60 protein-coding genes and 1 other annotated feature (2 of these 61 only partly in view) are annotated in these 56876 nt (G+C 48.2%); of the genes, 36 read left to right on the top strand and 24 right to left on the bottom strand.

Annotated elements, in window-relative coordinates; translation table 11 throughout:
• The 7 genes from ACFO5U_RS12050 to pabB all read left to right on the top strand — a co-directional run.
• Positions 1–204 carry the final stretch of a ribonucleoside-diphosphate reductase subunit alpha gene (locus ACFO5U_RS12050; RefSeq protein WP_377279311.1) on the top strand. The gene continues 1974 nt to the left of window position 1, outside the view, so only the last 204 of its 2178 coding nucleotides appear in the window; the start codon falls outside the window, past its left edge; the stop codon is at positions 202–204.
• A 6-nt stretch (positions 205–210) separates the two neighbouring features.
• Positions 211–1257 carry a ribonucleotide-diphosphate reductase subunit beta gene (locus tag ACFO5U_RS12045; RefSeq protein WP_377279310.1) on the top strand — a complete coding sequence of 349 codons (1047 nt, stop codon included), beginning with the start codon at positions 211–213 and terminating at the stop codon, positions 1255–1257.
• Entirely contained in the window at positions 1247–1720 is a 474-nt protein-coding gene (locus ACFO5U_RS12040; RefSeq protein ID WP_377279501.1) for a flavodoxin domain-containing protein, read from the top strand. The genes ACFO5U_RS12045 and ACFO5U_RS12040 overlap by 11 nt, the downstream gene beginning before the upstream one ends.
• Positions 1721–1793: 73 nt before the next feature.
• A complete protein-coding gene (locus ACFO5U_RS12035) occupies positions 1794–1994 on the top strand; it encodes a hypothetical protein (RefSeq protein WP_377279309.1) in 201 nt (66 codons plus the stop codon).
• Positions 1995–2239: 245 nt separating this feature from the next.
• Positions 2240–2638, top strand: a complete 399-nt coding sequence (locus ACFO5U_RS12030) for a DUF1259 domain-containing protein (RefSeq protein WP_377279308.1) — start codon at positions 2240–2242, stop codon at positions 2636–2638.
• Between the two features lie 169 nt (positions 2639–2807).
• On the top strand, positions 2808–3431 hold the full coding sequence (locus ACFO5U_RS12025) for an anthranilate synthase component II (RefSeq protein ID WP_377279307.1): 624 nt from the start codon (positions 2808–2810) through the stop codon (positions 3429–3431).
• Positions 3409–5139: an aminodeoxychorismate synthase component I gene (gene pabB, locus ACFO5U_RS12020; protein WP_377279306.1), complete on the top strand. Its 1731-nt coding sequence runs from the start codon at positions 3409–3411 to the stop codon at positions 5137–5139. The genes ACFO5U_RS12025 and pabB overlap by 23 nt, the downstream gene beginning before the upstream one ends.
• A gap of 337 nt (positions 5140–5476) precedes the next feature.
• Here pabB and ACFO5U_RS12015 read toward each other — a convergent pair whose 3' ends face one another.
• The 3 genes from ACFO5U_RS12015 to ACFO5U_RS12005 all read right to left on the bottom strand — a co-directional run bounded on the left by ACFO5U_RS12015 (position 5477) and on the right by ACFO5U_RS12005 (position 9003).
• Positions 5477–6223 (bottom strand): ABC transporter ATP-binding protein, encoded by a 747-nt coding sequence (locus ACFO5U_RS12015; RefSeq protein WP_377279305.1) that lies wholly within the window; start codon positions 6221–6223, stop codon positions 5477–5479.
• Position 6224: 1 nt separating this feature from the next.
• Entirely contained in the window at positions 6225–7856 is a 1632-nt protein-coding gene (locus ACFO5U_RS12010; RefSeq protein WP_377279304.1) for an ABC transporter permease, read from the bottom strand.
• Between the two features lie 76 nt (positions 7857–7932).
• Positions 7933–9003 (bottom strand): Fe(3+) ABC transporter substrate-binding protein, encoded by a 1071-nt coding sequence (locus ACFO5U_RS12005; protein WP_377279303.1) that lies wholly within the window; start codon positions 9001–9003, stop codon positions 7933–7935.
• A gap of 279 nt (positions 9004–9282) precedes the next feature.
• On the opposite strand from ACFO5U_RS12005, the gene ACFO5U_RS12000 reads away from it, so the two are divergent.
• The gene (locus tag ACFO5U_RS12000; protein WP_377279302.1) at positions 9283–10791 is read left to right on the top strand and encodes an amidase family protein; all 1509 of its coding nucleotides are present in this window, start codon (positions 9283–9285) and stop codon (positions 10789–10791) included.
• A gap of 48 nt (positions 10792–10839) precedes the next feature.
• Here ACFO5U_RS12000 and ACFO5U_RS11995 read toward each other — a convergent pair whose 3' ends face one another.
• Positions 10840–12123, bottom strand: a complete 1284-nt coding sequence (locus tag ACFO5U_RS11995) for an L-lactate MFS transporter (protein WP_377279301.1) — start codon at positions 12121–12123, stop codon at positions 10840–10842.
• 563 nt (positions 12124–12686) lie between these two features.
• On the bottom strand, positions 12687–13355 hold the full coding sequence (locus tag ACFO5U_RS11990; protein ID WP_377279300.1) for a GntR family transcriptional regulator: 669 nt from the start codon (positions 13353–13355) through the stop codon (positions 12687–12689).
• A gap of 324 nt (positions 13356–13679) precedes the next feature.
• Here ACFO5U_RS11990 and ACFO5U_RS11985 point away from each other — a divergent pair, with 324 nt between their 5' ends.
• The 8 genes from ACFO5U_RS11985 to ACFO5U_RS11950 are packed head-to-tail and all read left to right on the top strand — an operon-like array spanning position 13680 to position 21576.
• A complete protein-coding gene (locus tag ACFO5U_RS11985) occupies positions 13680–14924 on the top strand; it encodes a CaiB/BaiF CoA transferase family protein (protein ID WP_377279299.1) in 1245 nt (414 codons plus the stop codon).
• A 9-nt stretch (positions 14925–14933) separates the two neighbouring features.
• On the top strand, positions 14934–16361 hold the full coding sequence (leuC, locus tag ACFO5U_RS11980; RefSeq protein ID WP_377279500.1) for a 3-isopropylmalate dehydratase large subunit: 1428 nt from the start codon (positions 14934–14936) through the stop codon (positions 16359–16361).
• On the top strand, positions 16358–16960 hold the full coding sequence (gene leuD, locus ACFO5U_RS11975; protein WP_377279298.1) for a 3-isopropylmalate dehydratase small subunit: 603 nt from the start codon (positions 16358–16360) through the stop codon (positions 16958–16960). The genes leuC and leuD overlap by 4 nt, the downstream gene beginning before the upstream one ends.
• A 43-nt stretch (positions 16961–17003) precedes the next feature.
• Positions 17004–17261, top strand: coding sequence for a hypothetical protein (locus tag ACFO5U_RS11970; RefSeq protein WP_377279297.1), 258 nt, complete (start codon positions 17004–17006; stop codon positions 17259–17261).
• Positions 17258–18754 (top strand): sodium:solute symporter family protein, encoded by a 1497-nt coding sequence (locus ACFO5U_RS11965; protein WP_377279296.1) that lies wholly within the window; start codon positions 17258–17260, stop codon positions 18752–18754. The genes ACFO5U_RS11970 and ACFO5U_RS11965 overlap by 4 nt, the downstream gene beginning before the upstream one ends.
• A 39-nt stretch (positions 18755–18793) precedes the next feature.
• Positions 18794–20038 (top strand): MFS transporter, encoded by a 1245-nt coding sequence (locus ACFO5U_RS11960; protein ID WP_377279295.1) that lies wholly within the window; start codon positions 18794–18796, stop codon positions 20036–20038.
• Between the two features lie 15 nt (positions 20039–20053).
• Positions 20054–20680 (top strand): flavin reductase family protein, encoded by a 627-nt coding sequence (locus tag ACFO5U_RS11955; RefSeq protein ID WP_377279294.1) that lies wholly within the window; start codon positions 20054–20056, stop codon positions 20678–20680.
• A complete protein-coding gene (locus tag ACFO5U_RS11950; protein ID WP_377279293.1) occupies positions 20677–21576 on the top strand; it encodes a hydroxymethylglutaryl-CoA lyase in 900 nt (299 codons plus the stop codon). Before ACFO5U_RS11955 ends, ACFO5U_RS11950 begins: the two co-directional genes overlap by 4 nt.
• 50 nt (positions 21577–21626) lie before the next feature.
• Here ACFO5U_RS11950 and ACFO5U_RS11945 read toward each other — a convergent pair whose 3' ends face one another.
• The gene (locus tag ACFO5U_RS11945; RefSeq protein ID WP_377279292.1) at positions 21627–22556 is read right to left on the bottom strand and encodes a LysR family transcriptional regulator; all 930 of its coding nucleotides are present in this window, start codon (positions 22554–22556) and stop codon (positions 21627–21629) included.
• Between the two features lie 162 nt (positions 22557–22718).
• On the opposite strand from ACFO5U_RS11945, the gene ACFO5U_RS11940 reads away from it, so the two are divergent.
• The 9 genes from ACFO5U_RS11940 (at position 22719) to ACFO5U_RS11900 (ending at position 30634) form a co-directional block, all read left to right on the top strand.
• A complete protein-coding gene (locus ACFO5U_RS11940; protein WP_377279291.1) occupies positions 22719–24323 on the top strand; it encodes a gamma-glutamyltransferase family protein in 1605 nt (534 codons plus the stop codon).
• Positions 24324–24355: 32 nt separating this feature from the next.
• The gene (locus ACFO5U_RS11935) at positions 24356–24886 is read left to right on the top strand and encodes a chromate transporter (RefSeq protein ID WP_377279499.1); all 531 of its coding nucleotides are present in this window, start codon (positions 24356–24358) and stop codon (positions 24884–24886) included.
• Positions 24883–25416 carry a chromate transporter gene (locus tag ACFO5U_RS11930; protein WP_377279290.1) on the top strand — a complete coding sequence of 178 codons (534 nt, stop codon included), beginning with the start codon at positions 24883–24885 and terminating at the stop codon, positions 25414–25416. Before ACFO5U_RS11935 ends, ACFO5U_RS11930 begins: the two co-directional genes overlap by 4 nt.
• Before the next feature lie 17 nt (positions 25417–25433).
• Positions 25434–26405 carry a Bug family tripartite tricarboxylate transporter substrate binding protein gene (locus ACFO5U_RS11925; RefSeq protein ID WP_377279289.1) on the top strand — a complete coding sequence of 324 codons (972 nt, stop codon included), beginning with the start codon at positions 25434–25436 and terminating at the stop codon, positions 26403–26405.
• A 98-nt stretch (positions 26406–26503) separates the two neighbouring features.
• Positions 26504–26986 (top strand): tripartite tricarboxylate transporter TctB family protein, encoded by a 483-nt coding sequence (locus ACFO5U_RS11920; protein ID WP_377279288.1) that lies wholly within the window; start codon positions 26504–26506, stop codon positions 26984–26986.
• Between the two features lie 27 nt (positions 26987–27013).
• Complete coding sequence (locus tag ACFO5U_RS11915; RefSeq protein WP_377279287.1) at positions 27014–28537, top strand: tripartite tricarboxylate transporter permease; 1524 nt, start codon at positions 27014–27016, stop codon at positions 28535–28537.
• Between the two features lie 127 nt (positions 28538–28664).
• A complete protein-coding gene (locus ACFO5U_RS11910; protein WP_377279286.1) occupies positions 28665–29342 on the top strand; it encodes a FusB/FusC family EF-G-binding protein in 678 nt (225 codons plus the stop codon).
• Entirely contained in the window at positions 29339–29641 is a 303-nt protein-coding gene (locus tag ACFO5U_RS11905) for a hypothetical protein (RefSeq protein ID WP_377279285.1), read from the top strand. Before ACFO5U_RS11910 ends, ACFO5U_RS11905 begins: the two co-directional genes overlap by 4 nt.
• Before the next feature lie 102 nt (positions 29642–29743).
• Positions 29744–30634 (top strand): fumarylacetoacetate hydrolase family protein, encoded by an 891-nt coding sequence (locus ACFO5U_RS11900; protein ID WP_377279284.1) that lies wholly within the window; start codon positions 29744–29746, stop codon positions 30632–30634.
• A gap of 41 nt (positions 30635–30675) precedes the next feature.
• Here the strand turns inward: ACFO5U_RS11900 and ACFO5U_RS11895 are convergent, their stop codons facing one another.
• Positions 30676–31425, bottom strand: a complete 750-nt coding sequence (locus tag ACFO5U_RS11895) for an SDR family NAD(P)-dependent oxidoreductase (RefSeq protein WP_377279283.1) — start codon at positions 31423–31425, stop codon at positions 30676–30678.
• 218 nt (positions 31426–31643) lie between these two features.
• Here ACFO5U_RS11895 and ACFO5U_RS11890 point away from each other — a divergent pair, with 218 nt between their 5' ends.
• Positions 31644–32855 carry a Y-family DNA polymerase gene (locus ACFO5U_RS11890; protein WP_377279498.1) on the top strand — a complete coding sequence of 404 codons (1212 nt, stop codon included), beginning with the start codon at positions 31644–31646 and terminating at the stop codon, positions 32853–32855.
• A 272-nt stretch (positions 32856–33127) separates the two neighbouring features.
• Here the strand turns inward: ACFO5U_RS11890 and ACFO5U_RS11885 are convergent, their stop codons facing one another.
• A complete protein-coding gene (locus tag ACFO5U_RS11885; protein WP_377279282.1) occupies positions 33128–34303 on the bottom strand; it encodes an FAD/NAD(P)-binding protein in 1176 nt (391 codons plus the stop codon).
• A gap of 291 nt (positions 34304–34594) precedes the next feature.
• Here ACFO5U_RS11885 and ACFO5U_RS11880 point away from each other — a divergent pair, with 291 nt between their 5' ends.
• Genes ACFO5U_RS11880 through ACFO5U_RS11865 form a run of 4 tightly spaced genes read left to right on the top strand, consistent with a single transcriptional unit; the run spans position 34595 to position 36564 of the window.
• Complete coding sequence (locus tag ACFO5U_RS11880) at positions 34595–35707, top strand: GTP-binding protein (protein ID WP_377279281.1); 1113 nt, start codon at positions 34595–34597, stop codon at positions 35705–35707.
• A 19-nt stretch (positions 35708–35726) separates the two neighbouring features.
• The gene (rpmG, locus tag ACFO5U_RS11875) at positions 35727–35876 is read left to right on the top strand and encodes a 50S ribosomal protein L33 (protein ID WP_377279280.1); all 150 of its coding nucleotides are present in this window, start codon (positions 35727–35729) and stop codon (positions 35874–35876) included.
• 39 nt (positions 35877–35915) lie between these two features.
• The gene (rpsN, locus tag ACFO5U_RS11870; RefSeq protein WP_377279279.1) at positions 35916–36185 is read left to right on the top strand and encodes a 30S ribosomal protein S14; all 270 of its coding nucleotides are present in this window, start codon (positions 35916–35918) and stop codon (positions 36183–36185) included.
• A gap of 25 nt (positions 36186–36210) precedes the next feature.
• A complete protein-coding gene (locus ACFO5U_RS11865) occupies positions 36211–36564 on the top strand; it encodes a hypothetical protein (protein WP_377279278.1) in 354 nt (117 codons plus the stop codon).
• 100 nt (positions 36565–36664) lie between these two features.
• Here ACFO5U_RS11865 and ACFO5U_RS11860 read toward each other — a convergent pair whose 3' ends face one another.
• Both ACFO5U_RS11860 and ACFO5U_RS11855 read right to left on the bottom strand, forming a co-directional pair.
• Positions 36665–37891: an MFS transporter gene (locus tag ACFO5U_RS11860; protein WP_377279277.1), complete on the bottom strand. Its 1227-nt coding sequence runs from the start codon at positions 37889–37891 to the stop codon at positions 36665–36667.
• On the bottom strand, positions 37888–38562 hold the full coding sequence (locus ACFO5U_RS11855) for an ArsR/SmtB family transcription factor (RefSeq protein ID WP_377279276.1): 675 nt from the start codon (positions 38560–38562) through the stop codon (positions 37888–37890). Before ACFO5U_RS11855 ends, ACFO5U_RS11860 begins: the two co-directional genes overlap by 4 nt.
• A gap of 196 nt (positions 38563–38758) precedes the next feature.
• Between ACFO5U_RS11855 and ACFO5U_RS11850 the strand changes: the two genes are divergently transcribed.
• From ACFO5U_RS11850 to aldA, 4 genes are all read left to right on the top strand, one after another.
• On the top strand, positions 38759–38983 hold the full coding sequence (locus ACFO5U_RS11850; RefSeq protein WP_377279275.1) for a hypothetical protein: 225 nt from the start codon (positions 38759–38761) through the stop codon (positions 38981–38983).
• A gap of 31 nt (positions 38984–39014) precedes the next feature.
• Positions 39015–39257 (top strand): hypothetical protein, encoded by a 243-nt coding sequence (locus tag ACFO5U_RS11845; protein WP_377279274.1) that lies wholly within the window; start codon positions 39015–39017, stop codon positions 39255–39257.
• 45 nt (positions 39258–39302) lie between these two features.
• Positions 39303–40001, top strand: a complete 699-nt coding sequence (locus ACFO5U_RS11840; RefSeq protein WP_377279273.1) for a Type 1 glutamine amidotransferase-like domain-containing protein — start codon at positions 39303–39305, stop codon at positions 39999–40001.
• A 99-nt stretch (positions 40002–40100) separates the two neighbouring features.
• Positions 40101–41543: an aldehyde dehydrogenase gene (aldA, locus tag ACFO5U_RS11835; protein WP_377279272.1), complete on the top strand. Its 1443-nt coding sequence runs from the start codon at positions 40101–40103 to the stop codon at positions 41541–41543.
• Positions 41544–41590: 47 nt separating this feature from the next.
• On the opposite strand, the gene tyrS is transcribed toward aldA, so the two are convergent.
• The gene (gene tyrS / locus ACFO5U_RS11830; RefSeq protein ID WP_377279271.1) at positions 41591–42805 is read right to left on the bottom strand and encodes a tyrosine--tRNA ligase; all 1215 of its coding nucleotides are present in this window, start codon (positions 42803–42805) and stop codon (positions 41591–41593) included.
• Positions 42806–42884: 79 nt separating this feature from the next.
• Positions 42885–43126: a binding site (T-box leader), on the bottom strand.
• Positions 43127–43321: 195 nt separating this feature from the next.
• On the opposite strand from tyrS, the gene ACFO5U_RS11825 reads away from it, so the two are divergent.
• Entirely contained in the window at positions 43322–44308 is a 987-nt protein-coding gene (locus tag ACFO5U_RS11825; RefSeq protein ID WP_377279270.1) for a YhdH/YhfP family quinone oxidoreductase, read from the top strand.
• 144 nt (positions 44309–44452) lie between these two features.
• On the opposite strand, the gene ACFO5U_RS11820 is transcribed toward ACFO5U_RS11825, so the two are convergent.
• Positions 44453–45109 (bottom strand): Type 1 glutamine amidotransferase-like domain-containing protein, encoded by a 657-nt coding sequence (locus ACFO5U_RS11820; protein ID WP_377279269.1) that lies wholly within the window; start codon positions 45107–45109, stop codon positions 44453–44455.
• A gap of 193 nt (positions 45110–45302) precedes the next feature.
• On the opposite strand from ACFO5U_RS11820, the gene ACFO5U_RS11815 reads away from it, so the two are divergent.
• Entirely contained in the window at positions 45303–45809 is a 507-nt protein-coding gene (locus tag ACFO5U_RS11815) for a hypothetical protein (RefSeq protein WP_377279268.1), read from the top strand.
• Positions 45810–46301: 492 nt separating this feature from the next.
• On the opposite strand, the gene ACFO5U_RS11810 is transcribed toward ACFO5U_RS11815, so the two are convergent.
• From ACFO5U_RS11810 to ACFO5U_RS11755, 12 genes are all read right to left on the bottom strand, one after another.
• Positions 46302–46922, bottom strand: a complete 621-nt coding sequence (locus ACFO5U_RS11810) for a DsbA family protein (RefSeq protein ID WP_377279267.1) — start codon at positions 46920–46922, stop codon at positions 46302–46304.
• 118 nt (positions 46923–47040) lie between these two features.
• Positions 47041–47679 carry an NAD(P)-dependent oxidoreductase gene (locus ACFO5U_RS11805; RefSeq protein WP_377279266.1) on the bottom strand — a complete coding sequence of 213 codons (639 nt, stop codon included), beginning with the start codon at positions 47677–47679 and terminating at the stop codon, positions 47041–47043.
• Between the two features lie 47 nt (positions 47680–47726).
• Positions 47727–48077 (bottom strand): DoxX family protein, encoded by a 351-nt coding sequence (locus ACFO5U_RS11800; RefSeq protein WP_377279265.1) that lies wholly within the window; start codon positions 48075–48077, stop codon positions 47727–47729.
• A 106-nt stretch (positions 48078–48183) separates the two neighbouring features.
• On the bottom strand, positions 48184–48945 hold the full coding sequence (locus ACFO5U_RS11795) for a nuclear transport factor 2 family protein (protein ID WP_377279264.1): 762 nt from the start codon (positions 48943–48945) through the stop codon (positions 48184–48186).
• Between the two features lie 225 nt (positions 48946–49170).
• Complete coding sequence (locus tag ACFO5U_RS11790; RefSeq protein WP_377279263.1) at positions 49171–49575, bottom strand: Rrf2 family transcriptional regulator; 405 nt, start codon at positions 49573–49575, stop codon at positions 49171–49173.
• 809 nt (positions 49576–50384) lie between these two features.
• Positions 50385–51854 carry a Na+/H+ antiporter NhaC gene (gene nhaC / locus ACFO5U_RS11785; protein WP_377279262.1) on the bottom strand — a complete coding sequence of 490 codons (1470 nt, stop codon included), beginning with the start codon at positions 51852–51854 and terminating at the stop codon, positions 50385–50387.
• 372 nt (positions 51855–52226) lie between these two features.
• Positions 52227–52439, bottom strand: coding sequence for a hypothetical protein (locus ACFO5U_RS11780; protein ID WP_377279261.1), 213 nt, complete (start codon positions 52437–52439; stop codon positions 52227–52229).
• 580 nt (positions 52440–53019) lie between these two features.
• Positions 53020–53247: a hypothetical protein gene (locus tag ACFO5U_RS11775; RefSeq protein ID WP_377279260.1), complete on the bottom strand. Its 228-nt coding sequence runs from the start codon at positions 53245–53247 to the stop codon at positions 53020–53022.
• A gap of 15 nt (positions 53248–53262) precedes the next feature.
• Entirely contained in the window at positions 53263–54603 is a 1341-nt protein-coding gene (locus tag ACFO5U_RS11770) for a TRAP transporter large permease subunit (protein ID WP_377279259.1), read from the bottom strand.
• A gap of 21 nt (positions 54604–54624) precedes the next feature.
• Positions 54625–55497, bottom strand: a complete 873-nt coding sequence (locus tag ACFO5U_RS11765; protein ID WP_377279258.1) for an NAD(P)-binding domain-containing protein — start codon at positions 55495–55497, stop codon at positions 54625–54627.
• A gap of 23 nt (positions 55498–55520) precedes the next feature.
• Positions 55521–56198 carry an RraA family protein gene (locus ACFO5U_RS11760; RefSeq protein WP_377279257.1) on the bottom strand — a complete coding sequence of 226 codons (678 nt, stop codon included), beginning with the start codon at positions 56196–56198 and terminating at the stop codon, positions 55521–55523.
• A 189-nt stretch (positions 56199–56387) separates the two neighbouring features.
• On the bottom strand, positions 56388–56876 hold the 3' portion of the coding sequence (locus tag ACFO5U_RS11755; protein ID WP_377279256.1) for a MurR/RpiR family transcriptional regulator. The gene runs 375 nt beyond the window's last position; the window shows 489 of its 864 coding nt (coding positions 376–864); its start codon lies off the right edge, out of view; its stop codon occupies positions 56388–56390.

The following is a 56876-nucleotide window of genomic DNA, read 5'->3' as shown; positions in this document are numbered from 1 at the left end:
AAATGGAGCATCCGCCAAAACGCGGCGAGACAGCGCCATATCGACCAGTCGATCAGCTTTAATCTATACGTGCCGCACACGATCCGCGCCAAGGAATTACTGGAACTGCACCTCGAAGCGTGGAATTGCGGATTGAAGACGAGCTATTATGTACGCAGCACGTCGCAGGAAGAAATCGAAGCGTGCGAGGCATGCGAAAGCTAAGGAAGGATGAGGAGTATGCAAACTTTAACGAAACAACCATTGATGGACCCGGATGCACCGAACCGCTCGACCGCCATTGTCGGCGGTGAGAGCTCGGGTCTGCTCAACTGGAATGATATCGCCCACCCACATATGTATGAACTGTACCAGGCGCTGCTCGCCAACTTTTGGAAAGCGCAGGAAATCAATATGCAGGATGATATCAAAAACTGGGACTCACTGTCGGATACCGAGAAAGATGTCTTTTTGCGCATCAACACGCAGCTTGCTTCTCTCGACAGCCTGCAGACGCCGACGATGACCCAAGTGATGGATTATGTCAGCGATTCGAGCTTTAAATCGATTTTTGCCGTCATCGCCCAGCAGGAAGCGGTCCATACCGAGTCGTATTCTTACGTCCTCAGCTCGCTTGTGCCGCTCGATGAACAAAACCGGCGCTTTGACGAAGCGAAGAACGACCCGCTCGTCAAAAAGCGCAACGCACGGATCTTGTCTGCGTACGAAGCGTTCCGCCATGAGCCGAACTTGGAAAACCTGTTGAAGCTGTCGGTAAACTCGATCAACTTAGAAGGCATTTATTTCTACGCTGGTTTTGCGTTTTTCTACCATCTCGCTCGCCAGCAGAAAATGCTCAAGACGAGTACGATGATCAGCTATATCCAACGCGATGAAATGCAGCACGCTTATTTCGTTTCGCAGTTTATCCGCATCTTGATTGCGGAAAACCCGGAGCTCGCGACAGATAGCATGAACAACTGGATCCGCGAGGAAGTGGCGCATGCTGTCGAACTCGAAAAAGAATGGGCACAGCATATCCTCGGAGAAATCGATGGTCTGGATCTCGATGAGTTCAACGAATACGTCGAGTATTTGGCAAACAAGCGGCTGCGCCAAATCGGCCTCGGCAACCTTTATGAAACGCGCGACAACCCGATGCCGTGGATCCGGGTGTTTGGCGACGATATGATGAACAGTACGAAATCGGATTTCTTCGAGCAGAAATCGCGTGCCTATACGAAAGTGTCGGAGTCGAATGGCTTTGATGAATTATAAGCCGGCTGCGGCGATTGTCTATGCCTCTGCCACAGGCCATACGGAGCTCCTTGCGGAAATGGTCGAACAAGCGTTGAGTGAACGGGGATTGGCTCCAGATCGGTTCCGGGCAGACCAGTTCGACCCGATACAACTCTCACGTTATGATATTGTTTTAGTGGGAACCTATACATGGGCGAATGGTGAAGTGCCGAAGCAGCTGCACAAGCTGTTTTGGGAATTCGAAAATCTGAGCCACTCGCCTATTACCGCTGTTTTCGGAACTGGCGACCGGTGTTTTGCCAACTATTGCGGAGCGGTCGACCAGTTCCGGGATATGCTTTATGCCCGAACGGCGCTTGCGGCGACCTTGAAAGTAGAACAGATGCCCTCTGAAGAAGACCGTGTGAGATGCCGCCAGTTTGCGAAAAGTGTAGCTGCCAAATTCCACGAGCAAGCGCATCTATTTGAAACGAGCAAATGATACAGACTTTCCGTTTTTCTTGTCCTCCCAGCGGGTATAGGGCTAATAACAAATAAAACGGAGGAGGATGAAGATGGCACAGCACAAGTGGTTGAAAGTTGGCGCAGCGGCAATCCTGTCTACCGGAATATTGGCGGCTTGCGGCGGCGATGAAGAGGAACCGCAAATGGAGCAAGAGACGGATGTTTTACCGGGCAATGACGATCTGGAAGAGACCGACCCTGACGTAGAAATTGATGAGGAAGAGGAGATGGAAGAAGACACGGAAGACTAAGGCGCGTGAGCTAGAAGCTAGGTCAACTGTTTCCTTTTTTGATGATATCTTTTATAATTGAAACAGAGCGGGAAGCCATAGTATTTCCGATTGAACATCCAAACGAAGCATACTCAAGAACAATACTGCAATTTTGGTAAAATGGAACAGACGATAGTGCTGAAACCAACGCCGAAAAGAACCTGATAAAAGGTTCTTTTTGGCGTTTTTTTTTAATTTCTGCCTGAAAACGAAAGGGGAGAACAATGAAAATAGAACAGACGATTATGGATTTGGCGGAGCGGGTCGGGAGTTTGCTCGAAGCGGAAACCGACACGACCGATATGGAATGTCTTATCAAAAAAAGCCGGACTGTGGAAATCCACTTGCATACAAGAAGCTTCAATTGCACGCTCGAACACGATATCTCATTTAAAAACCTCCAACCGGACGGCACTGCAATAAATAACGCCGATATTTTCCTGCTGCCCGAAGAAGTGCCGGTTTTCACTGGGGCTTTGCAGCAATTCCGGATCGCCTTGCCGACAGAGTTCGAGCAAAGTATTGATTCGAACCCGAACATTGTCTGCTTGCGCTTAGTCGCGGAAGAACCGCCTGAACATTTTGCGGCCCGCCTCGCAGCTGCTTTGCAGACGATCGATTAATAGAAAAGGCCCGAATGTGGGAACATTCGGGCCTTTTCTGATTATATTCATTCAATACGTTTCCATATCGGCGTGCCTCTGCAAAGCCGATTAGATAATCCATGCTTAATCGTCCTCCGCGCTTTATAATGGAGCTATGCAGCATTTCATTTGAAGAGGAGTTTTTCCCGTGATTGTCATCATCGATCATTACGATTCATTTACATATAATCTTGTGCATTATTTCGAGCGTCTCGGAGCCTGCGTTGAAGTGTTCCAGAACGACACTGCAGCACTTTCGGACATCGAAGCACTATCACCTGAACTCATCGTGCTTTCACCCGGGCCGGGCAAACCTCTGCAACCGGGAGCGGGGAGCGAAGCGCTCGAACAGCTCAGTGGCAAGGTTCCGATACTCGGCGTCTGCCTCGGCCACCAAAGTATTGTCGAGTTTTTTGGCGGCATAGTCCAAAAAGGCGCAAAACCCGTTCATGGCAAAGTGTCGCCCGTATCACATAGCGCACAAGGCGTGTTTGCAGGCCTCGCCTCGCCGACGCCGGTTGTGCGCTACCATTCGCTCGAGGCAGAGCGCGCAAGCTTGCCGACGGTGCTCGAGGTGACTGCAACTGCAGAAGACGGATGCATTATGGGAGTCCGCCACTGGGAACTGCCTGTCGAAGGAATACAGTTCCATCCGGAGTCGATCTTGACTAAAGACGGCTTTCAAATGCTTGCAACGGCTTATAAAAATGCTCAAACGTGGAACTTAGAAAAGAAAGGAGGCGCTCCAGATGGCCCCTTATCTGCAGTTTGATTTTGCGCGACAAGACGGGACACCTGAGAGTTTCGCTTTTTGTGATCCGTTAACAGTACTGCAAACGCATGTGCTTGCGGAAGTTCAAGAAGTGCTTGAAAAAGTCGACAGCTATACGTCGCAAGGCTATTATGCAGCGGGCTATGTTTCGTACGAGGCAGCGCCGGCATTCCGCCCAGAAATGACCGTGCGTGCAGGAGCCGAACTGCCGCTTGTTTGGTTCGGCATTTACCGGCAAAAACAAGCATCGAAACAGGCCATCGCCCACCGTTATGAGGTCGCTGGCTGGGAGCTTGAAGGATCGGTTCCACGTTACAAAGAAGGCATTCAAAAAATCCGTCAAGCGATCGAAGAAGGCGATACATACCAAGTGAATTACACGGAGCGGCTCACCTCCGGCTTTGCGGGCGACGCCGAGTCGTTTTACCGGCAGCTGCTGCGCAATCAGCAAGCAGATTACGGCGCCTATCTCGATATCGGCCGCCACCAAATTTTATCGGCTTCCCCGGAATTGTTTTTCCGCATCGACGGTTCGCGCATTCGCACAAAGCCAATGAAAGGCACAGCACCGCGCGGCAGAACATTAGCAGAAGATGAAGCGATTTTGGACGTTTTGCTGGAATCGGAAAAAGAGCGCGCAGAAAACTTGATGATTGTCGACTTGTTGCGAAACGATATGAGCCGACTCGCCAAGCCAGGCACCGTCAATGCCCCGAAGCTTTTTGAAGCAGAAAAATACCCGACCGTCCATCAATTGACGTCCACTGTCGAAGCCGAACTGCCGGAAGGGCTCAGTGTATTTGATTGGTTCCAGGCTTTATTTCCATGCGGTTCGATCACCGGCGCGCCGAAGGTCAGCACCATGCGCTATATTGCCGAACTCGAACAAACGCCGCGCGAAGTGTATTGCGGCGCCATCGGCTATATCACACCGGAAAAAAATGCAGTGTTCAACGTGCCGATCCGCACCGTCCTCATCGATAAAGATGCAGCCACAGCGCGTTACGGTGTCGGCGGGGGAATTACGTGGGATTCCACGTCTGAAGGTGAATACCAGGAGTTGTTGACGAAAGCGCGTGTGCTGACTGAACAGCGCCCAGCTTTTTCACTGCTGGAGTCCCTCAAGCTAGAAGATGGGAAATATCCGCTATTGGCGCTTCACTCCAAACGGCTGAAAGATAGTGCCGTGTATTTCCGTTTTCAGTTACAGCAAGAGAAAATCACCCGAACTTTGGACGAACTCGCCGCCCAGTATCCGCAAGGCACATTCAAAGTTCGGATGACGCTCGATAGGAGCGGCAATGTCGAAGCCCAAGCGGCTGCTGTCTCGCCCATTCAACAGCCCGTGCATTGTGCGCTAGCTGCGACGCCGGTCGACAGCAAAGACGCTTTTTTATACCATAAAACGACCAATCGCCGTATCTACGAGCAACATCAAGAAAGTGCCCCGTCCGCTTTTTCTGTGCTGTTATGGAACGAACGCGAGGAACTGACCGAGTTCACCATCGGCAACCTGGTCGCAGAAAAAGATGGCCGATTCTACACCCCGCCTGTCTCAAGCGGACTGCTTGCCGGCACTTATCGCGAGCAGCTGCTCGACGAAGGCCGCATCGAAGTGAAAGTGCTGAAAAAAGACCAACTTGATTCATTCGACGCTATTTGGTTCATCAATGGCGTCCGCGGCTGGCTCAAAGCAGTAATTGGATAAGCATAGGATAAAAAAGAGTTGAAGCGATTAATTTTTATTGCAGATGAGATATTTGAATGTATACCAAATAGTATTACTTCCACTCTAAATAAAGTAAAAGTGATGCTGCTGACTTCTCTTCTAAACGTAGAGATGAAGTGGAAAACGGCGACTCCGGAGGGATTGAGAGGGTTTGAGAGACCCCACAGGAGCGCATCTGCGCGACGAGGAGGCTCGATTCCCGCCCCTCGGAAAGCGTCCGTTTGGAGTGGAATCTCAATAGACACACCACCAATTGATTCAGCAACACAAAAAAGCCGCCTCTTCCATTAACGGAAGGGGCGGCTTTTCAATTGGGTCATACTTGGACCAATGCTTTTGGTTTTAATACTTCTTCAGACTCGGCAATCGCTTCTTGGCGGAACGTATCGAGCATATCGCACGGACGCCCGACAAAATCCATTTTGCCGTCTTTCAGTTTCACGATGCGGTCAGCAAGGATATGTGCATCTTTTTCATCGTGTGTCACGAAGATGGATGTGATGTTCGCCTTTTTCAAGATCTCCCGAAGATCTTTGCGGATTTTTCCTTGCAGCTCGGCGTCCAGATTACTGAACGGTTCATCAAGCAAAATCAAATGAGGGTTCGGGGCAATGGCACGGGCAATGGCCACACGTTGCTGCTGGCCACCGCTCAATTGATGCGGATAGCGTTTCTCGAAATCCTGGAGTTCGACGAGTTCGAGCATTTCGTGCATACGTTTTTTCTTGTCGGCTTTTTTCATGCCTGACAAGCCGAACATGATGTTCGATGCAACCGTCATATGCGGGAACAGCGCATAGTCTTGGAAGACCATGCCGATGCCGCGTTTTTCCGGCTGCAAAAATGTTTTATCGTCGAACAAAGTTTCGTCCTGGATGACGAGGCGCCCGTTTTTCGGTCGCTCCAGCCCGGCAAGCAAGCGCAAAATCGTGCTTTTTCCGCTGCCGCTGCGGCCGAGAATCGAAATGACCTCACCTTTTTTGATTTCTAGCGTGAACCGATCTAGTGCAGGGGCCGAAGCATTCGGATAGGAAAAACTCACATCTTCAATGGCGACAAACATATCAATCCATCTCCTTCTCGAGTATCTTATAGAAAATCACAATGGCCAAGGCGCTAATACCGATAATCAAAAGGGAAGCTTGGGAAGCCTCCATGATTTTTTCATCACTTGCGTACTGGAATGCTTTTGTTGACAATGTATCAAAATTAAACGGTCTCAGGATTAATGTCAAGGGAATTTCCTTGAGCACGTCGATGAAGACCAGGATAAAACCACTGATAATTGCGCCTTTCATCATCGGCACATCGACTTTGAAAAAAGTCTTTGTCGGGCCGGCACCGAGCAGACGGGAAGCATCCCGGAAGTTCGTGCCGATCTTGTCATAACCTGTTTCAATGGAGTTGTAGCCGATGGCAAAGAACCGGATGATATAGGCGGTCAATAGCAACACAATGCTGACACTCAGGACGAGTGTCGTCTCGAGGCCAATCGCCACATACAGCGGGGCGAGGTAGCCGTCGAGTGCGATAAACGCCGTCACGACTGCCACTGCGATGACAGCACCGGGAATCGAGTAGCCGAGCACCGTCAGCTTCGGCAGTAGTTTCATGTAGCGCCCTTGAATCATACGTGCAAAGTTACCGACGATGAGGGCGAAGATGACGATAAGCGTTGCGCTCAGTCCTGCGACAAACACCGAGTTTGTGACATAACTCATGAACTCGTCCATTGGAATGGTGCCAAAAGTCAAAATCGTCCAGTCGATCAATTGAATGACCGGGATGAAAAAACCTAGGCTCAAGATGAACAACCCGTAGCCTGTGGCGGCAGCGCCTTTCCAGCCAGTAAGCTGTATGAGTTGCAGCGGGCGCACCTTAGTTGAGAAATAACTGTATTGGCGTCTGCCGCGCAGCATCTTCTCGATAAGCAGGATGATAATGACAAAGCCCATAAGCGATGCGGCAAGTTTGATTGATGTATCCAAATCACCGAGACCGAACCATGATTGAAAAATGGCGGTGGTAAAGGTTTGGATGCCGTAATATTTTACGACTCCGTAATCATTCAGAACTTCCAGCACGACGAGGCTGGCCCCGGCAATGATGGAAATCCGTGAAATTGGCACAACCACCTGAAAGAATGTGCGCCAAGGCCCTTTTCCGAGCAAGCGCGTGCTTTCAATCAAGGAGGCCGATTGTTCGGATAAATACACTTGCGTAATCGTGTAAACATAAGGATACAAAAACAAAGTATAGATGAAAATCGCACCAGGTAAATTCATGATGTTGAAATGCGTCGGGTCAAGCTCCATTCCGAAACCTTCTCGCAAAGTCGTCTGTATGATACCCGTATAATTCAAGATACCGTGATACGTATAAGCACCGATAAATGGCGGGATGGAAAGAGGAAGGATTAGCGCCCACTTCAAAAAGCGCCGGAACGGAAAGTCGTATTGCGCGATCAGCCAAGCCAGGCTGAGCCCGATCAAGATCGTAGTGAATGCTGTAGCAAGCGTCAAGATCAGCGAGTTTATGACAAACTGACGCAATACGAACTCTTTCATATGTTCCCAATTGTCATTTGACGGCATGAACAAGCCCGAGACAATGGTCAAATTCGGCAGGAACAGCATCAAGATGATAATGACCGCTCCTACGGTCCAAATATTGAAATTGGCAAATCTGCGTTGCAAAATCCAGGCACCTCTTTCCAACTCGCAAGAAATCCCTTGCCGCAATCAATAGGCGGCAAGGGGATTTAACTTAGGTTTATTTCCAGCCGACTTCGTTGAACAATAGAATGGCTTTGGCGTTATTATCGCCGAGTGAAGACATCGAGATGTCCTGCTCTTTGAAGTCACCCCAAGACTGTAGCAATTCAGACGGTTCCACTGCTTCGTTCACTGGATATTCATAATTGACGGCAGCAAAAGTTTCTTGTGCTTCCTCTGCTGTAAGGAACTCCAGCAATTTGATGGCATTTTCTTTATTCTTAGCTGATTTTACCACACCTGCGCCGCTGACGTTAACGTGCGTGCCTGTTGTTTCCTGGTTTGGGAAGAAAACGCCAAGTCCTTCTGCCACTTCAACTTCTGCAGGATCTTCAGAATTCAGCATTTGGCCGTAATAGTACGTGTTCATAATCGCCACGTCACCGACACCAGCTGCAATGGCTTTCGCTTGGTCGCGATCGCCGCCTTCAGGGTCGCGCGGGAAGTTCTCGACCATGCCCGCTGCCCATTCTTTCGCTGCTTCTTCACCGTTCAGTTCGATGAAAGATGCGAGCAAGGACTGGTTGTAGATGTTTTCAGAGCTGCGGATCAATACGCGGCCTTTCCACTCATCTTCTGTCAACGCTTCGTAGGTGGAAAGCTCTGATGGATCAACGCTTTCTTTGTCATACAAGATAACACGTGCGCGTTTTGTCAGGCCATACCACATTTGGTCTTCGTCCTGGAAGTTTGCAGGAACTTGCTCATCGAGTACATCGCTTGAAACCGACTGTAAGATATCATCTTGTTTCGCACGGTCAAGGCGTCCGGCATCGGCTGTCAAGAACAAGTCAGCTTGCGTGCCATCGCCTTCGCGCTTGATGCGCTCAAGAAGTTCGTCCGCTTCGCCTTTGATCAAATTGACTTTGATGCCTGTTTCTTCTTCGAATTGCTTATAGAGCTGATCGTCCACATCATAATGGCGTGCTGTATATAGATTAACTTCGGTGCTTTCAGCATTTTCTTCACCGGAAGTTGCCGGTTCTTCTTCTGAGCCGTTCGAGCTGCCGCATGCAGCAAGTACGAGCAGTGCGCTGAGCACTAATAGGGATAAAAGCAATTTCTTCATGGATGTCTCTCCTTTAAATAGGGATGATGAATCTGATTTCAAATGAAAATGATTCTCATTCACAATTATAGCTACTTGAGAATCAAAGTCAACCGCTTTTAAGGGTGATTTATTAAATATATGACAACTGTCATTGCCAATTGTGACACAATTGCAAACAGTCAGCTTAAACTAGCTGAAAATCGGCGCTCCAAGCTGTTACTACTGTCAAATAGTAGGAAATGCTACACTTGAAGGTGACAATAGAAGCTGTAGACAAGTGAAATGGGGGCATTTGAAATGGACATGAAAACATACTTGACGCTAGACGCGACCGCGATAGCGGAACTCATTAGCAGCAGGCAAGCAAGCGCAGCAGAATTAATGGAACTGAGCTTTCGGCGAATGGATGAAGTGGAACCAACACTCCATGCTTTTACGGCGACGCGCCGTGAACAGGCGATAGCAGAAACAGTTAATAGAAGGAACGGCGCATTGAGCGGCGTTCCGATAGCGCTGAAAAACATATCCCAAGCACTGGCAGGCGAGCGTTTGAGCGCCGGTTCGAAGCTGCTCAAAGATTTCCGTCCGGCACAAGATTCTCATTTAGTGGCGCGCTTGAAAGCGGCAGGACTCGTGCCGATAGGACACACGAATACGCCTGAGTTCGGCTTGAAGAACATCTCCGAACCCGAACTCTTCGGCCCATCGCGTAATCCGTGGAATGTCGGCCATTCACCAGGAGGCTCAAGCGGCGGCGCAGCGGCAGCCGTGGCATCTGGTATCGTTCCGGTTGCAGGTGCAAGCGACGGGGGTGGGTCGATCCGCATTCCCGCATCGTTCACCAGTTTGTTCGGCTTGAAGCCGACGCGGGGCCGTACGCCGGTCGGGCCTGGAGCTGGTCGGCAATGGCAAGGCGCGTCGATCGATTTTGCGCTGAGCCGGACGGTGCGTGACAGTGCGGCGCTGCTCGATGTGCTGCAAGTGGTGCAGCCGGAAGCGGCGTTTCAGGCGCCGCTATTTCCTGGGAAATATACGGAACAGCTCAATCAAGACCTTGCAGTTCCGTTGACAATCGCTTTTTCCGTCGAATCACCCGTCGGAACAGTCGTCTCAGAAGAAGCGAAACAGGCGGTGTGGAAAACGGTGCGCTGGCTCGAGGGCCAAGGCCACCGCATCGAAGAAGTGACACCGGACATCGACGGTGTTCAGTTGATGCGCGAGTATTATTTGATGAACAGCGGGGAAATGGCGCTGCTTCAGAAAAATCTGGAGAAAACACTCGGCCGTCGCTTGTCTGAAGACGATATGGAAATCGAGTCTTGGCTGCTCGCATCCGCCGGGAAGAGAGTGTCTGCGGCTGATTATTCCGCAAGCCTCGCTGCATGGGATGTCGCGGCTGCGAAAATGGCGGCGCTTCATGAACGCTTCGATTTCTATATCACTCCCGCGACAGCGCATGCTGCACCGCAAATCGGTGAGCTCAGCCATTCGGCAGACTCCCGCGAGCGCCTGTTGCAAGCACTCGACCTGACGCGCGACACCTCGGACCAGCAAGAACTGATCTATGCGATGTTCTTGCCGAGTCTCAGCTATACACCGTTTACGCAACTTGCCAATCTGACCGGCCAGCCGGCGATGTCGGTGCCGCTTCACGTGACTGCCGACAACTTGCCGATCGGCGTGCAGGTGATGGCGCAAAAAGGTGCAGAGCATCGCTTGCTCCAACTCGCGGCAATGCTTGAGCAAAGCGAATTATGGGTCGGCCAGCGCGGCAACCCTTATTTTGAAGATAGTAGAGCTAACTAAAAAAAGCCCGGGAAAAGAAATCCTTTTCCCGGGCTTTCGTATTCATTATTAAGAAGAAACCACTTCACGCGAAGTGCTGACTTTTTCTTCTTTTTCGTAATTGCGTTCGACGCGGCGGATATCCAAGCGGATCAACAATGCCAATACCAACGCGATGGAAGTCAAGACGACGAAAATGTAGAACACCGGTACATAGCTGTTTGTAGCAGCATATACTTGGGAGACGATTGCCGGCCCGATGATCCCGCCGAGGGACCAGGTGGTCAGCAAATAGCCGTGGATGGCGCCGAGTTGTCTTGTCCCGAACATATCACCGATGAACGCCGGCAAGTTCGAGAAGCCGCCGCCGTAGCAGCTGACGATAAGCAAGATAAACACTTGGAAAATGATGACGTTCGTGATGCCAGGAAGCATAAGGAACGCAGCAATTTGAATGATGAAGAAAATCATGAACACAGTCGGGCGTCCGATATAATCGGAAATCGCTGCCCAGCCGAGGCGTCCGCCGCCGTTGAAGATTCCCATGATCCCGACGAGCGTCGCCGCGCCGGCTGCTGTCAATCCGACCATTTCCTGCGCCATTGGAGAGGCGACTGAAATGATCATGATTCCCGCACTGACGTTAACGAGCATCATTGCCCACAGCATCCAGAAGCGGCGTGTTTTAACCGCTTGGCGCGCAGTCATTTGCGACAAATCTTTTTTCAATACTTTCTTGCCGGAAGCAAGATCGGCCTCCATGCCCTTTGGCATGAATCCTTCCGGTGGCGGCGCAATATAGGAAGCACCAAGTGAAATTAAAATGAAATAGCTGACCCCGAGAATGTAGAAGGTTGAGGTTACACCGACCGAGTCGATCAAGCTTGCTGCGACCGGAGCGGTGATGAGTGCGCCCGCACCAAAGCCCATAACGGCCATGCCCGTCGCCAAGCCGCGGCGGTCAGGGAACCATTTGACCAAGGTCGAGATCGGTGCGATATAGCCGACACCGAGCCCCATTCCGCTCATAAAGCCATATGTGAGAAGAAATAGCGGAAGTGAATCAATCTGTGTCGCGAGTCCCGCACCTGCTTGGCCAAGTCCGAACAAGACTGCTGCCACCATAGCAGATTTCCGTGGGCCGTTCTTTTCGACAAAGCCGCCGAAGAAAGCTGCAGATATCCCGCCGAGCGCCATCATGATCGTGAAGGCATACGTAATCTCTGTCGGCGACCAGCCCATCGCTTCGCTGATAGGTCTTGTATAAACACTGTAGGCATAAGCGGCACCGATCGACAATTGGATGGCAATAGCGGATAACGCGATTAGCCATCTGTTCTTATTAATGTGCATGGTGAAATTCCTCCTTCATTTTCTAAAACTGTTCCCTCGAGAATACACGGTTTTCACTATTTCGACAAACTAATTTTCAGAATAGATAAACTACTTTGATAAAAAAATGACATTCCTGTTAATGAGGGCATCCGTAGTAAGCGTGCTTTAAGAGGGAAAACGAGCTTTTTCAATGAAAATTGGAGAAAATAGCCGGAAATAAGTAAGCGTTTTCAGAAAAGCCTAATTTGGATTGGGAATATTTACTCATTTTTAACTGAGGGAGAAATTTCTTTATCTGAGGAAGAGAATTTTTGTCTGGGAACAAACAGATGGTCAGAAACCTAGTATTCATGCGGTTTTCAAGTGAGAATTTGAATGGATTTCAATTATTCAAAAATATTCTGCTTCAGACATTGAATTAACTCTTTTGGCGTAATATATGCTATTTTAGGCATAATAATTATACAGAAATAATAAAATGAGATTTCTTCTATATAACGATGTCGTGACTTTAACGAATAAAAAAGGAGACAGCTTTTGCTGTCTCCTTTTTTGCGTATTCACCGAATGCTGTTTAATCGTTAGACGTTTTCTTTCCATAGAGCCAGTTCCGGATTGCTTAACTGCTTGAGGACGTCGTCGCGTCCTTGATATATGTGCTCTTGCATGGCAATTTTGGCGCGTTCGGGCTCTTGGTCTTTAATTGCCTGCCAGATGGTGGTGTGGACATCGAGAGAACGCATCAACTGTTTTTCATTGTACCAATAGAAAGAGCGGAAAATCAGCGGCACTACTACAACCTTCGAGATGAGTGAAATCAAATATTCGTTTTTAGTTGCTTTAAAGATTTCCTCGTGAAAATCCTGATTAGCTTGTTGAAGGCTGCGGATCGATAAAATATCTTCACGATTCAACTCGTTGATTGCATTTTCATAAGCAAGGTTTTTATGGTGGATCTTTTCCAGCTCGTCATTTGTCCGGTAGAGTGCAGCTTCGCTGGTGCCGTGGCTTTCTAATAATGCCCGCACATTATAAATTTGGCGGATGTCTTGAATAGAGAACTCACGGACAATATATCCCCGTCTTTGGAACGGGGTAATTAAGCCGTCGGATTCCAATTGTTTAATGGCTTCCCTCACAGGTGTCCGGCTCACTTGCAGCCGGTCGGCAAGCGCTTCTTCAGTCAATCGTTTCCCGGGAGGAAGCTGGCCCAGGATTATTTCATTTTTAATTAACTCATATGGGTTCATTTTCAACACCTCTAAATTTATTGTATACAAAGAACTGGACTTAGACAATTCGCATAGTTGAAATTCAAGATAATTATTGAATGTTACGTATTATGCTGTAGGGGTTCTGTGAGAAAAGAGGGTTTTGTATTAAAAAGATTGTTGACTGTATTGTATACAATATGTTATTTTTTTATCAATTGCTAATTATCCGAAAATTTATCGATTGAGGATAAAGCTAGTTATTATAGTGTTTGCCTGAAAGCATCGACTTTGCTGGAAATGCAGGCCGGGAAGAAAATCCACGATTGGATACAATGCAGAAAAATATGGAGGTGCCAATGTATGACTAATTTGAAAGACGCTATCGATATCCTTGGAAAACAGGGTGAAGCAGACAGGATGCCATTAGAGGGTGTACGTGTTCTAGAGCTGGGCACATTGCTCGCAGGACCATTCACTGGCCGGATGCTCGGAGATTTTGGTGCAGAAGTCATTAAAATCGAAGCTCCAGACAAAGCAGACCCGCTCCGTGAGTGGGGGCAGCAAAAAGACGGAGAGGGACTGTGGTGGCCAATCCAATCGCGCAACAAAAAATCCGTCACATTGAATTTGCGGGCAGAAGAGGGTCAACAAATTTTCAAGGAACTCATAAAAAATGCAGACATCGTCATTGAAAACTTCCGGCCGGGAACGATGGAGAAATGGAATCTTTCATATGAGCAATTGGCCGAAATTAATCCAGCGATCATTATGACGCGGACTTCCGGATATGGACAGACCGGCCCTTACCGTGAACGTGCTGGATTTGGAAGCGTTGGAGAAGCGATGGGCGGCATCCGCAACGTAACGGGATTCCCAGACCGGGCACCTTCGCGTATCGGCATTTCTATTGGCGATACACTGGCTGCTTTATTTGCCACAATCGGTACGCTGACCGCACTTCATGAGCGTCATCACTCCGGTAAAGGGCAAATTGTCGATACAGCGATTTACGAATCGGTGTTCTCGGTCATGGAAAGTACAATTCCGGATTATTTGCTCGCTGGTTACATTCGAGAGCGGATGGGCAATATTTTGCCGGGAGTGGCGCCGTCGAATATTTATAAAACGAAAGATGATACGTATATTGTGATTGGGGCTAATGCGGACGGTGTATTTAAGCGTTTATGCGAAGCCATGGGACAACCGGAATTGTTCGAAAACCCTAAATACCGGACCCATCATGCCCGAAGTGAACATATGACTGAACTCGATGAACTAATTGAACAGTGGACAAAAGGGCAAGATACCGAGATTGCACTGGAGATTCTCGCAGAAAAAGGAGTACCTTCAGGCTTGATTTATACAGCCAAAGACATCGTCGAAGATCCCCATTATGCAGCTAGAGAGATGATCATCACACGGGAACATCCGACATTAGGCGAATTTCCGATGCCGGGAGTTGTGCCGAAACTGAGCAGAACACCGGGAGAAGTGAAGCATGTAGGATCTGAAAAAGTCGGGAAAGATAATGCACTGGTCTATGGAAAGATTTTGGAATACGACGAAGACAAACTGAAAGGGCTGGAGGAGCGAGAAATCATTTAAGGAGTGGTGATAGTGGGAAAGACATTGTATGAAAAAATATGGGATCGGCATGTTGTCACACAGCAAGAAAATCAGCCGGATATTCTCTACATCGATTTGCATTTGGTCCACGAAGTAACTTCTCCTCAAGCCTTTGATGGATTGAGGACAGAAGGCAGGAAGGTTCGGCGTCCAGACCGCACTTTGGCGACAATGGATCACAGCATTCCGACCATCAATCGGGATCAGCCTTTCGAAGATAAAATTGCAGAAACACAAGTCGAAGCACTGCGCAAGAATTGCAAAGACTTTGGCATTAAGCTTTTCGATCTGTTTCACACCCAACAAGGCATCGTCCATATCATCGCCCCGGAACTAGGCTTGACGCAGCCGGGACAGACGATTGTCTGCGGGGACAGCCATACGGCGACCCACGGTGCATTCGGCACGCTAGCTTTTGGCATCGGAACGAGTGAGGTGGAGCATGTGCTTGCTACTCAAACCTTAAAGCAAAATAAGTCCAGAACGATGGCAATTGAGTTCGAGGGCATGTTACCGACAGGTGTTTCTGCCAAGGATTTGATTTTAGCGCTGATCGGGCAATTCGGACATGATTTTGCAACCGGTTACACGTTGGAATACCGGGGTGAAGCCATTCAAACACTGACGATGGAAGAGCGGATGACGATCTGCAATATGTCGATTGAAATCGGTGCTCGTGCCGGCATGATTGCACCGGACCAAACCACTTTCGATTATTTGAAAAAGAAGACGCATGCACCGACAGGAGAGGCTTGGAATCAAGCGGTAGATGAGTGGACACAGCTCGTCAGCGATGAAGATGCGGTTTTTGACCGAGTGGTTGAATTTGATTGTACAAAGGTTGAACCGCAAGTGACATGGGGAACAAACCCTGGCATGGTCGTTTCGGTGAACGGACATGTACCTTCTCCAAGTGAATTGTCGAAAGAGCAGCAAAAAATATCAGAAAGTGCGCTTGCCTATATGGATTTAGCGCCAGGAACGAAAATCCATGATATTGAAATCGATACGGTGTTTATTGGTTCGTGTACGAATGGGCGCATCGAGGACTTGCGGCAAGCCGCAGCAATCGTTAACGGTTATCACGTGAAACAAGGCGTTCGCGCACTTGTTGTTCCGGGGTCCCAATCGGTAAAAGTTCAAGCGGAAGAAGAGAACTTGGATGACATTTTTAAAGCGGCTGGATTTGAATGGCGGGAAGCTGGCTGCAGCATGTGCCTCGGAATGAATCCCGACATTGCAGGACCAGGCGACCGCGTGGCTTCGACGTCCAACCGGAATTTTGAAGGCAGGCAAGGACGGTTGGCACGAACTCATTTGGTCAGTCCAGCGATGGCTGCAGCGGCTGCAGTTGCTGGCCACTTTACCGATGTGCGTAAATGGCCGGTCAAAGCGATCGAGGGGGTGCAGTCATGAAAGCATTAAAAACACATACAGGAACGGTAATGCCACTTGACCGTGCCAATATTGATACGGATGCGATCATTCCAAAACAATTCCTGAAACGGATCGAGAAAAGCGGCTACGGTCAATATCTTTTTTATGATTGGCGTTTTAAGGATGGCGGCGAAGAAAATAATGATTTTGTTTTAAATCAGCAACCTTACCGCGACGCGACAGTTATGCTGACTCGGGATAATTTTGGATGTGGATCTTCAAGAGAGCACGCCCCGTGGTCGATAGAAGATTATGGATTCCGCATCATCATCGCTCCTTCTTTTGCGGATATTTTCTATAATAACTGTTTTAAAAACGGCATTTTGCCGATTCGACTCCCGAAAGAGGATGTCCAGGAACTTTTCGATAAAGCGGCTGCAGATTCTAAGTACGAGTTGACAGTAGACCTGGAAGGACAGGAAATTCATGATTCACAAGGGATGAAAAAAGCTTTTGATGTGGATGAGTACAGAAAGCATATGTTGCTCGAAGGAATGGATGAAATTTCAGCAACCGTTCAGCATGTAAAACAAATTGATGAGTTCGAGCGCCAGCACCGGCTTCACTATACGCTATAGCCTAACCAACAACCAAAATACGGCAACAAAAGGAGCTTCGAATATGGAGAATAAAGAAATCAAAGAGCCGATACGCAAAAAATGGATATGGATTGCTTTGGCACTAATACTCATCGGAAATGTCCCTTGGTATTTGCCGGTCGGAAGCTATGAACCGATGATTTTCGGCGTTCCATACTGGGCATTGATTGTCGTGGCTTTTTCACTGATTTTATGCGGCTTTTTAAGTTGGGTGGCTTTGAAACAGTGGAATATTGTCGAAGATGAGGAAGAAGCGGAAAAAAAGGGGGGAAATAAATGAATGATTTGGTATTTGCAGGCCTTGACGGCGTTCTGATTCTATCTGCTTATGCAGTCATTATGTTATTGATCGGCTATTTCTCGGGAAGAGGAGACAAAACGCTTCATGACAGCATGAGCAATTATTACCTAGCAGGGAAAAACTTGGGGATTATAGCATTATTCTTCACGCTTTATGCGACGCAGTATAGCGGGAACACCATCATCGGCTATGCTCCAACCGCATACCGCACAGGATTTACTTGGCTTCAATCAATATCATTCATGACGATTATTATCGGTGTTTACTTGCTCTTTGCACCGCGCATGTATGTCATATCGAAAAAAATGAACTTTATCACTCCGGCCGACTGGATTTCCTATCGTTTTAATTCCAAAGCGGTTACTATTTTGGCGGTTGTCCTGATGCTTTGGGGCCTTGGCAACTACTTGCTCGAGCAATTGGTCGCTATCGGGCATGCAGCGTCAAGTTTAACGGGCGGGACTATTCCTTATCAAGTCGCGGTTATCGCGTTTGTCCTCGTCATGTTGATTTATGAATGGTTGGGCGGCATGAAAGCGGTTGCGTTTACCGATGTTATGCAAGGCTTGGTGTTGATGGTCGGGATTGTCATCTTTTTAATCGGCGCAATTTACCTCGTAGGAGGCGATTTCTCATCAGCAACGCAATTTATCGCTACCAATGAACCTGTTAAACTCGGTGTTCCCGATATGATGACTTCGGTCAATTGGTTTAGTATGCTTTTGCTGGTCGGACTTGGGGCAGCAATTTATCCCCACGCCGTACAGCGGATTTTTGCGGCAGAAAGTGAGCGGACATTGAAGCGATCATTCTCACGCATGGCATGGATGCCGCCGGTGACGACGGGTCTTGTATTTGTCATCGGGATTCTGGGGATTGCCTTGATTCCAAATCTGGATACGGCAGGTTCTGAGCAGCTCGTCGGCTTGATGGCGAATGAAATTGCTGGAATCAATGGCTTTTTCTACTGGGTAATGATCATCTTCTTTGGAGCGATTGTGGCAGCAATTGTATCGACAGCGGATTCGGCGCTCTTAAGCTTCTCATCTATCGTCTCGAACGATATTTACGGGCGTTTTATTAACCCGAAAGCTCCTGAAAAGAAAAAGGTCATGGTCGGTAAAGTGACAGGGATTGCAGCAGTTGGGATATTGCTATGGATCGCTTGGAATCCTCCGGCAACACTGTATGAAATTTTCGTTTTGAAGTTTGAATTACTTGTACAAGTATTCCCTGCATTTGTATTGGGGATTTACTGGAAGCGCATGTCTGCACAGCCGGTTTTCTGGGGCATGCTTGTCGGTGCGGTCATTGCGGGTCTCTTAACGTGGACAGGCTATAAAACTGTATTCGGCATTCACGGCGGAATCATTGGGTTAACTGCTAACTTCTTCATCGCTGTGGTCGGTTCGTACCTCGTACCGCTTACAGTCGAAAAAGAAGCGGAGCTGAAAAAAATCGATTTGGCATAAAGAGCTTTCAGGCATGCCAATAAAGAATGTGGCGATAGAATGGATAACTCAACGCTCCTGAAAACCGGGAAAATCATAAACCCTTGGCATATGCTTGGCTGGTTGCTCGTTGCGCAAGTGATGGTGGCATTTATCGGCCGCAGCCTGGCGCCGCTCGGGGTATTGATTGGGGATGATTTGACACTGACTAAGGCGCAAATCGGCATGCTTCCTGCAGCGCTGTTTCTCGGGCAATCGGTCGCATCGATTCCAGCAGGATTTATAGTAGACCGCATAGGTTCCAAGCGCTTGCTACTTTATTTGTCGCTCGGGTTGAGCTTTGCGTTTATGATGGTGGCCATCAGCTCGAATTATTTCTTTGTACTGCTGATGGTGACCCTTGGGGGAATCGGTTACGGCACGATGCACCCAACCTCGAATAAAGGGATTTTGTATTGGTTTGCCGAAAAGCGGGGCACCGCTATGGGCATCAAGCAAATGGGTGTCACATTGGGGTCGGCGTTATCGGCTCTTTTGCTGTTGCCGCTGGCTGCCGTTTGGGGCTGGCGTATGGCGTTGATGGCAGCGTGCGGCTTGCTGGTGGTCACCGGAATTTTAGCTTACCGGTTTTACCAGGATCCACCGGTTGCCGCTGATAACGAACCGGATCGGAAGATTGGCTGGGCTTATTTCCAGGAGTCAATGATGGTGATGCTCCGTCACAAACCGCTTGTCCTACTCAGCGTCGCGGCGATGGGACTGAGCGGAAGTCAGTTGATTTTAAATACTTATATCGTGATATTTGCTTATGAACAGCTCGGGTTAAGCCTGTTGCTTGCAGGTATGCTGCTGGTTATTTCTGAAGTCAGCGGTTCATTTGGCCGCGTGGCCTGGGGAATCATTAGCGATACGGTGTTCGGTGGCAGACGCTTGATCGTGCTCGTTTATATCGCAGTGTTTTCCATCGGCATCGCATTAATGCTGACGCTTCTTCCAGCGGGAACGCCATTTTGGACCGTGGCGGCGGTGATCATCGCATTCGGGTTTTGTATCTCTGGTTTTAATGGAATCTGGATGAATGCAGCAACAGAACTGGTGCCGCTAAAACAAGCGGGCATCGCCAGTGGTTTTACGCTAATGGTCGGTTCGTGGGGAGTTATTATCGGTCCGCCATTATTTGGGTATATTGTCGACCTGACAGGCAACTTCAACTACGGATGGTGGTTTTTGGCGCTGGTCCTGCTGGGTGTAATTGTCATGCTGTTAGTGGCGAAACAGTTAGCGAACAATGTAAGAGCATCATAAATAAAGGAGTGTCGAATGATGAATATTGACCTGCGTACCATTGATACAAAAAATGCATACAAGCTGATGACCGGTTCGATTGTGCCTCGCCCGATCGCTTGGGTTTCGACCGTCGATGAGCAAGGAAACCGCAACCTGGCGCCTTTCAGTTTCTTTACAGTCGCATCACGCAATCCGCCGACACTGTGCATCTCGGTCGGTCCTGGCGTAGGAGAGCGGGAAGGGACCACAAAAGATACTTTAGCGAATATCCTCAACACGAAGCAGTTTGTCGTCAATATTGTAAGTTCAGATCTCGGCGATGAGATGCATACTAGCTCAACTAATTTTCCTCAGGAAGTGGATGAGTTTGCCGCAGCGGGGTTAACGCCAGTGGATAGTGTTCATGTCCAAGCACCGCGTGTTGGCGAGGCGCCGATTTCCTTTGAATTGGAGCTCGACCAAATCATCGAACTCGGCAGCGATCATTTGGTTTTGGGGAAAGTGGTTCAATATCATATCCAGGACGAATACTATCTTGGAAATTACAAGGTGGATCTTGAAAAGCTCAAGCCGCTCGGCCGTTTGGCTGGCAATTATAGTGAAGCCAATAAGCTTTTCACCTTACCGAGAGTGAAAGTGGAAGAAGGGGTGAATCGATGATGGATAAAGTGATTATGACAGATGTGACTGGAAGAGACGGGTTTCAAATGGAAAAAGAGTGGATCCAGACAGAAGATAAAGTTCGGATCATCGACCGCATCATCGCGTCTGGCATTCCGAGAATTGAAGCGACTTCGTTCGTTTCGCCAAAGGCTGTCCCGCAGATGCGGGATGCGAAAGAAGTCATCGGCGCCATCAAGCGTGAAAACATCGAAGTGATTGCGCTCGTGCCGAATGTGAAAGGAGCGGAATTGGCATTAGAAGCGGGCGTGGATGAAGTGAACTATGTGCTGTCGATCAGTGAAACGCATAACCTAAAGAATGTGAAGAAAACCGTCGACGAGTCCATTGCAGGCGTCAAAGAAATTCAGAAGCTGATGGATTCCTCCCGAATAACCGTCAGCTTGGCAACGGCATTCGGCTGTCCATTCGAGGGTTTATACAATGTGGACAAAATCCTCGGCAATATTGAGACTTTGACGGAAGCCGGGCTGAACCGCTTCACGATAGCGGATACGACAGGGATGGCTAACCCTTCGCAGATGACAGAGTTTATTGCTGCCATTACTGAAAAATACCCAGATCATTATTTTGGGCTTCATCTCCACAATACTCGAGGCATGGGGTTAGCGAATTTGTACGCGGCATACCAAGCAGGACTGCGCCATTTCGATGCAGCACTCGGCGGTATCGGGGGCTGCCCATTCGCCCCGGGAGCAAGCGGAAACGTCTGCTTGGAGGATGTTGTTCACATGTTCCAGTTTATGGGCGTGCCGATTGACGGGGAGTTACCGCAGTTGATTAACACTGCACTCGATATGGAAAAGCTGCTTGGCAGACAGCTGCCAGGCCAAGTGATGAAAGCAGGGCAATCGGATAAAACGCACGTAGCATAAAACCAGCAGGCGATGATTATCGCCTGCTGGTTTTGTTTTTTTCGGTGGTACTACTTCCCTGATAGCCGCTTTTTCGTATGCACTGATACTTTTTCATCCATCACATATGACTTCAAAAAGTCCAGAAAAAGCTGGGTTGCTTTTGTATGGAAGCTCGAGCGGTGGGTGATGTAATGGAAGCGGCTTTTATTCGGGAAATCCGACAGGCAGATGGCGCCAATCGTGCCGGCGTTCGTTTCACTTTTGACGGTGGATTCAGACAGGTAAGAAATGCCGAGGCCGAGCGCGACCGATTCTTTGATGGTTTGCGAACTGCCGAAGCTCATTACTTTTTTCGGCGAGATGCCGAGCTGTGCGAACAGCTTGTCGGTAACGTCGCGCGTACCGGAACCGGGTTCGCGGATGATCCATGTCTCTGCTTCCAATAAGTGACGGTCGACATGCTTATTGCGGATGATCGGATGATTCGGCTGCGCGATGATGACCATCTCTTCTTCTGTGAACAGTTCGATGTCGACTTCGGTGCCGCTCGCCTCCCCTTCGACGATAAACCCAATATCAAGTTCTTGTTTATGGGTCTGCTCGATAATCGTTTTGGAATTGTGGATGGTGATGTTCGGTGTGACGTTCGGGTGGCGTTTATTAAATGCGTAGATGATGCCTGGCAGGAAGTACTCGCCGAATGTATAGGCGGCACCGATCGACAGCGGCATGGCCGTCGACGGTTCGAGTTCCGTTAACGCGAGCTTTAATTGATCGTATTTCAGGAGGATTTCTTTTGCCTGCCCGTAGGTTACTTGACCCGCTGCGGTCAATTGGACATATTTATTGCTGCGGTCAAACAAGCGAACACCGAGTTTTTTCTCCAAAGCTTTGATGCTCAAGGAAATGGCAGATGGCGTCATGTGAAGCAGTTCTGCCGCGCGTGTAAAGCTTTTCTGTTCAGCGGTGGTCACGAAAATTTCGAGTTTATGGTCCATCGTTTCACTCCAGTGTTAAGTTTTTTTAATCATAACATTAAACATATTTAATTTTACTTATCAAGCTGTATTTAGTAAAATTTGAATAATACAAAAATATCATTTTTATTCGTTAACGTGATAGTTTATACAGTCGAATGAAAACTATTAGGAGGAATTTACTTGGATTACTTGAATCATCCGCACCAAGGAAAGCGCCATACCGTATTCGGAAAAAAAGGCATGGTGGCAACCTCACAGCCACTCGCAGCACAGACAGGACTTGAGATTTTGAAAAAAGGCGGCAACGCCATTGATGCAGCAATTGCAACGGCGGCCACATTGACAGTCGTCGAGCCGACCTCAAATGGCATCGGCGGCGATGCGTTCGCGCTCGTTTGGGTCAAAGGAGAGCTTCACGGATTGAACGCATCCGGGCCGTCACCGCAAAGCTTGACGATCGAAGCAGTGAAAGCAAAAGGCCATGATAAAATGCCGACGCACGGATTGGTGCCGATCACAGTACCCGGCGTTCCTGCGGCATGGGCGGAATTGTCCAAGCGCTTCGGCAAATTGTCGCTCGCAGAAACATTGGCGCCGGCGATCCAATACGCAGAAGAAGGCTATCCGCTGACGCCAATCCTCGGCAAGTTCTGGAAAAAAGCCTATAACAACTTCAAAAAGACGTTCACTGATAAAGAATTTGAAGCCTGGTTCGAAACCTTCGCACCGGATGGCCGCGCGCCGGAAATCGGCGAAATGTGGAAATCCCCGGGCCACGCGGATACGCTGCGCAAAATCGGCGATACCGATGCAAAAGCTTTTTACGAAGGCGAACTGGCAGATAAAATCGATAGTTTCATGACCGAGCACGGCGGCTTCTTGAAAAAAGAAGACCTTGCAGCGTACAAGCCGGAATGGGTAAAGCCGATCTCGACCAGCTATAAAGGCCACGAAGTATGGGAAATCCCGCCGAACGGGCAAGGCATGGTCGCCCAAATGGCGCTTAATATCTTTAAGCAACTGGACGAGCCCATATGGCAAAACGCCGATACGTATCATCAGCAAATCGAAGCGATGAAATTAGCCTTTACAGACGGCCAAGCGTTCATCACCGAACAACAAGACATGCCGGTAACGGCCGAGCATTTATTGTCCGATGACTATGCGGCGAGCCGCGCCAAAGAAATCGGCGACGAAGCACTTGACCCGCAAGCGTATGAACTGCCAAAAGGCGGTACGATCTATTTGGCGGCAGCTGACGAAGAAGGCAATATGATTTCTTATATACAAAGTAATTACATGGGCTTTGGCTCAGGCATCGTCATTCCGGAAACGGGCATCAGCCTGCAAAACCGGGGAGCGGATTTCTCGCTCGATGAAAATCATCCGAACGTGTTAAAGCCAGGCAAGCGCACATTCCATACGATCATTCCGGGCTTTTTGACTAAAGGCAATGAAGCAGTCGGGCCATTTGGCGTTATGGGCGGCTATATGCAGCCTCAAGGCCATTTCCAAGTGGTCACCAACACGCTCGATTATCTGCTCAACCCGCAGGCGGCGCTTGATATGCCGCGTTGGCAGTGGATGGGCGGCAAAAAAATCACTGTCGAAGCAGAATTCCCGAACTACCTCGCACAGCAGCTGCAGCGCAAAGGGCATGACATCGAAGTGATGGCCGATAGCGGCGTGTTCGGGCGCGGACAGATCATCTGGCGCGATCCGAAAACAGGGGTGCTTGCAGGAGGCACGGAATCCCGGACTGATGGGGCCATTGCTGTTTGGTAAAAGAACCAGCCGTCAAATCGATTGACCTCACGATGGCGTTCTTCCGCGCTGGCATGCTCGGCTTCGGTGGCGGCCCGGCAGTTATTCCCATCATGCAACGCGACGTGGTAGATCGCTTCGGCTGGATGACGGATGAAGATTACGGCGACACGATCGCACTCGCGAATACAATGCCCGGTCCGATTGCGACTAAGCTCGCAGGCTATATCGGCTATCGTGTGGCGGGATTGCGCGGCTGTTTGATTGCACTTGCTGCATCGATTCTGCCAACGGTCGTGATGATGATTCTGCTGCTCGGTTTATTGCAGAATTACAAAGACTTGCCGTGGGTGGCGAATATGTCGAATGCGGTCGTTCCAGTCGTCGCCGTCATGCTCGGCGTCTTGACGTGGAACTTCGTCCAGCAATCCGAAACGGCGCTCGGGTGGAGCCGTGCAATTCTATTGATCGTCTTATCGATTATCCTGCTTGAAGTGCTCGGCATACACCCGGCGTTTCTCATCGCCGGCTTGATTCTTCTGGTCCTCGTGCCATTCATTAAAAGGACGGTGAGCAGAAAATGATTTACTGGCAGATTTTCCTGGCATTTTTCATATCCGGTATGCTCGGCTATGGCGGCGGACCGGCATCGATCCCGCTAATTCAAAAGGAAGTCGTCGACCGCTATGGCTGGATGGATACACAGGAGTTCAGTGAAGTGCTGGCGCTCGGCAATGCTTTGCCAGGGCCGATCGCGACCAAGATGGCCGGCTATATCGGCTACACCGAAGGCGGGCCCCTTGGGGCGGCGGTGGCGCTGTTCGGCGCTGTTGCTCCATCATTAATTTTGATGATTGGGCTTATGGCCATTCTCTTTAAATACAAAGATTCACGTGAAGTAAAAAATATTTCTAAAGTTGTCAAACCTGTTATTGCCGTATTGATCGGCGTCATGACGATTGAATTTATCGTAACCTCAGAGGCCGCTCTCGGCGGCGTCCAAACGGCGATCCTCATGATCGTCAGCTACTTGATGCTGGAAAAGTGGAAGCTTCACCCGGCACTGGTCATCGGGCTTGCCCTGTTATACGGTGCCCTTACCGGAATCTCATAAAAAAAGGAGAATGCAATATGAAACGAAACAACTTGAAAACAATGGCTCTCGCTACTGGAGTCTCAGCAATCGCATTCGGCCTTGCAGCTTGTTCAGGAGAAGATAGCGGCGCGTCCGTCGAGAACTACCCGGAACGCGAAGTGGAAATGATCATTCCTTGGGCACCTGGTGGCGGCAGTGATATCGAAGGCCGTCTCGTTGCAGAACATGTAGGGACTCATTTTGACGAATCCTTTGTTGTCATCAATGCACCTGGTGTCGGCGGCACCGTCGGCTTGGAGGATTTGATGGAAAGAGAAGCGGATGGTTATAGCATCGGCCAAGTCCACGAAGGATTGTTAGTGGCGCATCATACTGATATCACATCAATCAACTTCGATGACTTTGCACCGATTGCAGCAATGTCTGCATCTGACCAAATCCTTGCGGTATCGAACAACCTTGATATCGATACACTAGAAGAATTTGTGGAATACGGCAAAACCAATGAAGTCCGATTTGGCGGCACGGTCGCTGGCATTCCGCGCGTTTGGGTCGAACAGCTCGGCCGTGCACTTGAAATTGAATACAATTTGGTCGGTTACGAAGGCTTGACAGAAGCGATTCAAGCACTTGCGGGCGGCCATATCGACGCAGCGATTGTCGATTATTCATCCGCCAATGAATTTGTGGAAGCAGGCCATATGAAATTCCTTGCAATCGGCACCTCGGAACGCATCGAGCGCTTGCCGGATGTTCCGACATTTGTAGAAAGCGGCTACGATATGACGATGAGCTTAAATCGCGGCTATGTCGCTCCAGCAGATACTGACCCGGCAATCATCGAAAAATTGGCTGCTTCATTTGAAGAAGCTGCAAACGACCCGGCATATATCGAAGCGGTACAAAATGTTGGAACTGAAGTCGATTTCATGGGCCCGGAAGATTACCGTACCCACCTTGAAGAGCAGGACGCCATCATCAGCGAAATCGTTCAAGACCTGGAATAGGACATGGACTAAGCGGATTTCAAAAGCAGAAAGCCAAGGGGTCTGAATGGACCCCTTTTGCGTTTCATCTTAAGTCCGTTAAGAAGGGGAGGAACAATATGGGGGAAATATTGATAGGTCTCGCATTAATTGCGCTTGGATTGGTAATTTACTTTCAATCGACCGATTTTCCGGCGCTCAATGAAGTGCATCTCGATGCCGGCTCCTTTCCGCAGCTCGTTGCTGTACTATTGATTTTGTTGTCGCTTCTACTGATCATCAAAAAGGGGCTGGAGCTTTTACGTTCAAAATCAACTGGGCCGCGGCCATCCGCAAGCGAGAAGTTTCGTGAGTTTTACGTGGAATACAGGCTAGTCATCCTGACTTTGGCTGTTTTCCTCTTGTATATATTCAGTATGCAATTCATTGGTTTTGTCGTGTCGACAATCATCTTCATCATCTTTACGGGCTTGTTGGTCGGATCGCGCGCCAAAAAAGATATAATCGTCATCACGATCGTCTCTGTTGCGATTACGCTCGGAACTTATTTCTTCTTCGAGAATGTCCTGAATGTCCGATTCCCATCCGGAATCTTCTTTTAACCTCACACCGAAAGGAGGTCTTTCTAAATGATGGACTTGTTTATCCTAGGAATTGCTGAAGTGTTTCAATGGCGGATCTTGTTGATTATTTTGGTAGGAGTGATCGTCGGCATCCTGGCCGGCTTGATCCCAGGCTTTACAGTCGCGATGGCAATTGTTTTGACGCTCCCGCTGACATTTGGAATGGATCCCGTGTCGGGTGTTGCGGCCATGGTCGGGGTTTTCGTCGGAGGCATGTCCGGTGGCTTGATCACAGCAGCGTTGCTCGGAATCCCAGGTACGCCGTCATCTATCGCCACCACATTCGACGCTTACCCGATGGCGCAAAATGGAGAACCGGGTAAAGCGCTGTCGATCGGGATTTGGGCATCTTTTCTGAGTTCGATCATCAGTTTCATCTTGCTCGTCTCGATTGCACCGCAAATTTCCAGATTTGCGCTGATGATGGGGCCGTGGGAAATGTTTTCACTCATCGTCGTCTCCTTGACAATCATCGCCAGTGTGACAGGCAACTCCATCGTTAAAGGCTTGATCGCCGGCTTGTTCGGCATCTTGATTGCAACGGTCGGAGCCGATCCAATTTCCGGTATTTCGCGCTTCTCTTTCGATTTGCAAACCTTGCGGGCGGGCATACCTTTCCTCGTCGTTCTTATCGGGATGTTCGCGATTTCGCGATTGCTCGTTTCACTCGAGCGCAAAGAAATGGACAAAGATGACGCCAAGCGCGCCGAAGAGAAATTAAAAGATGTCCAGTTCGTGTTGCGTCCGATTCAAACGATGCTCATCGTATTGAAAAGGCCGGGAACGCTGTTCGGTTCTTCTGCAATCGGTGCCATCATCGGTGCGATTCCAGGCGCGGGCGGCAGTATCGCCAACATCGTCGCTTATGACCAAGCCAAAAAATGGTCAAAAAATCCGGAGAAATTCGGCACTGGCTGTGAAGAAGGCGTCATCGCATCAGAAGCGGGCAACAACTCGACTGTAGGGGGAGACTTGATCCCTACAGTGGCACTAGGCATCCCGGGTTCTGCCGTCACGGCGGTACTGCTTTCTGCATTGATGGTACATGGCATAACGCCAGGGCCCTTGCTTATCGTCAATGAACCGAATGTTGTCGGCGGGATTTTCTTCGCCTTTCTTGTCGCTTCTTTCTGGATGCTCATTACGCAGTTTCTCGGCATGCGCTATTTCATGAAAGTGACGCAAGTGCCGGTTCAAGTACTCGTTCCGGTCATTCTCGTGTTATGTGTGGTTGGCACATTCGTATTGAACAACCGGTTTACTGACTTGTATATTTTAATCGTCATGGGATTCATCGGCTATTTGTTCACCAAATACGATTTCTCGCTGGCACCTGCGATTATTGGCGTCATTCTTGGGCCGATTGCGGAAGTCAATTTGCGCCGTGCGGTTATGGCTGATCCCGATTGGACGCTGTTCTTGACGCGTCCCATCTCGTTGACATTTCTCGTCCTCGCCGTCCTGTCGATCCTGTTCACAGTGTGGCAGAATTATCGGACCAACCATCGCTTAAAGAAAAATATGCGTTGACTAAAAAACCAGCCAATTGTGGAATCCCGCTTGGTTGGTTTTTTGAATGGGCCATAATGGAAACGACCGTATAGATGAAGTATGATGAATAGACAACAACCAGAACCTGAAAAGGAGATGGAGAGCGATGACCATCACAAAAGAATCGACAGGCCGGACAAATGTCACGGGTCAACCCGATGCATTTATTCGCAACCATCAATATAACTTCATTAAAGAACAGGCATTAAATCTCGTGACGGCGCACGCAATGGCGAATGATGCAGAAGTGCTGAGCGTATTGCGCCATTTGAGCCACGAGAAGGTGTTCGCGCTGTTCCCGGCGTTGACGGAAGAGCAGAAGCAAATATTGCGCCCGTTGACTTCGGTGAAAGACACTGACGATGCGGAAGGGTTTCTCGCGGGTCTGCGCCCCCACTTGATTCCATTTCGGGCGGTTACCAACGACAGCTTGAAACGGCTGTTCCCGAAAGTCAAACGACTCAAGGGGCCGAACGTGCCGTCAATTGATTTTTACTCTTTGTCTTACCTCGCCTGGCAGGAAAACACTAACCGCTTTTTGGTCGCTGAACGCAACGGCCGCCTGCAGGCAGTGAGCGGCCAGTTCGGTGCAAGCCGCAAACAAGGCATCTGCATGATTTGCCATAAACACGGCACGGTCGGGCTGTTTACGGCGAAGACCAAAGCGGGCGCCGACAATTATATCAAGCACGGCCAGTATATTTGTGCCGATGAATCGCTATGCAACAGCCGTCTTACATCACTAGAACGCCTGGAACAGTTTCTGGACCGATTGGAACGATGATGATAGAGGGCACAGATTGGATCTGGGCAATCGGCTTGGTATTGGGCGGTGCGGCAGCTGCTTATTTGCTGCTGAACGAATGCGTTAAAGCGGTGGAGGTGCGTATAGAGCATATGATGAAACGAATCGAACAAATAGAAGCTGAGGCAGGCTATGAAGAGCCTGCCATCAACGATGAGTTGCGCCGGTTGATCGCCGAAGGGCAGGAGATTCGTGCGGTTAAGGCGGCGCGCGTCGCATTCGGTTATTCGCTCCTTGAAGCAAAACATTATATCGATGGATTAAAAGAAAATAGTTGAAAAGTGCAGGCATTCCCGAGTGGAATGCCTGCTTTTTTTATTCATACAGCAGGTTTTTAAGGAAGAGAACTCGAAATAAACGGGAAAGGAAGGGGAGATAGTATGCGCCTCGCAACAATCCGTTGGAATGGCACAGAAGAAGCGGCGCTTGTTATGGCAAATGGTTTTTTGCCGCTGCGCAAGTTAAACGAACATACTGCTGAAAACTGGCCGACCGACTTGTTTACTTTGATCGAAACGGGGGAACTCGAACTGTTGAAAAGATGGCTGAGGGAAGAATTTGAACGCATGCCGGAAGGAGCGCTCGAAGAATCGATCATGCCGTTTGCTGATGCGGATTACGCGCCTTTATACAGGCACCCGCGGAAAATCTGGGGCATCGGACTCAACTACGCCGAGCATGCTGCGGATTTGAAGGAAGTGTCCCCGGACACGGAGCCGGCGAGTTTCCTGAAACCGGATACGACGATCATCGGGCCGGAAGATGTCATCAAGCTGCCGAAACAGTCTGAGCGCGTCACCGCAGAAGCGGAACTCGGCATCATCATCGGCCAAAAATGCAAAAATGTATCACCGGAAGATGCTTTTGATGTGGTGGCGGGTTTTACGACCATTATCGACATGACTGCGGAAGACATTCTAGAGAAAAATCCGCGCTATTTGACGCGTGCCAAAAGCTTCGATACGTTTTTCAGCTTCGGGCCGGAATTGCTGACGCCGGATGAGGTGGAAGGGGTGCTCGAATTGACCGTAGCCACCGTCAAAAATAGCGAGGTCCAGCGGAAAAACAGCGTGTCGAACATGACGTTCCGGCCGCGGGATCTCATCGCGTTTCACTCAGAAGTCATGACGCTTTTGCCGGGAGACATCATTTCCACCGGTACACCGGGTGCCGTCGTCATCCGTGATGGTGATGTGGTGGAATGCCGGATCGACGGTTTCAAAACTTTATACAATCCGGTCGAAGATTTGAAAGTTCCGGGTCGTGAATAAATAAAAGACGGACAACCACACTGGTGGTTGCCCGTCTTTTGTTATAAGGCGGCCATGCCGCCATCAACGCGGTATTGTGTACCGCTGATAAACGTACTTTCATCCGATGCCAAAAACAGCACCAAGTTGGAAATGTCCTCAGATTCGGCGTAGCGGCCGAGTGGAATCGTTTTCGATAAAGTTTTTTCGGTCGTGCCGAGTCCTTCCTCGAGCGAGCGCATCATGCGTGAATTGACGGGAGACGGATGGACCGAATTGACGCGGACTTGATGGCGCGCACTTTCGTAAGCCGCGGCTTTCGTCAAACCGACGACCGCATGCTTTGATGTGATGTACGGGCTGACGTTCGGCGAACCGCTAAGGCCGGATACCGACGACATATTGATAACGCTGCCCGAGCCTTGTTGGTACATGACCGGCAGCACATGCTTTAATCCCAGGAACACGCCGCGCACATTGATGGCGATGACTTGATCGAAATCTTCGACTGTCTGTTTGGTGAGCGGAGAGACCTTGCCTTCGATGCCGGCGTTATTGAAGAACACATCGATTGTGCCGAATGCTTCAACGGCTTTATCGACATAGTTTTTCACGTCATCTTCTTTAGACACGTCCGCTTGGACCGTCACGACTTCGCCGCCGAGTTGTTGCTTAGCGGACTTGAGTGCGTCTTCTGATACGTCAACAATCACCACTTTCGCGCCTTCTTCCATGAAACGCTTGGCGGTCACTTTGCCAATTTCTCCCGCGCCTCCTGTAATGACCGCTACTTTTCCTTCAAGTCTTGTCATTGTGTTATTCCTCCTCTAAGGCAATGAGTTAATTCCCACATTTTCCATTTTACCGATAACTCTTTAGGATTCAAAACATTCTGTTTATTTTAAGCGGATCTTTCTTTTGCCTCTTGCTGCTTTTCCTCTTTTACAGTAAAATAAGAACAAACGTTCTGTATAGGGGTGGCGTCGTGGAAAAGTCAGCAGAAAGAAAGCGGTATATCGCCTGTATTGATATGCGTAGCTTTTACGCCAGCTGTTCGGCAGTGGAACTCGGCCTCGATCCGATGGAAGCGTGCATTGCCATCGTCGGCAATCAAGAGCGCAAAGGCAGCGTCGTGTTGGCCGCATCACCGCAAATGAAAAAGCGTTTCGGCGTTAAAACCGGCACGCGGCTGTTTGAAATTCCGGATCATCCGGATATTTTGCTGATCGAGCCGAAAATGCAATTTTATTTGGAGATTTCGATGGCCATCACCGACTTGTTCGCCCAATATGTCCCGAAAGAAGATATTCACGTCTACAGCGTCGATGAAAGTTTTATCGATTTGACCGGCATCCTCCATATTTACGGAACGCCGGAAAAAGCGGCAATCGACATGCAGGATTCGATCATGAGCCAGTTCGGCCTGCCGTCAGCGGTCGGCATCGGGCCGAATATGTTGATGGCCAAGCTGGCGCTGGACTTGGAAGGCAAGAAAAAAGGCCTTGCGCATTGGACGATGAAAGATGTGCCGCGGAAATTATGGCCGGTTTCACCGCTCAGCAAAATGTGGGGCATCGGCAGCAAAATGGAGCGTAACCTGAATAATATGGGAATCTTCACAGTCGGCGATTTGGCGCGTGCAGACCTCAAGAATTTGGAAGATCGTTTCGGTATCATGGGCCATCAATTGTATCAGCACGCCCGCGGCATCGATTACTCGGAACTCGGTTCGCTGATCATCGAAGGGCAGAAAAGCTTCGGCAAAGGCCAGATCCTCTACCGCGACTATGAAACGCGGGGGGACATCCTGACGATTGTGCTCGAGATGTGCGAAGACGTCGCCATGCGCGCGCGGGAAGCGCGCATGGCGGGGCGCACGATTCATCTCGGTATGAGCTACAGTAAAAATGCATATGGCGGCGGCTTTTCGCGCTCCCGCTCGATTGACGAAGCGACGAACGACACGTTAAAGATTTACGAAGTATGCAAAGAGCTGTTCCGCGAATTTTACCTCGGCAAGCCGGTGCGCCAAATTTCGCTGTCAATCACCAATTTGGAAGACGAAATTTCCATGCAGCTGAGCCTGTTCGAAGCGGACAAATGGCAAAGGCGCCGGCTTGGCGCAGCGATGGACGCCATCAAGCGCAAGCACGGCCCAACCGCAATCTACCGCGGCGTGTCGGGCACCGAAGCAGGCACGGCACTCGATCGGACCAAGCTGATCGGCGGCCATAAGAAATGAAATGTAAAAAGACCTGCCACTCGGCAGGTCTTTTGCCAGAGTGTTGAATAAGTCTAGACTCTTCTATGAATTTTTATCAAAAAAAGATTCTTCTTTGCACAAAAACAGATTGGAATCTTTAAGTGTCTGCAGAAAGTTAGGCTCGACCCTAACCGGAGCAGTGAAGCGGCTGAGGCCGTGCCCGCGGAAAGCGTCCGGCTGGAGCGAAACGCCAAAAAGCTGACGAGGTTTCTCGACAGCCACAGTAAAAGACCTGCCACTCGGCAGGTCTTTTACTGTGCAGCGACAATGCGCGAAGCTGCTTCGCGCGCACCGGAAATATTGCGTGAGATCGGGCCGACTTCAAGTTCTGCAAGAGGCCCCATCACATAGAGTCCCGGCCCCCATTGCAAAGTATGCGAAACGACAGGATAACCACAGTCGGCACACGGCAAACGCTGTTCTTCGATAATGGGCGACAGCCATTCGCGCCCTGGAAGCTGCGGCTGAAAGCCAGTCGCTAAAATGACGGTGCCGGTTTGTTGGAGCAAGCCGCCGTGTTCATTATAGAGCGCGGTTGTGCCGTGTTGATGATCGGCTTTGTGCACATGGCCGTCAGCGACCAGTCCGGGAAATTGACGGAGCTGGTTGCGCATTTTAACATTCAAGTCTGGCGGGATGGAACCTTTTCTGCGCGCCCGGACAATCATTTCCCGTCGACGTGTGTAAGACCGTGTCTTGCGGAAAGCGTGCTGGTATTTCGGCCCGAGCCATCCCGGGTCGCTGTCGAAATCGTGGACGCGGAATGGGTGGCGTTTCAGGAGTGTAACTTGTCCGGGAAACAGCTTGTGCAGCTTCAACGTTAAATGGACCGCGGTAATGCCACCGCCGATAACAGTGAACGGCGCTTGCGATAAATCGAACTCCGGCAGCTCTCGGTCGAACACATGGTACACCGAACCGGGGGAATGGGTTCGCAATTGCTGTGCCCAATCAGGCCAGTGCAATTGTTCGCCGGCACCGATGGCAAGGACGATATTTGTCCCGGTAATCCGTGTGCCATCCTCCAACTGGACATGCCATCCGTTTTCTATTCGATTGATCGACGCTACGCGACCTTGGATCCAGCTCCGGCGAATGTCCTGCTCGCGGGCAAGATGCTCGCAATGTTCACGGAACAGCGAGAGGGAAGGGCGCTTTAATCTGCCGAAAAACGATGCGTCTTCACTGAAAGGGCTATTTTTGGCGTGATTGGTCAACGAAAAGGGCTCGACGTCGAGGTGATGGACAAAAGGAGATCGCAAAAAAGGCATGGAAATGGTTTCCGTGCAGCGTTTCCAATCCGCTAATGGCTCTTCGTGCGGGTCGATGATCGCTATTTCTTCAGCTGTGACTGCTTTTTGTTTTCGCAAGAAATTCGCAAGCGTCATTCCTTGAATGCCGCCGCCGATAATAATCCACGTATGCATACGGGCATCGGCTCCTTCCTATAAAAAGTAATGAACAGTATAACTTTCGGTTTACAAATAGTAATCGTTACGCTTTAATTAAAAACAGCATACATGCTCCAGCGATAAAAGACAAGAGCGATCCTGTTGGTACTGGTCCGCTCAAGCACAATAAGCGGCTACGGCGTTGCTAAGTTTACAGCTTGCCAGAAAGGATTCGAAAAAATCCTTGCACAATCAGGTAAAGCCCGTTATTATATAAAACGTAATCGTTACGATTTAATGGACAGAAACATAAGGGAGTTTTATAGAATGGATAAACGAATCCCCATTACGGTGTTGAGCGGCTATTTGGGCGCAGGCAAGACGACGCTGTTGAATTATATTTTAACGAACCGCGAAGGCTTGAAAGTGGCGGTCATCGTCAACGACATGAGCGAAGTGAACATCGACAGTGCGCTCGTCCAAAACGGCGGGTTTTCCCGAACGGAAGAAAAATTGGTCGAAATGCAAAACGGCTGCATCTGCTGCACGCTGCGTGAAGACTTGATCGTCGAAGTTGAAAAGTTAGTGAGGCAGGGCGACATCGACTATATCGTCATTGAATCGTCTGGCATCAGTGAGCCGGTGCCGGTCGCGCAGACATTCAGCTATATGGACGACACGCTCGGCGTCGATTTGTCCGCGTTATGCCGCCTCGATACGATGGTGACGGTCGTCGACGGCCATGGCTTCTGGCGCGATTTCGCGTCCGGCGAAACGCTGCTCGACCGAAAAGAAGGCGCGACAGAAGAGGACGAACGCGAAATTTCAGATTTGCTCATTGATCAGATTGAATTCGCAGACGTTATTCTGTTAAACAAAACCGATCAGCTGGCACCGGACAAAGCCGATGAATTAGTGGGCGTGCTCAAAGCGCTGAACCCGTCAGCGAACATTCTCCGCACTGAGCATTCCCAAGTGGCGCTTAGTGAGGTCCTCAACACGGGCCGCTTTGATTTCGAGCAGGCGAGCCAAGGGGCCGGCTGGATCAAGGAACTGAACGAAGAACATGTACCGGAAACGGAAGAATACGGCATCGCGTCGTTCGTCTACCGCAGTCAAACGCCGTTTCACCCGGAGCGTTTATTTGAATGGATCATGGACTGGCCGGTGGAAATCGTGCGCGCCAAAGGATTCTTGCGCATCGCGACGCGTGATTCGGTCGCGACATTATTGTCGCAGGCAGGACCGTCGGCGAGCTTAGAGACGGCAGGCGCATGGGAATCGGACAGCGTGAAAATGACCGAGCTTGTGCTGATTGGTATCACTATGGACCAACAAGCGCTGACGCAGTCACTGGATAACTGCCTGCTTACGGCACAAGAACTGGCACAGGACTGGAGCCAACTTCCTGACCCGCTGCCCGCTACACACATCATTTAATAAATAGGAGGAAACCAATATGAGAGTAAACATCACACTAGCGTGCACAGAATCAGGAGAGCGCAATTACACAACAACGAAAAATAAACGCAACAACCCAGAGCGCATCGAATTGAAGAAATACTGCCCGCGTTTGAAAAAAGTGACATTGCACCGCGAAACGAAGTAATCATCCGGAAAATAGAGCATAATGGAGAGGAGCCTACTAATGGCCAAAAAATCAAAAGTCGCACGCGACAAAAAACAACGTGAAATGGTGGCGCGCTATGCGGATCTACGCAAAGAATTGAAAGCGCAAGGCGATCACGCGGCATTGGCAAAACTGCCGAAAGATTCATCACCGACACGCTTGAAGAACCGCTGTGAAGTAACCGGACGGCCGCGCGGATTTATGCGCAAATTCGGCATGTCCCGCATCGCATTCCGCGATCTTGCACATAAAGGACAAATTCCAGGCGTCAAAAAATCAAGCTGGTAAATCGATAGCGTAGAGGAGTGGGGTTATGAATGACGGCATGATCGCCTACATGTTGAAATGTGAAGTGACAAAGCTTTCAGGCGAGCAGCGGGAACTGTACCGCTTTATTACCGAGCTGGAAGATGCTTTGGCTGAACAGGCAGAAACAGTGGAAGAATTTCGCCGCTTGCTCGCCCTCCACTCGCCATTCGAGCAAGCAGCTTACCGCTTTAACCTTTCGTTCGGGGAAGTTTCCAGCTTGATGCAAAAAATCGAAGCGGAACTCGGCGACAAAATCAAAGCCCGCTGCGAACGCGCAAAATGGCTCGACTATACCGATTGCCTCGTCGGAGAATCTGGCCAGGCGGACAAGCAGGTATTCTTGTTCTTAAATGAATGAAAATCTGTAAAAAATAAATAAAGAGCCGGCAGGGAATTTCCTTGCCGGCTCTTTATTTTGTTGAAATGGCCGAAACCTCATCTTGCGCAAACTGCCTTAGTCAGGCAGTCTTCCCAGGAAGTGTTTCCTTCATCCGAACAGCTGCCATCACCCCGGCGAGAAGCGGCAACACCGCTACCAGCCCGATCGCCCATTCGACATTGATGACATCTGTCAAAATTCCGGCGAACAAGGCACCGAATGCATAGCCGCTGTCGCGGAATGAACGGTAGACGCCCATTGAAGAAGCACGCCAGGACGGTGCCGCGACGTCACTGATGGTTGCCTGTAAAGTCGGATAGACCATCGCCGTTCCGAGCCCGAGCAAAATCGATGCCAAAATCCACAAGCTGTATTGGTCAACCACTAGCAAAAGCCACAGCGAAGCAGCCTGCAGCCACATGCCGCCGGCGATCAGCCATTTTCGGCCCCAGCGGTCGCTCAAGGCTCCGGTGAACAATTGGAAAAAGCCCCACGCGGCCGGATACAAGGCGACGAGCAAACCGATTTCCGGAACGCTTAATCCGACGCCGATGAAAAACAATGGAAACAAGCCCCATGCCATGCCGTCTTTCAAATTGGTGGAAAGACCGGCAAATGTCGCTGTCGACAGTGTCGGGTTTTTGAATGCCGTCAGCTTGAATACTTCACCCGCCGATAAAGCCGTATCTTGTGCGCTGGACTTAGCCTGAAGTTTCAAATGCTCCCCGGTATCGCGCACGAGAAACGACAGTGCGAGCCCGATGACAACGACCGCGAGCCCGATATAAAACGGCTCGGGCCGGTTGGAGAAAGTCGCCGCGACATACCCGGACAAAGCCGCCATGACAGCAACGCCAGTGTATCCGGCAAATTCGTTGAGGCCGACCGCGAGCCCGCGTTGTGTCGGTTTTGCGAGGTCGATTTTCATATTAACGGTCATCGACCAGGCGAGGCCTTGGTTGATGCCGAGGAAAATATTGGCGACGACAATCATCCACCAGGCGTCGGCGAAAATGACGAGAAGCGGCACGAACAGCCCGGCGCTCCAGCCGATGATCAGCACTTTCTTGCGGCCGAGCCGGTCGGCGATAGCACCGGCGAAATAATTGACGATCGCTTTCGAGAATCCGAAGCTGATGATGAATGACAAAGCGGCGCTTGCTGATGCGAGCCCGAATTCTTCCTCACCGATGATCGGCAAAACAGTCCGTTCGAGACCGACCATCGAACCAACGAAAAAGTTCGTCAAGACGAGCAGCATAAATTGCAGTAAATTTTCCTTAATGCCGAACTTTACCGGTTTCATTCCGCATCCTCCTGCTCAGCTGAAACCATTTCCCGGGAAATAGAATCAGCCGGCCCTTCATCCAAGCGGTAGCCATCAAATCCATGGCCGCAAAGCAGCCGCACCGCATCGCTTGCGAACAGGCAGTAAGCACCGCGGCAATAAGCGATGATTTTCTTAGCGCCAGGGAGCTGCGGAATGTATTGTTCGAGTTCAGCAAGCGGAATCGATAAAGCGCCTGGCAGATGGCGGCTGTCGAACTCATCTTGTGCCCTTACATCGATCAAAATGGCGCGCCCGTTCCGTAACTCTTCACACGCCTCTTGTGCAGAGATGACCGGAACCGAACCGCCATCTGTTGTTTCTTGTGCGCGGACATCGGTGACATCCGGAAAACGGCGTTCAGCGAGCCGCTTGGTCATTTGCAACAAGCCGGCTATTTCGGAATCGGCCAATTCGTAATAATGATGATTTTTCACTTTGGATGAGATGACAAGCCGCGCATCGCGCAATGCCTGCAGATGCTGTGAAGTATTCGCCACCGACATCTGCGTCTCAATAGCGAGCCGTTCGACTGTTTTCGGTCCCTGCGCCAAATAATCGAGCAGCTCGAAACGCCGCGGGCTCGATAAGGCTTTACTGATTTTGGTGAAATGTCCATAGGCAAAATTTTTGAATTCCCGTGCTTCCATTCGAGTCACCCCTAATCTATTCAATAGATTTCTTGAATAGGTAAAGTGTAATCGAGAGAAGCGTAGACTGTAAAGAATGAAAGCTTGAAATGGCAGTGTAGCGGCCACCGGTTTTGGCTGAATATGAAACTTTCGGTGTGCCAAAGCGTAAACCAATTAAAGAAATACTGACGGCCGACTTAAGAGGAGGGACGATATGAGCATTCTTGCTACTTTTTTCATGGTTGCTGTAATAAGCCGGATGATTTACCGCATCGCCAAAAAGAAATCGATGCCTTATATTCCGCATACGCCGTACGATGACATCACCTCAGGACGCAACAGCGACGACTGGACTTCAGAGCATTTTCAGGAAGACACCAAGCATCACATCCAATATGAAGAGCGAACGGAAATGGACTGGCCGACTGACAGGGACTAATGTTTGGAATAGCGCAGGCAGGATGAAGACTATGGCGAACTGCACAAGTTGCGGACGCGATTGGAAAGCAACAGACATTTGGAAGCTCGGCGTGGCAAAAGACGGAAAAAACTGCCCGCACTGCCGAACCGAACAATATCCGTCATTTAAAGACGAGAGCTTTTTTGTGGGTCTCGGATATGTAAGCTGTCTGGCCGCCATATTGTTGATTGTGCGGGTTCTGTATTACGTGCGTTTAAATGCGCGCAAGGAAGATGCAATGGGAATGAAATAAGTTCAGCCCTTACATGATTGATCAAACTCCGAAAGGAACAATGCCATGAAACAGATTATCGCACTTGGCGGAGGAGGCTTCTCGATGGAGCCTGACAACCCCTTACTCGATTTATACATATTGGAACAATCGCCGAAAGAGACGCCGAAAATCTGCTTTATCCCGACCGCGAGCGGGGACGCGGACAGTTACATCGCGCGATTTTATGAATGCTTTGAACAGCACGACTGCGTACCGACACATCTGTCTTTGTTCAAACCGCCAGCGGAAGATCTGGAGCGCTTTGTGCTGGCGCAAGACATTCTGTATGTCGGCGGAGGCAACACGAAAAACTTGCTGGCGCTTTGGAAGGAATGGGGATTGGATACTATTATCGAAAAAGCATGGAACCAAGGAAATGTCTTGGCCGGCATCAGCGCAGGATCGATCTGCTGGTTCGAACAAGGCCTCACCGATTCATTCGGAGACCAGCTTCAGCCACTGGACTGCCTCGGGTTTCTGACAGGCAGCAATTGCCCTCATTATGATGGTGAAGCAAATAGAAGGCCGACGTATCGTGAGCTTTTGGCAGAGGGCAAAATCAAACCGGGCATCGCCGCGGATGACGGCGTGGCACTTCATTTTATAGGCCAGGACTTGCACAGCGCTGTCAGTTCACGCCCTCATGCTAAAGCTTACCGTGTAGGCGAGGGATATGAACATGAATTAGAAACCCGGTTTTTAGGAAAGCGTGATACCGTGTAAAAGTTTAAGCCGTGTCTAAGCATGTTAGTGCAGAAGGCCAAGTTTACCGATAACTGTAAAGGGAAAAATCTACTAATTGGAAAATTAGGAGGAGATCTTTTGCAAACTCACCAAATGTACGTAAATGGCGAATATATAGCATCCACTGGAGACGAATGGATCGATATCATCAACCCGGCAACGGAACAAGTGATTTCCAAAATTCCTAAAGGGACGGAACAAGACGTCGATAAAGCAGTAGAAGCGGCGCATCAAGCTCAACAGGCATGGGAATTGACGCCGAATATCGAACGCGGGAAAATCGTCCGCAAACTGGGCGATAAGATCGCTGAAAACCGCGACAAATTTATCGACTTATTGCAGGAAGAGCAAGGGAAGGACTATGAACTGGCAAGCGGCGAAGTCGATTTGGCCATTGATTACTTCCATTATATGTCCGAGTGGGCAAGAAGAATCGAAGGGGAAATTGTCCCAAGCGACCGTCCAAATGAAAACATCTTGGTCTACAAAAAGCCGATCGGTGTGGTAGCCGGTATTATCCCGTGGAACTTCCCGGTGTTTATTTTGGCACGAAAAGTCGCGACAGCGCTCGTCACAGGCTGCACGATCGTCATCAAACCGAGCCAGCAGACACCTAATACTGCAATGGAATTCACCAAAATCGTCGATGCTATGGAAGAAATCCCAGCAGGCGTCTACAATGTCGTCACCGGAACCGGCTCTGAAATCGGCAATGCGCTGGCTTCGCACACAAAAGTACAAATGATCACCATGACAGGAAGCTTGCCGGCGGGAACGAAAGTGATGGAAGCTGCGGCGAAAAACATCACTAAAGTCAATTTGGAACTGGGCGGCAAAGCCCCAGCCATCGTCACCCAGCATGCCGACCTGGACTTGGCCGCACAAGCCATTACCACGTCAAGGCTCGCAAACGGCGGCCAGGCGTGTACGAATGCCGAGCGCCTTTACGTACACGAAAGCGTAGCGGAAGAGTTCACTCAAAAACTCATTGAAGCGTTTGAAGCGACCAAGCTTGGCAACCCGAGAGAAGATAAAGAGGCAGATATGGGCCCGCTGATCAGCCAGGACCGTTTGGAAACGGTCGAAGGCATGGTCAAAGATGCCGTTGCACAAGGGGCGACCGTTGCGACCGGCGGAGAGCGTCCGGGCTTTGATGCCGGTTTCTTCTACAAGCCGACCATCTTGACGAATGTCTCCCATGATTCCGACATTATGCGTGAAGAGATTTTCGGGCCGGTGCTACCGATGACCACTTATAGCACAATCGAAGAAGCAATTGAAATGGCCAACGACACCGTCTATGGCTTGTCTTCTTCCATCTATACAGACGACCTGAACGAAGCAATGCGCGTCGTCAATGAAATGAAGTTCGGCGAAACCTACGTCAACCGCGAAAACTTCGAAGCGGTGCAAGGCTATCACGCCGGCATGCGCCAATCTGGCCTCGGCGGGGCAGACGGCAAGCATGGCATGGAAGACTATTTAGCCACTCAAGTTGTTTATATGCAATATAAAAAATAACAAAAAAGGCGCAGAAACGGGGATCGTTTCTGCGCCTTTGTTATTGCTTATTTTTCAAACCGCACGAAGCGCTTTTTGCCGATTTGCAGGACATCGCCGTTATGGACAACAGTGTCGAGTTCATCGCGTGTCAGTTTTTCGCCGTTAAACGACACCCCGTCCTGTTCAATCAGACGGCCAAATTCGCTTTTGCTGCGGACGAATCCCGATGCCACCAATTGCGGGAGGAGTTCTTCGATGTGTTCCTTGCCGATTTCCACCACTAGCGACGGGATGTTTTCCGGAATTTCACGCTTTTGAAAAGCGGTCTCGAAGTATACTCTCGCCTCTTTCATCGCTTCTTCGCCATGGTAGAGATCGGTGATGATTTCCGCCAGCTCCAGTTTGATGTTGCGTGGATTTTCGCCGTCTTCCAGGCGATCAAGGATCCTTTCAATTGCCAACGGATGTTCGTCGGTCGTCAGTTCGAAGTATTTGAAGACGAGCGGATCCGGGACTTCCATCACTTTTTTGAACATGATTTCGGGTGCTTCGCTGATGCCGATGTAATTGCCGAGGCTTTTGCTCATCTTCTCTACGCCGTCAAGGCCTTCTAGCAGCGGCATGAAGATGGCGACTTGCTTTTCCTGGCCCATATGCTTTTGGAGCGTGCGGCCCATGAGGATGTTGAAAGTTTGGTCCGTGCCGCCGATTTCAATGTCCGCCTCGAGCTCGACCGAATCGTAAGCTTGCATGAGCGGGTAAAAAAACTCGTGGATGCCGATTGGCGACTGGCTTTGGTAGCGGTTTTGGAAATCGTCGCGCTCAAGCATACGCGCGACCGATGTGCTCGCAGCGAGCTTCAAGACTTCCTCAAAGTTAAGCTTTGATAGCCATTCACTATTGAAGCGCACCTTCGTTTTCGTTTCGTCGAGCACTTTGAAAATCTGTTCACAGTAAGTTTCCGCGTTTTTCCTGACGGCTTCGTCGCTGAGCGCAGTCCGGCCTTTTGCCTTGCCGGAAGGGTCACCGATGCGCCCGGTGAAATCACCGATCAAAATGATCGCTTCGTGGCCGAGGTCTTGAAGTTGTTTGATCTTGCGCAACACGACCGTATGCCCAAGGTGGATGTCCGGTGCGGATGGGTCGAGTCCGAGCTTGATGGTCAGCGGGCGCTGTTCGTTGTAAGAGCGCTCGAGCTTGTCGAGCAATTCGCCTTCTTCGATGATTTCGGCGGCTCCTTTTTCGATGATTTTCAGTTGTTCAGCTGGTGTGAGTCGCATGCTAACATCTCCTTGTCTTTGGAATAGTCATATCGCAAAATCTATAAGAATACAAAAAAGCGCCCTCTAGGGAAAAACCCTAAAGGACGCAGATATGCGTGTTACCACCTTTGTTCGGAAACTGCTCGCACAGATTCCCTTGGAAAGTACGGCCGAAGCGATACTTTTGCATGGATTACGGATGCAACTCCGGTGTAGCCTACTAAAGGTTCGGTACACAGCTCAAAGAGGTATTTCCCCAGACACCACATGCGCCTCTCATCAACCGGCTGCTTTCTGTATGCTTTAGTCGCAGGTACTCGTTCTTATCATCGCTTTTGTTCTTATACTCCGAAATGCTTGGGCAGATCTTCGTTATGCAGATATTGTTTCTCATTATAACTGGATTAAAAAAGAAGTCAATCGTCAACTGGATTTTTCATACAGATGAACAGCGGAAAAGTGAAAGGCGGTTTTCAGGAAAACAGTTTAGCCAGACAGCCATTTCGGGAACAAACTACTAAGGGAGTGATTAGGATGGAACAATTCAAAGCGATTGTTATTAACGAACAACAAGACGGCGTCACGTACGGTGTGGAAACTGTAGGCGAGGATCAGCTCTCGGACGGGGATGTCTTAATCAAAGTCGGTTATTCCTCCATCAATTACAAAGACATGCTGGCGGTTCAGAAAAAAGGCGGAGTGATTCGGGACTATCCGATGATTCCAGGAATTGATTTGAGCGGCACCATTGTACATACAACAGATGACCGTTTTAAAGAAGGGCAGGAAGTGGTCGTGACAGGGTTTGCGATGGGCATGAGCCATACCGGGGGATTCGCCGAATATGCCCGCGTGCCGGCCGATTGGGTTGTGCCATTGCCGGACGGTTTGAGCTTGAAAGACGCGATGATCTTCGGGACAGCCGGCTTCACCGCCGCACTGTCCATCTTGGCGTTAGAGCAGCACGGCATGAATCCGAAAAACAACCCGGCCATCTTAGTGACAGGTGCCACCGGCGGAGTCGGCAGCGTCGCGTTGCAGATTCTCTCCCAAAGCGGCTATCAAAACATCACCGCCTTGGTGCGCAAAGACTACCAAATCGAAGTCGCCCAATCACTTGGAGCAAGCAGCGTTATTTTCCCGGATGACTTAGGCGAACCGAAAAAGCCGCTCAACAAACAAAAGTTCGATTACGTCGTGGACACCGTCGGAGGAGAGGTGGCTTCGGTAGTCATTCCACAGATTTCCTACGGCGGCAGCATGAGCATGTGCGGCAATGCGGCCGGTGTGCAGCTGACAGCAACGGTCTTGCCATTCATCCTAAGAGGCGTCAATTTGCTGGGCATCGACTCGGTCAATGTGCCGATCGAAAAACGCGGCGCAATCTGGGACAAGATGGCGGACGACTGGAATATTACCCAGACGACATTGACGGATGAAATCACACTCGAACAAGTGCCGGAAACGATTGAAGCGATCAAGAACGGTGAGCATTTAGGAAGAACAATTATTAAGTGTTAAATTTCCCCTGGATTCAATAAAGAAGAGTTTTATTCAATTAAATAGTTCGCAATAACAGCAAAGAACGTTCGTAAAGTGTATTGACACGCTTGCGAACGTTTTTGTTTGCCTGGAAATTAGTGGAATCATTGTTATGCAGCCTCACTAGAAAGTCTCATCCATTTTTTTAATCTCTGAGCGGGAAACTACATAGACATCTCCAAGAATATCGATTTTATCTTCACTGACACGCAAGGCGCAATCCTTGTTTGACACATAAACTGTCATTTCTTCCGATAAGGTAGACAGTTCGCTCTGAACCAATGCCATGTTATTTTCAAGGTCGAAATGAGACAAAACCGAAAAATTGTTAAGGGCAATTCCATCGTAGACTGAGCTTGTATCCACATGATGTCCAAAGTTTTTAGAGCATAGCCATTTAGCGGACATATTGATCGCACCAGCGCTTGCGCCTAGGATAAGGGCTGTGCTTTTTTTGATCGGCTCTAATAATTCATAATCCTTTAAAAACCTGTTTTGTTTAATGGTATCTCCGCCCAATAAGAAAATCACTGAGGCAGTCTGTATTAAGGTATCGGCATCTCCCCGCTGCACACGGTAATTGATCAAATGATAGTCATCAAATCTAATGCCGGCCTGCTCAAGCCATGAACGTTCAGCTGCGCCATCAACATCATCAAGTGATGGATTTGAACTGATCATTACAAGCGATTTCCGTTCAGTTATATCTTCTTGTAATGCTCTAATCAGTTTCTCTGGAAAATAATTATTAAACCAACCTAAATAATAGTGAGTTTTCATAAGGACCTCCTTAGGGAGTATAAGTGCGTCATCGTATGGTGAAAAACGGCTAGCCATCTCTATTTTACCAAAGCATTGCAACCGAAGAAGCAGTAGTTAATAAAAGAAAGCCAGCGCTAAAAAGTAAAAGTTTTACAGTGCAATCAAAGGGTACACTCGAAATATAGACACTTGGCGAAAAGGGGGGTACTAGATGAAGAAGAAACTGATCTTGCTAATGATGGTGTTATTACTGATATCGGCTTGCGCGCCTTCTTATAACTTGGAAGGGAAAATTGGAGGGTCTCAGCAATCTTTTGAAGAAGTTTATGGACCAAACCAACAAGAGGATGAGACAGGGCTCTCGGCTATTTATGGTTACGTCTCGGAAACAGAAATTAGCGCCATTTTTTTTGAAGATCACGCACTTTTTATCACGTCTCCATTAGATGATATGGTCATTGCAGAAGCTTTAGAATACGCCGAACAGTTTCTGCCCGGTGATGCTGTACTCGTAGAAGAGGAGGGAGATAGGAGCGGAAACAGTGATCAAGTATATGTCTATGACAGCGAGTTGTTGGGTGAAGCATTGGAACCTGTCGGAGAAGAAGATTCCAATGCCAATAAACAACGGTTCTCTGTAAGGTTCGAAGCGTCAGAAGAAAGTAATTACAATGCGGTAAAACTGCAAGCTGATGGCCTGGAATTCATTCCAGACTAAACAGGATGTCTCTATGAGAACATAAGCGTTCTTTTAATTGCACTAGTAAAGTATTCGTAAAAGTATATGCAAAATAACGAACGTTCGTAATGAGTTTCAGGACATTTACGAACGTTTTTTGAAGGGTTTGATGCGTTTATAAAGGTGTACTTTTACGAACGGTTACAAAAATTAAATTGACGTATCTACTTAGACAATGGCCGACAATTATTCAGCAGTGCAAGTCAGATAAGAAGAACGATAGTCTGTGAGAGGAAGTCCAGTATAACGATTACTTTGAAACGAGAAGATAAGAAAATCTTTTCGGGTGTCGTTTAGATATTAAAATCTGATTAACATTAAAACTTTTTCTTGTATATTAGTTTAATGATAGGTTATCCACTGCAATCATAATTAAAGCCACACCCATTCAGGGTGCGGCAGTACTGTTGATTTGATGAAAATGTCTTTGTCCAAACTATTACAGATCATCCTTATATTTAAGCACTCAAATCAAGAAGTGAAGCTTTCGAAGCGTGCTTCAAGTTTTTCTGCGTTCATAGCGGCTCCGCCAAAGGCGATCAATTCCTTGCCCTTTTTCAAAAGCAATGTTGGATAACCATTGACGCCCAATTGCCGTACCTTTGCAAAATCGGATAGCGCTTCCTTTTTGAAAGCTTCATCCACCATTTGCGCTACTACTGCTTCAGGGTCCAGACCGTTCGCAGCAGCGATTTCCCGATATGTTTCTGGATCGCTGAGGCTTTTGCCGTCGTGATAAAACGCCTGCTGCATGGCCGAAGCGAAGTAATAGGTACTGTCCGGTGCAAGTGAACGCAAGGCCGCAAAGCCGATTGCCGCTTTTTGGGAATCCATGACAAACGTTCCGTCCTCCAATAAGGATTGGTAAGCTGGACCAAACTCAGCACCTGTAAGCTGATGGATCCGCTGATTAGCTTCTGGGATATGTGGGAAGTTCCCGATTGGTTGGCTGAAAAACAAGCCGCCAGACAAAACGGACAAAGGCAATTCAGGGTGGTTCTCATGGAATTCCTTCAGGCTATTGGAGAAACCGTGGCACCAGCCGCAGTAAGCATCCCATACGTAGATCAATTCAAGATTTTGCTGTTTCATTGTAAAATTTCTTCCTTTCTTGATATGAGCCAGTTGCCAAAAGCAGGTTTACTGACAGTAATTTTTTATGGCGTGTAAAGAGAGGGGGAGATAGAGAATCTGCTTGCGTCTCTGCTCTTTATTCCGTTTCTCCAACAACAGTGAAGCGCTCGTTCAGGTGCTGCGGGTTTTCAATTTCGTCTACAATGGCGATCGCATAATCCGCATAACTGATGTAGCTGTCGCCTTTGGAATTGACCAACAGGTGATCTTTTCCAGATTGGTAAGAGCCGGTTCTTTTTCCATCCGCATCGAATACGGCAGAAGGGCTGACAAACGTCCAGGAAATATCCGTAGTTGCCTGCAGTTCTTCCAGGTTGCGGCCTTGCCCTTTAGCGGTAGGAACCACAATCTCCGGGAATTCCGCTGTATCCGCCACTTGGATGGTTTTGTTTTCATCTACGTACAGGCTGCCAGCGCCACCGACAACAATAACTCTTGTATCTGTTCCTTTTAATGCTTCGATCAACGCATGCCCTGCATCCACATGGGCTTGCTCTTCACCTAATGGAGCACCAAATGCATTCACCACGACATCGAATTCCTTCACATCAGCCGATGTCAGGTCGAATATTGTTTTCTTGATGACTGCCACATTCTTCTCATTCAGTTTTGATGTGTCTCTGATAATGGCCGTCACTTCATGGCTGCGGCCGATGGCTTCCTGTAAAATCACATTTCCTGCTTTTCCGCTTGCTCCAATAATTCCAATTTTCATTGTATAGCCTCCTGAAATTTTTATGTTTTTGATTGCAATTACTTCATTTAATTTGTTCCCGAAATCGCGATAGTCAATGCCAAAATACCAACCATTATGGCCGGAAGCATTGATAGTAATGAATCCTTTGCGTGAAACCTTAGTAAAATGCCGACCGCCATGATCACGGCTACCCAAGCTCCACCGATTATACGAAAGTTTGAATGCCATAAAACTCCCAAGAGGAGCATGCTGCCGCCAACCAATTGGACCAATCCGGTCACATAAAGGAAATACTTTGGCAATCCCAGCTGTGTTAATTTTCTGGCTGTATAGTCTGCGCCCGATAGAGTGAGAAGGGAAAGGTATACAAATACAAATACAAGACCTAGTAAAAGTTGGTTCAAAGTTATCAACATCGATTATTTTCCTTTTAAAGGAAATCTCATTCGAGTGTCTTTCTATTTTTTCATACTACTTAAGTAGATGAAGGGACTTTTATAAGCAGCCGTTCGACAACTGGAATTAGAATTTGCCGTTCTCATGTTTCGACTCATCTTCTGCTGGGATCGTCTCCAAGACATCCCAGTGTTCGGCAATCTTGCCGTCTTTCACTCGGAACAGGTCGTAGAAGGAAGTATGGGTGCCGCCTAAAGTGCCTTCACTGACAGTCAATACAAAATTCCCTTCGGCTACGACTAGGTGTACTTTGTCATAATTCATCGTCACGCCTTGTTCGGCCCATGCTTCCAGTGCTTTCCCGAGTCCGGACAGCCCATCTTCAATGTAAGGGTTATGCTGGATGTAGTTGTCGCCGTCGAAGTAGGAAGTCAAGCGGGCCGAGTTCTGCCCCATCAGAACATCTTTCACGAAATTCTCCACGAGTTCCTTGTTTTCCACTGTTTTGTCCGTATCAGTAATCGCTGTTTCTCCATCGATCATCGAATGTCCGCTGGCTGTATCCGTCACCGATTCCTGGATATTGTCCCAGTGCTCGACAATTTTGCCATCCTCGAAACGGAAAATGTCAAAAATCACTTTCGGACCGTTCAGTTCATATTCCGAATGAACCGCAACCAAATCGCCTTCTTCAAGTACGCGCTTCACATCAACTTGGGTGCCGATCGATTTCAAGTAGTCGAGTGAACCGGTCAAGCCTTCACGGCCATCCTCGAAGGTTAAATTGTGCTGGATGTATTTGTCCGCGCTGATGAATCCTTCGGCTGGCTGCTTGTCACCGTTTTGCAGGCTTTCCAATACCGCTACCGCTTTTTCTTTATTCGTCATTTCACTTACCTCCTGTTTTTAATTTGTTTTTTCTTCTGTTGCTACCGAGCTGTTTACCAAGTTGGATGTAACTTTAATTGTTACAACCTGATCAAAAAAATTTTGCTCACTTATTAGGAGAGCAGACTTTTTTACTTGGTTGATCAACTAAGTGTAACTTTAATTGTTACAAACCGGTTTGTCAATAACAAAACATCGGAATTTGTAAAAGAAAAAATCATCTCCTTATTTACGGAGATGATCGACTACTTCTTGTAATGTTTTATTGCCTAATTCGGTTTCCATGGCTGTTTGAACACTCTCAAATGCTACATCCAATGTCCCTTGTATTTTTTTCCCGACGGGGCAATTTGGATTTGGTTTATCGTGAATGGAGAACAATTCTTTCTCTATATGAATGGCCTTATAAACATCCAAGAGCGTAATCTTTTCCGGATCCCGGGTTAATGAAGACCCAGTTACGCCAGCCCTTGAGGTCACCAATCCGGCCTTTTTCAATTCACTGCTGATTCGTCTAATGACAACAGGGTTCGTTGTCACGCTGTCAGCAATTTGATCCGAAGAAAGCTTGGGGTTGATGGCAATTAGAGAAAGGATGTGAATTGCAACAGACATACGGGTATTGATCATACTAACCCCTCCTTCGTAACAATAATAGTTACATTTCGTTGTGTTTGTCAACTTATTGAATTGAGGAATGGAAGGGGACTAGGCAAGAGGACTGAAGCTGAACTGATCAGATTTAAATAACGATCTAGTTTACATATGAGAGATTATCGGTAGAATCATTAAATAAAAAATGATTGCTGGATGGACGCCGCATCTTTGTAGAACTGCAGCCTAAAGAAGCTTTGCTCCCCGCAGGCACACATCACCTAAAAAAAGCCAAAAAATAAGGGGAGAGGCAAAATTCATTGCAGGGTCCTGACGGGAAATGTGAAACTGGTGAGAAAAGAACGACTATGTATATAACAAAAAGAAAAATAGAATATGATTCTAAATCATAAAAGTGCTTATGTCTTGACCAGGAGTTAAAAGGGAAGCCAATTGAATTCCGGTGCGGTCCCCGCCACTTTAGGTGAAAGCAATCTGCAGAAAGCCACTGCCTTTCCGACAGCAATTATTCAAGCAATCGCTCGGATGTAGACTCCTATCCGGAGTACGTAAAGATTGCAGAAAAAGTGAAGTTGAACGGCCTAGTCTTACTTCTTTCTACGAACAATCAATGTAATCGGATCATGTTCCTTGTCGATGAAAATGGAAAAAAATTCAAGTCCATTTTCATCGAATACAGCAGGCAGTTGGAAATCATCGACTCGAAGGGTGGCGGGCTTGTTTATAGAGGCAATGTTTAAAAATGGTTTTAGAGAGCTTGTCGGCAATTCGACGGCCCGGTATATAAAAAACATCAAGCTTTAATTAGCTTGATGTTTTTTGAGTTAGGTTAATACAGAAGTGGAAGCGTCGCCGTCGTCGGTTTTCGCTGATTGCCGTGCTTCTTTTTCTTCCAGTGCTTTTAATTCTTGCTCGGTTAAAAATTCGACTTTCAACCCGATGAATGCCATGAAGATGGAGATGATCGGCACGGTGTAGTTCAAGATGGCGTAAGGGGCGTAGGCGAACGTGCTAACGCCGAGTGTCGCAACGATAAACACACCGCATGTATTCCAAGGAATCAAAGGCGAAGTGACGGTTCCGCCGTCTTCCAATGCCCGCGATAAGTTTTTCGAATGCAGTTTCTTGTCCCGGTATGCTTTGGCGTACATTCTGCCTGGGAGAAGAATTGATATGTATTGTTCAGAAGCTGTCGCATTCGTGAAAAAGGCAGAAACGATTGTCGCCGCGATCAGGCTGCCCGCTGACTTCGCGACCTTGAGGATTTGGTTGACGATGGCTTGGAGCATCCCAACTTGTTCCATGATGCCACCGAAGATCATCGCCACAATCGTCAAGGAGACCGTATACATCATGGATTCAATGCCGCCGCGGTTAAACAAATTATCAACCATTTCGTTACCGCTCGAAATCACGAACCCGTCGTGAAGCGTGTTGACGGCGTCGGCCACACTGCCGCCTTGGATAAATACATAGCAAAGCCAGCCCAATAATACACCGATTGTCAAAGCCGGCAGCGCGGGAACTTTTTTTGCTACCAACACAATGACCGCAAGCGGTACGAGCAAAAGCCAAGGGGAAATGACGAAATTACTTTCCAATGCGGAAAGGATGCTGTTGATGTTGCCGATATCCACCGCAGTGCTGGCAAACTGCCTGCCGAGGATAAAGTAAACGACTAAAGCGATGAGAAGGCCAGGAATTGTCGTATACACCATATGCTTGATATGCGTGAATAAAGGCGTTTCCGTAATTCCGGCAGCCAAGTTGGTCGTGTCAGACAAAGGCGACATTTTGTCGCCGAAATAAGCGCCGGAAATGACAGCGCCCGCTACCATGGCGGCAGGGATCCCCATGCTCACGCCGATACCCATTCCCGCGACGCCGATGGTTCCCATTGTCGACCAGGAACTGCCGATGGCCAAAGTGACAATCGCGCAAATGATACAGATGGTCACAAGGAACAGTGAAGGAGTGATGATTTTCAATCCGTAATAAATCATAGTGGCGACGATGCCGCCGCCAATCCAAGCTCCGATGATCAATCCGACGAGAAGGATGATGACGATCGCCGGAAGCGCCATGCGGATACCTTTATAAGCGCCTTCTTCGATGATGTCCCATTTGTATCCGTAGCGCCAGCCGATCAAGGCGGCAATTACCGCACCGATCAATAAGGGGATGTGCGGGCTGCCGCCGAATTTGATGATGGTGATTGCCATGATGCTGATCATAACGATGAATGGAATTAAAGCCATAAGAAATGGAATTTCTATTTTCTGTTGATTTTTCATGGTTCCTCTCCTCAATGCAAGATATGAAAGCCTTTTCAACTATTTTGCCACGTGCTACGATGAGGTGCAAATGATTTTTTCAATAATTTAAAAATCTAAAATTTTTGCGCAAAAAAATTTTGCACTCTTTTAAAGCAACTTTTCTCTAGAAGCGCTTCCGAAGCAACGGAAATTTAGCTTGCTGGCGAAGAAGATGATCAAAACGGATAGAAGCCCAGTATAAAAAATCAAAAAACACCGATAGAGACCCTTGTCCTAAAGAGTCTCCATCGGTGTTCATATGTAGTTGGATTGTGTGAAAAATGATTGACAGGATAGATTGCAAATCGGGAATTTAATTGACGGTGATAGCCGAGAGCAGCGCTTTGACGCTTATGCGACTGCAGTGCTTGATGATTTTACAGATCGGTTGTTGCCTGTATACGTATCTTGACTTTCTTCCAAATATGCAAAGGCGATATCTTTTGTTGCTTTAAGGGATGTCCTGGCAGCTTCCCGACCGCTCAATTGGACAATTTCTGTCGCTTTTTCGCGCAAATTGTTCTGGATGAACTTCTGTTTGTATGCAAGCTGGGAAATGGTCATTTGCCCTCCTTATCTATTGGAAGGAATCGGCTCAAGTGAGAGTTTCTACTTATTTCTGGCAAAGTGTTCTGATACGAATCCTTTAGAGTGAATAGAGAAATTCGATCAAATAATAGAATAATTAAGAGTGAACTCTACGAAGTTCGAAGGGGCGGAAAGTTTGGAGGATTGAATTAAGGTTTGGAATTCACTTGAGAAATGTCCGATTATCAGAAGTAAAGAAGCTCCATACGCGGTTTATATCAAGTGAAATTTCACAAACGCTTAATTTTCCTGTTTGGTCCATTCGAGGCTGAAGCAGAATTGGCATATGCATCGGCGAAAAGGTAGCAAGGCTACATAAATCTGAAAGACTATGGACAATTGAGTGATTAAATATACAAATCAGAGGATATGTATTAGAGTTCCGGTACTGTTAACCTTATGCTTTGAAGCTTGTCTTAAAAAAATGCCGTTAAAAAGTAGACGACAGGTCATAAATGAAATTAGCAAACGTATCGTTAGGCAATAATAAAGGAAGCTCCAGTTACTTAATTACAAGTAACTGGAGCTTCCTTTTACACGGCAAATAAATTCGACGTTACTCACTTTTCGCTTTATAATCCGGAAAATAACCTAGGATAAAAGCGAACCCTGAAAAAATGGCTGCTAAAATAATGGTTGGTTGTTTCAACAACTCACTGCTTTGAACTGCCAACTCACCATTCCCGATCAGCAAGCCGATTAATTGGCTTCCTACCATGATTAACCCCATTAAGATGGATAATAGTAAACAAATTGTGAAAAGGCGTTCCAGTAAAATTTGCATGATAATTATACCTCCTTAGATCGGTAGTATTCCCATTCCTATTAACCAGCCTATAAGGATAACTGGGCAAGCATAATAGAAGATCAACATGACGAATGTCTTTTCAGGTCTTGCCCCGACAATTCCGGAAGCGATATATATGGATCCAGAAGCTGGAGGCATTTGTGCCGAGGTGGAGGCAAAGGTCATGACCACCACTGCGGAAACTAAGGGCGAAAATCCGCTGGCTGCCAGTATTTCATAGGAGACTAATCCCACCGCAGTCAAGGTGCCGGTTGATGTCAATGGTCCTGCAATAGCTGTGACCCCGATGCCGATTATCAATAAGGTCAGCCATTTGGGGGTGTCAACTGCACCCATCAGCTGTGCGATATTATCGGACAGCCCTAAAGCGGTTAATACTTCACTTGAAGCCACCGCGAAAAATATTAATGCCCCAATTACCGTGAAGCGGGGAATGGATTTTCTTATAAACTCAAACAATCCGGATATCGATGTCGGCACAAATTTCCTGCCCAGAAGAAAGGCGATGGCGATCATCAAAGTAGGAATCCAGATCACTATATCAATACTGTCTAACGCTTCTTCTCCTAGAGACGGAACAGATTCTATAAAGTCAGCCAAGGGCCCAATCGTTAACACCAATGGAACGATCGCACCTAAATAGATGAGAATGGAAGTCCACCCATCTTTTAACGAAACGCTCAAAGGGTTCAACGACTCTGCGGGAAAGGCTTTAATGTTCTGCTTTTTAACAAAATAGCCGATCATGATCAATCGATGCATGAATTGATAGGCACCAGCAATTAATAAAGCGATGAAAAACTCTCCCGTTGTAATTGCGGCGGCTACCGGCGCAAACCCAAGAATAATGAACATGGAAGAAGTCGGTGGCAGTGCCGATGCCATCCCGCCATTACCGACCAGTACAGTAGCCGCTATTTCTTTATTCCATTTGTTTCGAAGCATCCAAGGGCCGGTGATGGATCCTGTGGCTGCGGTGTTTCCGGAATCCCCGCCGGATAATGTCCCCATGACAGAAGAGCCGACAGCATCCATAATAGCCGGTGCACCCGGCAGGCGGCCCACCAAGGAATTTAAAATAGCCAGAAGCCGTTCTACAATGCCAAATTTATCAATGACATAAGCCATGAATACAAAAGCAATGGCAGCATAAAGCACGGAAAAAGTGGAAGCAAAGCCAATTCCTTGCATAAACAAGGCGGGGGCATTTAACCCTCCCAAAGGAACAATAGCCAAGAATCCGATCAAAGCAGCTTCTCCGAGATTTCTTTTTAACTTAACACTCCAAAAAACTAAAACGCTTACAAAAATAACGAGAGCAATAATTCCCATCAAAAATCCTCCCTACTTTACTTATTCCCCATGATTGATCGATTGCATAACTTGCTTCCAATGCGTCGGCGCTTTCCCGTGGAATCTTTCTTTTAGATCTGTATTGGATATGTTTAATAATTTATCGCGCGTAGCTCTTGTCATATGAGGTTCCACATCGTTTTCCAACATAAAGGCGATAACATTTTCCATTTCTTTCACACGTCTTTCTGAATGGAGAACATTGCCGGTAATTAAACGGTTCATGACAGTTTCAAAAGGTTCTTTGTCGATGGTCGAAGTAATAGAAGCTAAGATCGTCTCGTCCATCTCCAGTTTTTCTGCTATTTCCATTACTTCATGAAGAAGGGTGGAAAGGCCTTTTGTGAAGATGCTCCGGATAAATTTGATGTTTGTGGCATCGCCTGGAACGTCACTTACATACTCGAGGTTCATCTCCAACTCCTTGCCCCATGCCATAAACTCTTTTGATGCGTTGCCACTTACCATCATTGGCACTTTATGCTGGTTGCCTTTTAAAGGGCCCATAATAGCGGCATCCACAAATTTGCTGTTCGTGCTATGCAATTCTGATGCGATTTGCTTCTTGGTTTCTGATGAAGCCGTTGTGAGATCTACACAAATAGTTGTACGCGTTAGATGGGACGCAGCTGACTTCCATGCATCAAACGAGTATGGAGCTGGAACTGCTACAAACAAGACGTCGAGTTCTTGTTGCACTACGTGTAAAGGCGTATTAAAAAGCATAGCTTGCGCTTCCTCGGCACGCGCCTTCGTTTCTGCTTTTTCGTATAAAGGATCATAAACAAATATGTCATGGCGGCTATCTTGAGAAATAAATCCTTTTGTCATTTCATAGCCCACTTCACCGAATCCTATAAATCCAATCTTCATAGTTAACGCCTCTTTCCTGAAATTTATAAATTGTATTTTTCAAGTTTTTCTCGCAGCCATCCGGGTTCGATTGCCGATTTCTCTTCTGTGATTTGTTGATTCCGGTAGCGGCTGATCATTTCAAGGCGGTTTCGTTCATATGCTAATTTTTTTTCAGCTTTTTCTACAATTTCTTCAGCGTCTTCACGGGGGATGATTACGACACCATCTTCATCTGCAACTATGTAATCGAAAGGAGCCACCATCGCTCCTGCGCACGTAATAGTCGTATCAAATGAACCAGGGCCTTCTTTACTTGGGCCGGAAGGTAAAAAACCTTTCGCATATATTTGAATCTTTAACTGGCCAAGCTCTTGTTTATCCCGTACAAAACCATCAATTACAATTCCTTTGACGCCCAATGCTTCGGCGGCCCCAGCCATGAGTTCCCCTAAGTAAGCGGCTTCTTTATAATCCTGTCCATCAACGACAATAATATCGTCAGGTTCAACTTGATAAATCGCATGGTGCAAAAATAGATTGTCCCCTTTCGGTAACGAAACGGTTCTGACGCGCCCAACTAGAGGCTCTGAGTAGTTCACCGGCTTCACACGGTAATCCATCACATTGTTAATAGCCATCACATCGGCAAAGACGGAAGAACTGATTTTCTTTAGTCGTGCTAATAAATGAGTAGGGTTATGCGGATGCGGGTTTTCCATAAAATCACCTCTAGTAATATTTATTACTTAAATAAAGATTAAAGTAATTTTTATTACTATATCAACACGAAATGAAAATGTAAACCTTTACATAAGAATATTTTCAATAAAAAAACTTTTCAAAAGACTTTTTGAGTCTTTTGAAAAGTTTTGAATGCTGCATATGCATTTGAAAAGTGGAGCGAGAATCTATTTATGGCCCAACTGCTTGTGATGGTAACTCATGTTTGTTAAGACATCATTGATTTGATTCAGTCGTTTTTTCGCTTTCTCGGATTGGCTTAAGGCGGTTGCGTTAATAAGATAATCGGCTACTACCATTGCGGAAATAGGAGAATTGTGAAAAGCCAGGCTGTCTGAATCACAAATAAGCGTTATATCGGCGTATTCTATGACTGGGGATGAATAACTATCGGTAATCGCAACAATCTTTACGCCGCGCTCTTTGGCAGCTTTTATAAAGTCGATAATCCGCTCAGCGTAGCGGGGAAAACTTGTGGCTATTAGTAAATCTTCTGGTTGCATGGTCACGACCTCATCCACCCAATCGCTTGCATCAGCTATTAACAACCTGCAATTTCCTAATGTTCTATTGAGACCGTGGCTTAAATACTGCCCGACTGGGAGACCGCTGCGCACGCTTGTGCAATAAATTTGGTTAGAGGAAGTAATTTTTTT

Origin of the sequence: Planococcus dechangensis (assembly GCF_042654465.1) — a bacterium.
In the GTDB taxonomy this organism is placed as follows: Bacteria; Bacillota; Bacilli; order Bacillales_A; family Planococcaceae; genus Planococcus; species Planococcus dechangensis.
The sequence above is the reverse complement of the archived record's forward strand: the minus strand, read 5'-3'. Positions and strand labels throughout refer to the sequence as shown.

Bases quoted from the DNA above. Each gene is read 5' to 3' on its own strand.
- ACFO5U_RS12045 (WP_377279310.1), top strand. From the start codon at position 211: ATGAGGAGTATGCAAACTTTAACGAAACAACCATTGATGGACCCGGAT.
- ACFO5U_RS12040 (WP_377279501.1), top strand. From the start codon at position 1,247: ATGAATTATAAGCCGGCTGCGGCGATTGTCTATGCCTCTGCCACAGGC.
- ACFO5U_RS12035 (WP_377279309.1), top strand. From the start codon at position 1,794: ATGGCACAGCACAAGTGGTTGAAAGTTGGCGCAGCGGCAATCCTGTCT.
- ACFO5U_RS12030 (WP_377279308.1), top strand. From the start codon at position 2,240: ATGAAAATAGAACAGACGATTATGGATTTGGCGGAGCGGGTCGGGAGT.
- pabB (WP_377279306.1), top strand. From the start codon at position 3,409: ATGGCCCCTTATCTGCAGTTTGATTTTGCGCGACAAGACGGGACACCT.
- ACFO5U_RS12015 (WP_377279305.1), bottom strand. From the start codon at position 6,223: ATGTTTGTCGCCATTGAAGATGTGAGTTTTTCCTATCCGAATGCTTCG.
- ACFO5U_RS12005 (WP_377279303.1), bottom strand. From the start codon at position 9,003: ATGAAGAAATTGCTTTTATCCCTATTAGTGCTCAGCGCACTGCTCGTA.
- ACFO5U_RS12000 (WP_377279302.1), top strand. From the start codon at position 9,283: ATGGACATGAAAACATACTTGACGCTAGACGCGACCGCGATAGCGGAA.
- ACFO5U_RS11995 (WP_377279301.1), bottom strand. From the start codon at position 12,123: ATGCACATTAATAAGAACAGATGGCTAATCGCGTTATCCGCTATTGCC.
- ACFO5U_RS11990 (WP_377279300.1), bottom strand. From the start codon at position 13,355: ATGAACCCATATGAGTTAATTAAAAATGAAATAATCCTGGGCCAGCTT.
- ACFO5U_RS11985 (WP_377279299.1), top strand. From the start codon at position 13,680: ATGACTAATTTGAAAGACGCTATCGATATCCTTGGAAAACAGGGTGAA.
- leuD (WP_377279298.1), top strand. From the start codon at position 16,358: ATGAAAGCATTAAAAACACATACAGGAACGGTAATGCCACTTGACCGT.
- ACFO5U_RS11970 (WP_377279297.1), top strand. From the start codon at position 17,004: ATGGAGAATAAAGAAATCAAAGAGCCGATACGCAAAAAATGGATATGG.
- ACFO5U_RS11965 (WP_377279296.1), top strand. From the start codon at position 17,258: ATGAATGATTTGGTATTTGCAGGCCTTGACGGCGTTCTGATTCTATCT.
- ACFO5U_RS11960 (WP_377279295.1), top strand. From the start codon at position 18,794: ATGGATAACTCAACGCTCCTGAAAACCGGGAAAATCATAAACCCTTGG.
- ACFO5U_RS11955 (WP_377279294.1), top strand. From the start codon at position 20,054: ATGATGAATATTGACCTGCGTACCATTGATACAAAAAATGCATACAAG.
- ACFO5U_RS11950 (WP_377279293.1), top strand. From the start codon at position 20,677: ATGATGGATAAAGTGATTATGACAGATGTGACTGGAAGAGACGGGTTT.
- ACFO5U_RS11945 (WP_377279292.1), bottom strand. From the start codon at position 22,556: ATGGACCATAAACTCGAAATTTTCGTGACCACCGCTGAACAGAAAAGC.
- ACFO5U_RS11935 (WP_377279499.1), top strand. From the start codon at position 24,356: ATGGCGTTCTTCCGCGCTGGCATGCTCGGCTTCGGTGGCGGCCCGGCA.
- ACFO5U_RS11930 (WP_377279290.1), top strand. From the start codon at position 24,883: ATGATTTACTGGCAGATTTTCCTGGCATTTTTCATATCCGGTATGCTC.
- ACFO5U_RS11925 (WP_377279289.1), top strand. From the start codon at position 25,434: ATGAAACGAAACAACTTGAAAACAATGGCTCTCGCTACTGGAGTCTCA.
- ACFO5U_RS11920 (WP_377279288.1), top strand. From the start codon at position 26,504: ATGGGGGAAATATTGATAGGTCTCGCATTAATTGCGCTTGGATTGGTA.
- ACFO5U_RS11915 (WP_377279287.1), top strand. From the start codon at position 27,014: ATGATGGACTTGTTTATCCTAGGAATTGCTGAAGTGTTTCAATGGCGG.
- ACFO5U_RS11910 (WP_377279286.1), top strand. From the start codon at position 28,665: ATGACCATCACAAAAGAATCGACAGGCCGGACAAATGTCACGGGTCAA.
- ACFO5U_RS11905 (WP_377279285.1), top strand. From the start codon at position 29,339: ATGATGATAGAGGGCACAGATTGGATCTGGGCAATCGGCTTGGTATTG.
- ACFO5U_RS11900 (WP_377279284.1), top strand. From the start codon at position 29,744: ATGCGCCTCGCAACAATCCGTTGGAATGGCACAGAAGAAGCGGCGCTT.
- ACFO5U_RS11895 (WP_377279283.1), bottom strand. From the start codon at position 31,425: ATGACAAGACTTGAAGGAAAAGTAGCGGTCATTACAGGAGGCGCGGGA.
- ACFO5U_RS11890 (WP_377279498.1), top strand. From the start codon at position 31,644: ATGCGTAGCTTTTACGCCAGCTGTTCGGCAGTGGAACTCGGCCTCGAT.
- ACFO5U_RS11885 (WP_377279282.1), bottom strand. From the start codon at position 34,303: ATGCATACGTGGATTATTATCGGCGGCGGCATTCAAGGAATGACGCTT.
- ACFO5U_RS11880 (WP_377279281.1), top strand. From the start codon at position 34,595: ATGGATAAACGAATCCCCATTACGGTGTTGAGCGGCTATTTGGGCGCA.
- rpmG (WP_377279280.1), top strand. From the start codon at position 35,727: ATGAGAGTAAACATCACACTAGCGTGCACAGAATCAGGAGAGCGCAAT.
- rpsN (WP_377279279.1), top strand. From the start codon at position 35,916: ATGGCCAAAAAATCAAAAGTCGCACGCGACAAAAAACAACGTGAAATG.
- ACFO5U_RS11865 (WP_377279278.1), top strand. From the start codon at position 36,211: ATGAATGACGGCATGATCGCCTACATGTTGAAATGTGAAGTGACAAAG.
- ACFO5U_RS11860 (WP_377279277.1), bottom strand. From the start codon at position 37,891: ATGAAACCGGTAAAGTTCGGCATTAAGGAAAATTTACTGCAATTTATG.
- ACFO5U_RS11855 (WP_377279276.1), bottom strand. From the start codon at position 38,562: ATGGAAGCACGGGAATTCAAAAATTTTGCCTATGGACATTTCACCAAA.
- ACFO5U_RS11850 (WP_377279275.1), top strand. From the start codon at position 38,759: ATGAGCATTCTTGCTACTTTTTTCATGGTTGCTGTAATAAGCCGGATG.
- ACFO5U_RS11845 (WP_377279274.1), top strand. From the start codon at position 39,015: ATGGCGAACTGCACAAGTTGCGGACGCGATTGGAAAGCAACAGACATT.
- ACFO5U_RS11840 (WP_377279273.1), top strand. From the start codon at position 39,303: ATGAAACAGATTATCGCACTTGGCGGAGGAGGCTTCTCGATGGAGCCT.
- tyrS (WP_377279271.1), bottom strand. From the start codon at position 42,805: ATGCGACTCACACCAGCTGAACAACTGAAAATCATCGAAAAAGGAGCC.
- ACFO5U_RS11825 (WP_377279270.1), top strand. From the start codon at position 43,322: ATGGAACAATTCAAAGCGATTGTTATTAACGAACAACAAGACGGCGTC.
- ACFO5U_RS11820 (WP_377279269.1), bottom strand. From the start codon at position 45,109: ATGAAAACTCACTATTATTTAGGTTGGTTTAATAATTATTTTCCAGAG.
- ACFO5U_RS11815 (WP_377279268.1), top strand. From the start codon at position 45,303: ATGAAGAAGAAACTGATCTTGCTAATGATGGTGTTATTACTGATATCG.
- ACFO5U_RS11810 (WP_377279267.1), bottom strand. From the start codon at position 46,922: ATGAAACAGCAAAATCTTGAATTGATCTACGTATGGGATGCTTACTGC.
- ACFO5U_RS11805 (WP_377279266.1), bottom strand. From the start codon at position 47,679: ATGAAAATTGGAATTATTGGAGCAAGCGGAAAAGCAGGAAATGTGATT.
- ACFO5U_RS11800 (WP_377279265.1), bottom strand. From the start codon at position 48,077: ATGTTGATAACTTTGAACCAACTTTTACTAGGTCTTGTATTTGTATTT.
- ACFO5U_RS11795 (WP_377279264.1), bottom strand. From the start codon at position 48,945: ATGACGAATAAAGAAAAAGCGGTAGCGGTATTGGAAAGCCTGCAAAAC.
- ACFO5U_RS11790 (WP_377279263.1), bottom strand. From the start codon at position 49,575: ATGATCAATACCCGTATGTCTGTTGCAATTCACATCCTTTCTCTAATT.
- nhaC (WP_377279262.1), bottom strand. From the start codon at position 51,854: ATGAAAAATCAACAGAAAATAGAAATTCCATTTCTTATGGCTTTAATT.
- ACFO5U_RS11780 (WP_377279261.1), bottom strand. From the start codon at position 52,439: ATGACCATTTCCCAGCTTGCATACAAACAGAAGTTCATCCAGAACAAT.
- ACFO5U_RS11775 (WP_377279260.1), bottom strand. From the start codon at position 53,247: ATGCAAATTTTACTGGAACGCCTTTTCACAATTTGTTTACTATTATCC.
- ACFO5U_RS11770 (WP_377279259.1), bottom strand. From the start codon at position 54,603: ATGGGAATTATTGCTCTCGTTATTTTTGTAAGCGTTTTAGTTTTTTGG.
- ACFO5U_RS11765 (WP_377279258.1), bottom strand. From the start codon at position 55,497: ATGAAGATTGGATTTATAGGATTCGGTGAAGTGGGCTATGAAATGACA.
- ACFO5U_RS11760 (WP_377279257.1), bottom strand. From the start codon at position 56,198: ATGGAAAACCCGCATCCGCATAACCCTACTCATTTATTAGCACGACTA.